This window comes from Chryseobacterium indologenes (assembly GCF_001295265.1).
GTDB classification, from domain to species: Bacteria; Bacteroidota; Bacteroidia; order Flavobacteriales; family Weeksellaceae; genus Chryseobacterium; species Chryseobacterium indologenes_A.
On sequence record NZ_LJOD01000002.1, the window covers coordinates 173015 to 230685 of the forward strand.

At 38.6% G+C, this 57671-nt stretch carries 49 protein-coding genes (2 of these 49 running past the window's edge); 37 read left to right on the plus strand and 12 right to left on the minus strand.

Features of this window, described 5'->3' with window-relative positions; genetic code table 11:
• Positions 1–38 carry the 5' end (the start) of a cytochrome c oxidase accessory protein CcoG gene (gene ccoG, locus AOB46_RS04855; protein ID WP_062696949.1) on the minus strand. 1405 nt of this gene lie to the left of the window's left edge, so the window shows 38 of its 1443 coding nt (coding positions 1–38); its start codon is at positions 36–38; its stop codon lies off the left edge, out of view.
• A gap of 264 nt (positions 39–302) precedes the next feature.
• Between ccoG and AOB46_RS04860 the strand changes: the two genes are divergently transcribed.
• Positions 303–1196 carry an SMP-30/gluconolactonase/LRE family protein gene (locus AOB46_RS04860; RefSeq protein ID WP_062696950.1) on the plus strand — a complete coding sequence of 298 codons (894 nt, stop codon included), beginning with the start codon at positions 303–305 and terminating at the stop codon, positions 1194–1196.
• A 130-nt stretch (positions 1197–1326) separates the two neighbouring features.
• Here the strand turns inward: AOB46_RS04860 and AOB46_RS04865 are convergent, their stop codons facing one another.
• Positions 1327–2634, minus strand: coding sequence for a DEAD/DEAH box helicase (locus AOB46_RS04865; protein ID WP_062696951.1), 1308 nt, complete (start codon positions 2632–2634; stop codon positions 1327–1329).
• A 360-nt stretch (positions 2635–2994) separates the two neighbouring features.
• Here AOB46_RS04865 and rpsA point away from each other — a divergent pair, with 360 nt between their 5' ends.
• From rpsA to AOB46_RS04890, 5 genes are all read left to right on the plus strand, one after another.
• Positions 2995–4785, plus strand: coding sequence for a 30S ribosomal protein S1 (gene rpsA, locus AOB46_RS04870; protein WP_062696952.1), 1791 nt, complete (start codon positions 2995–2997; stop codon positions 4783–4785).
• A gap of 406 nt (positions 4786–5191) precedes the next feature.
• Positions 5192–6616, plus strand: coding sequence for a T9SS type A sorting domain-containing protein (locus AOB46_RS04875; protein ID WP_062696953.1), 1425 nt, complete (start codon positions 5192–5194; stop codon positions 6614–6616).
• A 197-nt stretch (positions 6617–6813) separates the two neighbouring features.
• Complete coding sequence (locus tag AOB46_RS04880) at positions 6814–9411, plus strand: T9SS-dependent M36 family metallopeptidase (RefSeq protein WP_062696954.1); 2598 nt, start codon at positions 6814–6816, stop codon at positions 9409–9411.
• Between the two features lie 127 nt (positions 9412–9538).
• A complete protein-coding gene (locus AOB46_RS04885) occupies positions 9539–10519 on the plus strand; it encodes an EamA family transporter (protein ID WP_062696955.1) in 981 nt (326 codons plus the stop codon).
• An 83-nt stretch (positions 10520–10602) separates the two neighbouring features.
• Positions 10603–11598, plus strand: a complete 996-nt coding sequence (locus tag AOB46_RS04890; protein ID WP_062696956.1) for an alpha/beta fold hydrolase — start codon at positions 10603–10605, stop codon at positions 11596–11598.
• A 169-nt stretch (positions 11599–11767) separates the two neighbouring features.
• Here the strand turns inward: AOB46_RS04890 and AOB46_RS04895 are convergent, their stop codons facing one another.
• The gene (locus AOB46_RS04895) at positions 11768–12925 is read right to left on the minus strand and encodes a multidrug effflux MFS transporter (RefSeq protein ID WP_062696957.1); all 1158 of its coding nucleotides are present in this window, start codon (positions 12923–12925) and stop codon (positions 11768–11770) included.
• Between the two features lie 76 nt (positions 12926–13001).
• Between AOB46_RS04895 and AOB46_RS04900 the strand changes: the two genes are divergently transcribed.
• On the plus strand, positions 13002–13781 hold the full coding sequence (locus AOB46_RS04900; protein WP_062696958.1) for an AraC family transcriptional regulator: 780 nt from the start codon (positions 13002–13004) through the stop codon (positions 13779–13781).
• A gap of 110 nt (positions 13782–13891) precedes the next feature.
• On the plus strand, positions 13892–14335 hold the full coding sequence (locus AOB46_RS04905) for an SRPBCC family protein (protein WP_062696959.1): 444 nt from the start codon (positions 13892–13894) through the stop codon (positions 14333–14335).
• 119 nt (positions 14336–14454) lie between these two features.
• Here AOB46_RS04905 and rplS read toward each other — a convergent pair whose 3' ends face one another.
• Entirely contained in the window at positions 14455–14811 is a 357-nt protein-coding gene (gene rplS / locus AOB46_RS04910) for a 50S ribosomal protein L19 (protein ID WP_062696960.1), read from the minus strand.
• A gap of 296 nt (positions 14812–15107) precedes the next feature.
• On the opposite strand from rplS, the gene AOB46_RS04915 reads away from it, so the two are divergent.
• Positions 15108–17846: a fibronectin type III domain-containing protein gene (locus tag AOB46_RS04915; protein WP_062696961.1), complete on the plus strand. Its 2739-nt coding sequence runs from the start codon at positions 15108–15110 to the stop codon at positions 17844–17846.
• A gap of 100 nt (positions 17847–17946) precedes the next feature.
• On the opposite strand, the gene AOB46_RS04920 is transcribed toward AOB46_RS04915, so the two are convergent.
• A complete protein-coding gene (locus AOB46_RS04920) occupies positions 17947–19470 on the minus strand; it encodes a hypothetical protein (protein ID WP_062696962.1) in 1524 nt (507 codons plus the stop codon).
• A 390-nt stretch (positions 19471–19860) separates the two neighbouring features.
• Here AOB46_RS04920 and AOB46_RS04925 point away from each other — a divergent pair, with 390 nt between their 5' ends.
• A complete protein-coding gene (locus tag AOB46_RS04925; protein WP_062696963.1) occupies positions 19861–20562 on the plus strand; it encodes a CoA transferase subunit A in 702 nt (233 codons plus the stop codon).
• A 57-nt stretch (positions 20563–20619) separates the two neighbouring features.
• Here AOB46_RS04925 and AOB46_RS04930 read toward each other — a convergent pair whose 3' ends face one another.
• Entirely contained in the window at positions 20620–22422 is a 1803-nt protein-coding gene (locus AOB46_RS04930) for an ABC transporter ATP-binding protein (RefSeq protein ID WP_062696964.1), read from the minus strand.
• A 121-nt stretch (positions 22423–22543) separates the two neighbouring features.
• Between AOB46_RS04930 and AOB46_RS04935 the strand changes: the two genes are divergently transcribed.
• Positions 22544–23197, plus strand: a complete 654-nt coding sequence (locus AOB46_RS04935; RefSeq protein WP_062696965.1) for a CoA transferase subunit B — start codon at positions 22544–22546, stop codon at positions 23195–23197.
• Positions 23198–23440: 243 nt separating this feature from the next.
• Here the strand turns inward: AOB46_RS04935 and AOB46_RS04940 are convergent, their stop codons facing one another.
• Positions 23441–24253 carry a DUF4197 domain-containing protein gene (locus AOB46_RS04940; protein WP_062696966.1) on the minus strand — a complete coding sequence of 271 codons (813 nt, stop codon included), beginning with the start codon at positions 24251–24253 and terminating at the stop codon, positions 23441–23443.
• A 102-nt stretch (positions 24254–24355) separates the two neighbouring features.
• Here AOB46_RS04940 and AOB46_RS04945 point away from each other — a divergent pair, with 102 nt between their 5' ends.
• The 18 genes from AOB46_RS04945 (at position 24356) to kbl (ending at position 47370) form a co-directional block, all read left to right on the plus strand.
• Positions 24356–26620 (plus strand): family 20 glycosylhydrolase, encoded by a 2265-nt coding sequence (locus AOB46_RS04945; RefSeq protein ID WP_062696967.1) that lies wholly within the window; start codon positions 24356–24358, stop codon positions 26618–26620.
• An 18-nt stretch (positions 26621–26638) separates the two neighbouring features.
• The gene (locus tag AOB46_RS04950; RefSeq protein ID WP_062696968.1) at positions 26639–27265 is read left to right on the plus strand and encodes a Crp/Fnr family transcriptional regulator; all 627 of its coding nucleotides are present in this window, start codon (positions 26639–26641) and stop codon (positions 27263–27265) included.
• Between the two features lie 302 nt (positions 27266–27567).
• Positions 27568–28353: a sulfite exporter TauE/SafE family protein gene (locus tag AOB46_RS04955; protein WP_062696969.1), complete on the plus strand. Its 786-nt coding sequence runs from the start codon at positions 27568–27570 to the stop codon at positions 28351–28353.
• 75 nt (positions 28354–28428) lie between these two features.
• Positions 28429–29844, plus strand: a complete 1416-nt coding sequence (locus AOB46_RS04960; protein WP_062696970.1) for an MBL fold metallo-hydrolase — start codon at positions 28429–28431, stop codon at positions 29842–29844.
• Positions 29845–29863: 19 nt separating this feature from the next.
• Positions 29864–30427 carry a YeeE/YedE family protein gene (locus tag AOB46_RS04965; RefSeq protein ID WP_062696971.1) on the plus strand — a complete coding sequence of 188 codons (564 nt, stop codon included), beginning with the start codon at positions 29864–29866 and terminating at the stop codon, positions 30425–30427.
• An 18-nt stretch (positions 30428–30445) separates the two neighbouring features.
• Positions 30446–30934: a DUF6691 family protein gene (locus tag AOB46_RS04970; protein WP_062696972.1), complete on the plus strand. Its 489-nt coding sequence runs from the start codon at positions 30446–30448 to the stop codon at positions 30932–30934.
• Positions 30935–31038: 104 nt separating this feature from the next.
• Positions 31039–32031, plus strand: a complete 993-nt coding sequence (locus tag AOB46_RS04975) for an isoaspartyl peptidase/L-asparaginase family protein (protein WP_062696973.1) — start codon at positions 31039–31041, stop codon at positions 32029–32031.
• Positions 32032–32137: 106 nt separating this feature from the next.
• Entirely contained in the window at positions 32138–32698 is a 561-nt protein-coding gene (locus tag AOB46_RS04980; protein ID WP_062696974.1) for a hypothetical protein, read from the plus strand.
• Between the two features lie 14 nt (positions 32699–32712).
• Positions 32713–33375, plus strand: a complete 663-nt coding sequence (locus AOB46_RS04985) for a copper homeostasis protein CutC (protein WP_062696975.1) — start codon at positions 32713–32715, stop codon at positions 33373–33375.
• Between the two features lie 69 nt (positions 33376–33444).
• Positions 33445–33600, plus strand: a complete 156-nt coding sequence (locus tag AOB46_RS22865) for a GxxExxY protein (RefSeq protein ID WP_082377024.1) — start codon at positions 33445–33447, stop codon at positions 33598–33600.
• A complete protein-coding gene (locus AOB46_RS04990) occupies positions 33593–36094 on the plus strand; it encodes a beta-mannosidase (protein WP_062696976.1) in 2502 nt (833 codons plus the stop codon). The genes AOB46_RS22865 and AOB46_RS04990 overlap by 8 nt, the downstream gene beginning before the upstream one ends.
• A 136-nt stretch (positions 36095–36230) precedes the next feature.
• Positions 36231–37139: an AEC family transporter gene (locus tag AOB46_RS04995; RefSeq protein ID WP_062696977.1), complete on the plus strand. Its 909-nt coding sequence runs from the start codon at positions 36231–36233 to the stop codon at positions 37137–37139.
• A gap of 143 nt (positions 37140–37282) precedes the next feature.
• Positions 37283–39730 carry a primosomal protein N' gene (gene priA / locus AOB46_RS05000; protein ID WP_062696978.1) on the plus strand — a complete coding sequence of 816 codons (2448 nt, stop codon included), beginning with the start codon at positions 37283–37285 and terminating at the stop codon, positions 39728–39730.
• Between the two features lie 159 nt (positions 39731–39889).
• Entirely contained in the window at positions 39890–41359 is a 1470-nt protein-coding gene (gene dacB / locus AOB46_RS05005) for a D-alanyl-D-alanine carboxypeptidase/D-alanyl-D-alanine-endopeptidase (protein ID WP_062696979.1), read from the plus strand.
• A gap of 89 nt (positions 41360–41448) precedes the next feature.
• A complete protein-coding gene (locus tag AOB46_RS05010) occupies positions 41449–43377 on the plus strand; it encodes a M1 family metallopeptidase (RefSeq protein WP_062696980.1) in 1929 nt (642 codons plus the stop codon).
• Positions 43378–43494: 117 nt separating this feature from the next.
• The gene (locus AOB46_RS05015; RefSeq protein ID WP_062696981.1) at positions 43495–45420 is read left to right on the plus strand and encodes a M1 family aminopeptidase; all 1926 of its coding nucleotides are present in this window, start codon (positions 43495–43497) and stop codon (positions 45418–45420) included.
• A gap of 88 nt (positions 45421–45508) precedes the next feature.
• Positions 45509–46081, plus strand: coding sequence for a hypothetical protein (locus AOB46_RS05020; RefSeq protein WP_062696982.1), 573 nt, complete (start codon positions 45509–45511; stop codon positions 46079–46081).
• A gap of 92 nt (positions 46082–46173) precedes the next feature.
• On the plus strand, positions 46174–47370 hold the full coding sequence (gene kbl, locus AOB46_RS05025) for a glycine C-acetyltransferase (RefSeq protein WP_062696983.1): 1197 nt from the start codon (positions 46174–46176) through the stop codon (positions 47368–47370).
• Between the two features lie 46 nt (positions 47371–47416).
• Here the strand turns inward: kbl and AOB46_RS05030 are convergent, their stop codons facing one another.
• Positions 47417–47695 carry a hypothetical protein gene (locus AOB46_RS05030; RefSeq protein WP_062696984.1) on the minus strand — a complete coding sequence of 93 codons (279 nt, stop codon included), beginning with the start codon at positions 47693–47695 and terminating at the stop codon, positions 47417–47419.
• Between the two features lie 130 nt (positions 47696–47825).
• On the opposite strand from AOB46_RS05030, the gene AOB46_RS05035 reads away from it, so the two are divergent.
• The 4 genes from AOB46_RS05035 to gldG all read left to right on the plus strand — a co-directional run bounded on the left by AOB46_RS05035 (position 47826) and on the right by gldG (position 51610).
• Complete coding sequence (locus AOB46_RS05035) at positions 47826–48476, plus strand: hypothetical protein (RefSeq protein WP_062696985.1); 651 nt, start codon at positions 47826–47828, stop codon at positions 48474–48476.
• A 93-nt stretch (positions 48477–48569) separates the two neighbouring features.
• Positions 48570–49121 carry a CopD family protein gene (locus AOB46_RS05040; RefSeq protein WP_062696986.1) on the plus strand — a complete coding sequence of 184 codons (552 nt, stop codon included), beginning with the start codon at positions 48570–48572 and terminating at the stop codon, positions 49119–49121.
• Between the two features lie 88 nt (positions 49122–49209).
• Entirely contained in the window at positions 49210–49938 is a 729-nt protein-coding gene (locus AOB46_RS05045; protein ID WP_062696987.1) for an ABC transporter permease subunit, read from the plus strand.
• A 4-nt stretch (positions 49939–49942) separates the two neighbouring features.
• A complete protein-coding gene (gene gldG / locus AOB46_RS05050; protein WP_062696988.1) occupies positions 49943–51610 on the plus strand; it encodes a gliding motility-associated ABC transporter substrate-binding protein GldG in 1668 nt (555 codons plus the stop codon).
• Between the two features lie 184 nt (positions 51611–51794).
• Here gldG and AOB46_RS05055 read toward each other — a convergent pair whose 3' ends face one another.
• From AOB46_RS05055 to AOB46_RS05065, 3 genes are all read right to left on the minus strand, one after another.
• Positions 51795–52631: a DUF2314 domain-containing protein gene (locus tag AOB46_RS05055; protein WP_241489164.1), complete on the minus strand. Its 837-nt coding sequence runs from the start codon at positions 52629–52631 to the stop codon at positions 51795–51797.
• Positions 52632–52725: 94 nt separating this feature from the next.
• Complete coding sequence (locus AOB46_RS05060; RefSeq protein WP_062696989.1) at positions 52726–53385, minus strand: hypothetical protein; 660 nt, start codon at positions 53383–53385, stop codon at positions 52726–52728.
• Between the two features lie 537 nt (positions 53386–53922).
• Entirely contained in the window at positions 53923–54351 is a 429-nt protein-coding gene (locus tag AOB46_RS05065) for a DUF4268 domain-containing protein (RefSeq protein ID WP_062696990.1), read from the minus strand.
• A gap of 200 nt (positions 54352–54551) precedes the next feature.
• Between AOB46_RS05065 and AOB46_RS05070 the strand changes: the two genes are divergently transcribed.
• The 4 genes from AOB46_RS05070 (at position 54552) to AOB46_RS05080 (ending at position 56437) form a co-directional block, all read left to right on the plus strand.
• Complete coding sequence (locus AOB46_RS05070; protein ID WP_062697319.1) at positions 54552–54959, plus strand: RrF2 family transcriptional regulator; 408 nt, start codon at positions 54552–54554, stop codon at positions 54957–54959.
• A gap of 88 nt (positions 54960–55047) precedes the next feature.
• Positions 55048–55173: a hypothetical protein gene (locus AOB46_RS23960; RefSeq protein WP_262486710.1), complete on the plus strand. Its 126-nt coding sequence runs from the start codon at positions 55048–55050 to the stop codon at positions 55171–55173.
• A complete protein-coding gene (locus AOB46_RS05075) occupies positions 55170–56057 on the plus strand; it encodes a sulfite exporter TauE/SafE family protein (protein ID WP_062696991.1) in 888 nt (295 codons plus the stop codon). The genes AOB46_RS23960 and AOB46_RS05075 overlap by 4 nt, the downstream gene beginning before the upstream one ends.
• An 89-nt stretch (positions 56058–56146) precedes the next feature.
• Positions 56147–56437 carry a putative quinol monooxygenase gene (locus tag AOB46_RS05080; RefSeq protein ID WP_062696992.1) on the plus strand — a complete coding sequence of 97 codons (291 nt, stop codon included), beginning with the start codon at positions 56147–56149 and terminating at the stop codon, positions 56435–56437.
• Positions 56438–56527: 90 nt separating this feature from the next.
• Here AOB46_RS05080 and AOB46_RS05085 read toward each other — a convergent pair whose 3' ends face one another.
• Positions 56528–57671 carry the 3' portion of a T9SS type A sorting domain-containing protein gene (locus AOB46_RS05085; protein WP_062696993.1) on the minus strand. 161 nt of this gene lie beyond the right edge of the window, so the window shows 1144 of its 1305 coding nt (coding positions 162–1305); its start codon lies beyond the right edge, outside the window; it ends in the stop codon at positions 56528–56530.

The window sequence follows — 57671 nt, forward strand, 5'->3', positions numbered from 1 at the left end:
GTTTCGGTGAATTTGCTGTTGCCTGATTCTGCACTCATTGCTTTACCTTGTTAAATTAAAAAAGTAGTAAGGGAATATTTAAGGCCGGATCAATTTGTTTTCAGTCCGTTTTTATAAAGGGAAATTTCGTTGAGCTCCTGCCTGTGCAAAGGTCAGAATTAAACCTTTCGAGTACTAATATTATCTACTTCCGGAATAGGACAATTAAGACATTTTTATTTCCGATGCAGAATTAATCAAAATGAGAAAATAGGTTGGGAAACTGTTCCTGATATCGTAAATTGCACCTTTAAAAATGAAGTATGAAAAATATCTGCAGAATAGGCCTGATTGGTTTGGTTTTCGCATTGGTAAACTGTCAATCTGTAAATAATAGAAATATGTTTTATGATGGGGTACAGCCTGAAAAAATTTCAGACCAGTTCAGTTTTACGGAAGGTCCTTCGGCAGATAAAGAAGGAAATATTTACTTCACAGACCAGCCTAATGATAAAATTTATCTGTGGGACTGGAGAACCAATCAGGTGACCTTATTTCTCGATAAAACAGGAAGGGCCAACGGAACCCATTTTGATAAAGATGATTTTCTGATTACCTGTTCCGATGAGAAGGGTGAGATCTGGAAAATTTCAAAAGATAAAAAAGTAGAAATCCTGTTTAAAGGTTTTGAAGGAAAACGCCTGAATGGCCCCAACGACATCTGGAATGATGCTTTTGGAGGAATGTATTTTACAGACCCCCTGTATGAAAGAGATTACTGGACAGATTTCAAACAGGAACTATCACATAAAAGCCTTTATTACAGGAATAAAAATGGGAAAATCAATAAATTGGAAACCTTCACCCAACCCAATGGAATTGTCGGCAGTGAAACCATCAAAAAGCTGTATATTTCAGATATTGATGCGGGGAAAACCTATGAATATGATATCCTTGGTGAAGGTAAATTATCCGAAAGAAAGCTGTTCTGTGAAATGGGTTCCGATGGCATGACCCTGGATAAACACGGAAATCTTTACCTGACAGGTGATGGAGTACATGTCTTTAACCGCAGCGGAAAAAAGATCTATCACATCCCGATTCCTGAAAAATGGACTTCCAATGTAACTTTTGGAGGAGAAAATAATGACGTTTTATTCATCACAGCATCAAAATCGGTGTACATTTTACCCACAAAAGTAAAGGGAATAAAATAACTTTTTAAATCCGTTTAGGATTTCAATCTCAACCCATCCGGTCATTAACAAAATTCGTGTATCCGTTTTAACCCCGAAAGCTTTTTGAACTCTTCGTCAATTTAGCTCTTTATTCTTTTTAGTAAATCACTTAATATGCCACCTCCATTTTTACTTTTTTCCCTTTCAGTTTTTCATTCTGAAGCTTTCTTAAAACAGCATTTACTTTGTTTCTGGAAACCGCAGCATAGGATGTCGTATCTTTTACTTCAATAATGCCAACATCTTCTTTTTGTAACTCTCCCTTTTTAAGCAAATACCCTACAATATCCACCTTATTTACTTTATCCTTTTTTCCTGCGCTGATATAAATTGTCTGGAAAGGAGTCTTCTGGGGAACTTTATCAAATCCGGCAACACTTTCTTCGGGAGTATCGTTTTTAATGAACGGGAAATTTTCCTCTTCCGTCATGATCAGGTAAACAAAGCCTTTGGCGTTCATTCTTGCAGTACGTCCGTTGCGGTGAATAAAAGCGTCTTCCTTCGGAGGCAGCTGATAATGAACGATGGATTCCACTTCCGGAATATCAAGCCCGCGGGCTGCCAGATCGGTTGTAATAAGAATTCTTGCCGAATCATTTCTGAATTTCAGTAAGGCACGCTCTCTTTCATCCTGCTCCATTCCGCCATGGAAGGTTTCCCTGTCGATTCCCATCTGGTGAAGAAGCTCTGAAATACGGTCTACAGCATCGCGGTGATTGCAGAAAATAAGGGTTCTTTTATTTCCTATTTTACAAATCAGATTAAAAAGAGTGTCCAGCTTTTCTTCAGAAATGGTCATTACTTTTCTCAGTTGGATATCCGGTTTTACTTCATTTTCTTTAAGGAAGCTGATTACTTTTTCATTTTTTAAACCTGTGAATGCAGGAATCTGATCCATTACAGTTGCGGAAGTCAGAATTCTTTGAGAAACCCCTTTTAAAGAACTGATAATAAACTCCATATCATCATGGAATCCCAGTTCCAGAGCTTTGTCAAACTCATCAAGAACTAGCGTCTGAATGGTTTTCGGATCAAAATTATTATTTCTTATATGGTAGGCAACTCGTCCCGGAGTTCCGATTAAAACAGCAGGAGCTTCAATTAAATTGTTGACCTCAATTTTTTTATCATGCCCGCCATAGCAGACAGAAACTTTAAAATCTGTTCCCATAGCTTTAAAAACCTGTTCAATCTGAAGGGCCAGTTCTCTGGCAGGAACCAATATTAATGCCTGTACACCCTGAGATTTCTTTTTCAGATTCCGAAGAACCGGAAATAAAAAAGCAAGGGTTTTTCCCGAACCGGTAGGGGAAAGCAGAACAATATCCGTATTGTTTTCAGATGCCTTGTAAGTAGATTTCTGCATCTGATTCATATCCTGAATCTGCAGCTTTTGGTAGATCGATTGTAGTTCCATGGTGCAAAGGTAGTGAATTATGCGAAAGATTGCAGAAGGCATGTTGCAGAGAAACCGTGGATTTTGTGAAAAGCCAGGGCATCTTGCGTGTGGATCTTTTGACTTTTAATAATAAGAATTCACCTGTGCAGCAGAATTCACAATTGATTTTCTTTAATTAAGATTGATAGTCAGTTATTTAGAGGCCGGAAAGGTAAAGATTGAAATATTGTTTATCTCAAATAAATTTCATATCTTTGCACCCACTTTTGTGGCGAAAAGGTTTGAAGAGTAAATTACTTATAATTAATTACTTCCGTATTTTTTAATCCGCATTTATTCAAACCATTAAAAAAGAAGGAATACAAATTTTATTAGAAAATGTCAAAAGAGACAAATTCAGCAGAGGTTTTATTAAACCAAAACGTAGCACCGGAACAATTTGATTGGGATTCTTTCGAATCAGGTCTTGATGCAGATGCGAGAAAAGAAAAAAGCGATTTAGAAGAAATTTACAACGGATCTTTAAACAACCTGGACGATAATGACGTTTTAGTTGGTAAAGTTGTAAGATTAACTGACAAAGAAGCTATCGTAGACATCAACTTCAAATCAGAAGGTGTTATCTCTCTAAACGAATTCCGTTACAACCAAGGCCTTAAAGTAGGTGACGAGGTTGAAGTAATGGTTGACAAGAGAGAAGACAAAACCGGACAATTACAGTTATCTCACAGAAAAGCAAGAACACTTAAAGCTTGGGATAAAGTAAACGAACTTCACGAAACTGGAGAAATCGTTAACGGTTTTGTTAAGTCCAGAACTAAAGGGGGTATGATCGTTGACGTTCACGGAATCGAAGCATTCTTACCTGGTTCTCAAATTGACGTTAAGCCAATTAAAGATTACGATCAGTTCGTAGGAAAAACTATGGAGTTCAAAGTTGTGAAAATCAACCCTGAGTTCAAAAACGTAGTAGTTTCTCACAAAGCATTGATCGAAGCAGATATCGAAGGTCAGAAAAAAGAAATCATCGCTCAGCTTGAAAAAGGTCAGGTTCTTGAAGGTACAGTTAAGAACATCACTTCTTACGGTGTATTCATTGACTTAGGAGGTGTTGATGGATTAATCCACATTACAGACCTTTCTTGGTCTAGAGTGAACCACCCATCTGAAATCCTTGAGGACGGACAGACTGTAAAAGTGGTTATCCTTGATTTCGATGATGAGAAAACAAGAATCCAGTTAGGTATGAAGCAATTAGAAGCTCATCCTTGGGATGCTCTTTCTGCTGACCTTAAAGTAGGTGACAAAGTAAAAGGAAAAGTAGTAGTTCTTGCTGACTATGGTGCATTCGTAGAAATCGCTCCTGGTGTTGAAGGATTAATCCACGTTTCTGAAATGTCTTGGTCTACTCACTTAAGATCTGCCGGAGATTTCGTAAAAGTAGGGGATGAAGTTGAAGCTGAAGTATTAACTTTAGACAGAGAAGAAAGAAAAATTTCTCTTGGTATCAAGCAGTTATCTAAAGATCCATGGGAGAATATCGAAGCTAAGTATCCGGTAGGATCTCAGCATGTAGGAACTGTAAGAAACTTCACTAACTTTGGTGTATTCGTAGAGTTAGAAGAAGGTATCGACGGTCTAATCTACATCTCTGATCTTTCTTGGACTAAGAAAATCAAGCACCCATCTGAGTTCTGTGCAGTAGGTGATAAATTAGATGTTGTAGTTCTTGAATTAGATATTCAGGCTAGAAGATTATCTCTAGGTCACAAGCAATTAACTGAAAACCCATGGGATAAATTCGAAACTAAATATGCTGAAGGAACTATCCACGCTGGTAAAGCGGTAGAAGTTCACGATAAAGGAGCTTCTGTACAATTCGAAGATGCTGAGGTTGAAGCATTCTGCCCTTCAAGATTATTAGAGAAAGAAGATGGATCTAAAATCAAAAAAGGTGAAGAAGCTGATTTCAAAGTAATTGAATTCAACAAAGAATTCAAGAGAGTTGTAGTTTCTCACACAGGAATCTTCAGAGACGAAGAAAAGAAAAACGTTAAAGAAGCTTCTTCCAGAAACGTATCTTCTTCTTCAAACAACGAAGAAAGATCTACTCTTGGAGACATCGATGCATTGGCAGAGTTGAAAAGAAAAATGGAAGAAGGTAAATAATCTTTGAACCATTATAAATAGTAAGCCACTCATTTTGAGTGGCTTTTTTGTTTTATTTTTCTGGAGCTTTTTCCCGCTATCCACTCATACTCCTCACGCCATGGCTCTCCCAAACCGAGGCCCTTTACTATTCCGTTCTGGTTGCGGGGTAACCGTTATTATCGGGGCTATCATAAGTATAATGGTTTGGGGCTTCGTCATTCTAATTTCCAGATTCTTCATTTTTACATAACAGATATTCCTGTTACTTATCATGTGTGATAATGAATGAAGAAGGATTGTTGGCATAAGTTAAACTTTGCGTATTCTGGATATGAATTTTTAAAATTTTTAGCAATTATGTTAAAATATTTCACTAGTTGAGGAAATTATGTTATTTTTATCCCGCTAAAACAAACTTTTAACTATGAAAAAAACATTTTTATTTTTCTTCATGGCATTCATGACGTCATGGAGTGGCTTTAAAGCACAGGGACTTGATTATATTTTCATGCTGGATAACGGAAGTTCCATTACCGCTGCCGAATATGTTAACATGAAGCGGGGCGCCATTAAGCTGATGGAAGAGCTTCTGGCCTGTAACAACAGGAACAGGGTAGCTGTTGTACAGTATGGAACAGGGAAGTATGGTGATACCAGTGGGATCTATAAGCCCATGATTTATATCGAGTCCGACTTTACCAGCAACCAGTTTGTCGCCCAGAACTTTGACAGACGTCTGGATTTTGGAGATCTTTTTAACGAGTCCTTAGGAATGGTTGGTGATGCGCTGGATGGAAATCCAAATGCTGATATTATAAGCCCTCAGACAACCTTAGGCCAGGTACAGGATCTTAGAGTGGTTGTATTCACGGATGCAATGAGAAATCTGGGAAGTGCTCTTACAGGATCTTATCTTGTGAATTCAAGCAGTCCTGCTTATGGAACTACCGCTGCCTTTTTGAATGAGCTGAAGTTCAAATATAACAGAGGAGCCAGATTTACAATGATCCATAGCAATACAATCATGTCAGCAATGAGGTCTGCAGCAGCTATTGCCTCACATGGTGCAGGACCATATTCCGGAGCAGTAGAGCCTGTTCAGGGAGATCCTAATATTAACTCAACTCCAAGATTATATTTTAACAGACCTAATGGGTTTGCAATTTTTTCTGGTGAAATGGAATATTGGAGAGACCTGGCACAGTATATATGTGACACAAATGGTATGGGAACAGTAGATTTCAGATACGAGCCGGGAGAATGTATAGGAAATGCGGCAACTGTTGGTGGATATCATCACCTTCCTGCCGGGTCTACCTTGTTGAGTCTTAAACTGGAATTGATAGGCTTGCAGACGGGAACTGTTTTTCCTGTTTCGTTTAACCCATCCTTTGGGCCTGGTAACTTTTTTGCCTATAATCTGCAAACTTCAGACTTTAATGCTGCTGTAAGTGGTGGGGCAACAGGGCTGCAGAAGCTCAGATTAACAATGGAATATTCTTATAACGGTCAGACTGAATTAGCATATGCCTGGAATAATTATCCGTATTTTGATTATGACATTAACATGGAATGCCCGGTATTAAAATCGGCAAAACTGTTAACAGAGGAAAAAATGTTCAGGCTTACTCCAAATCCTACCACTGGATTGTTTAAAGTGATCCTGAAAGAAGCCGTGTCAGGAAAGCTGGAGATCAGAGATCTGAACGGAAATACAGTTTACAATAAGATATTACGCGATGAAAAGGAAATAAATGTAGATCTGAGTTCACGAAAAGAAGGCGTTTATATTGTGAATATGACGACAGAGAAAAATGAAACCTATTCAGAGAAAATCATAAAGAAGTAATCAGTTAATATGAATAACAGAGCTGCCTGAAAAAGGCAGCTTTTTTTATAAATAGCCTCATAGAAATGAATTAGCATATCAATAAAAATCTAATTGTTGTTTTTATTTTGTTAAATAAGATATATTTTGTTGAAATATTTCATGGAAGCAAATATTGATTGTAGATTATTTGTAAATTTGCCACTTTATTAGTAAAAATGAAAAAAATAACTCTACCAATCTTATTTGCCGTATTCACAGCATTTCCTTTAACTTTATTTTCGCAGGATAATAATAATTTAATTAAAGATTATATTTCTCAAAATACAATCAGGGAATATAAAAAATCAGACCTTACCAATTTTATTATTGATAATATAGACCCTTCAAAGTCAATGAACGGGGATGTTATCAAATTTAAGCAGATCTACAACGGCCTTCCGGTATATGGAACTGCAGGAACAGCATTGGTAAGAGACCAGAAAATTATTTATTATACTGATAACTTTATCAAAGATTATAAAATATCTGCTTCAGTCAATGCAGAGCTTACAAAACAAGAGGCCCTGAAGAAAATTGCAGAAGATCTGGGAAATGAAGAAATTTCCGGTCTTCAGATCATGGCTTTCTTTGAAAAAGGACCAGGGAAAATAACAGCAGCCAAGCAGCGTTTGGTTTACACAGCCAATAATAACCAGGAACTGAAACTGGCTTATGAGTATCTGTTGAATGAGCCGGGTACACCCAATCACTGGAACATTCTGGTAGATGCACATGACGGCAAAATTTTAAATAAAACCAATCTTACGCTCTCATGTAATTTCAATGAAGGGGCTTATGCTCATGATGAACATATTCCTGCGGCAATACCTCAGTATGAAGGAACTTATCATATTGAACGTACTAACTTTGTTACGCTGGCTCCCGATAATGCCACATACAATATCTTCCCTTTACCGGTAGAAGCACCAACCTTTGGTTCAAGAGCATTGGTAAGCAATCCATGGATTCTTGCTTCTTCACCGGAAGGATGGCACTCCAACGGTACTACACATTACACCACTACAAGAGGAAATAACGTGTATGCCTATGATGATAAAGACGGCAGAGAAAGTACATTCGGAGTTTCTCCGGATGGAGGCGCTTCCAGAACTTTTGATTTTCCGTACAATCCTAATGCATTAACATATACCAATTTATCTGCAGCCACAACCAACTTATTCTATATAAGCAATATGGTGCATGATATTTTCTATAAATTCGGATTTACAGAATCTGCAAGAAATTTCCAGAGCAATAACTTTGGAAATGGAGGTCTGGATGATGATGAGGTTTTTGCACAGTCCCAGGATGGAGGCGGTTTCAATAATGCTAATTTTGCCTCATATCCCGACAATTATAATCCTGTTATGCAGATGTACCTGTGGCTGGTATCAAACCGTAAGCTGTTCTACAGCTCTCCTCCTGATGCTGTTTCCCGTAACGTAAATGCAGGAACCGCACAATTTGGCGCCCGTGTAAATGATGTAGGAATAGCCGGAGAAGTTAAACTGGCCAGTGTTATTGATGGCTGTGCTGCTCTGCCAGCCGGTGAAATGACAGGAAAAATTGCCTTAATTGAGAGGGGAGGAACCTGCAGCTTTCCTGCGAAAGCAAAAAATGCCCAGAATGCAGGAGCAATAGGAGCCGTTTTTTATAATAATGCTGCAAATGGTTCTACATTAGGAAATATGGGAGGAACAGATAATACGGTGACTATCCCTTCTATATTGATTACCAATGCCGAAGGAGAATATATTAAAGCAAAATTAGCAGCTAATATCCCTGTAAATATTACCGTAAGAGCCGATACAAAATATGACGGAAGCTTTGATAATGGCATTGTTATTCATGAATATGGTCACGGGATTTCCAACAGACTTACAGGAACCGGGTATAACTGCCTGAATTCAGGAGATGATAAAGAACAGATGGGAGAAGGATGGTCCGATTTCTTTGCATTGATGCTGACTAACAAACCGGGAGATAATGCCTCTGTAGCAAGAGGAATGGGAACTTATCCTATTGGGCAGCCAACTACCGGAGATGGGATCAGGCCTTTAAAATATACACCAAATTTTGCTATAAATAGCGCCACGTATGGAGATACCAACGGACTGGAGTATAATAATGGTTCTGCCATAGTACCTGATGTGCACTCAATTGGTTTTGTGTGGGCAACCATGTTATGGGATCTTCACTGGAAATATGTTGAAAAATACGGATATTCTTCAGATGTAACTTCCAATACACCAAACGGGAGCACCAAAGTATTACAGTTAATAACCGATGCCCTTAAGCTTCAGGGATGTAATCCTACTTTTATTGACGGGAGAAATGCTATTCTGAATGCGGATTTAGCAACAACAGGCGGACTGGATAAATGTATGATCTGGAGAGTTTTTGCTAATAGAGGCCTTGGTTTCAGTGCTTCAGCAGGATCTAAAACGGATATCAACGATCAGGTGGAAAGTTTTGATCTTCCTGCAGGATGCTCCGCCCTTTCTACCGAAGAAGTGAAAGCAGCTAAAAATAAAATTTCTGTCTATCCTAACCCGGCTAAAGATGAATTTTACATCAATTTCCCTGATGATATGCTTGGAAAAGTAAGTATTGAAATTTACGATATGTCTGGAAAATTAATTTCTTCAGAAGATAAAGTTTCTCCGGATGCCAGAAAAGCCGTTTCCACTAATAAAATGATTAACGGAACGTATATGGTAAAAGTAAAAGGCCTTGGTTTTGAATCATCCTCTAAGGTGATCGTAAAGAAATAAGCAAACCTTAACAATATAAAAAATCGCCGCAGAGACTATCTGTGGCGATTTTATTTATCTATCATGATGACATAGCCGGGTATTTTAATTATTATATTGTAAATTTGCAGGCTGTTTTAAAAAAATTATGAAGAAGAAAAATATACTGAAAGGAGTTTTATTTGTAGGGATCGGAGCTAGTATATACGGTATGTTGGCTACATTTGTAAAGATGGCTTATAAGGATGGTTTTACCACTTCCGAAGTTACCACATCCCAATTTTTATTAGGATTAATCGGGCTTTTAGTCCTGAATTTTATCCAGACAATCACATCTAAGCAGAAGCTTTCGTCTCCAAGTGGCAAAGAAGTCAGAATGCTTATGCTGGCAGGAACCTCTTTGGGTTGTACCAGCCTGTTTTATTATATCGCAGTTCAGTACATAGATGTTTCCATTGCTATTGTATTATTAATGCAGTCTGTGTGGTTCAGTGTGGTGGTGGAAAGTTTTATCTCCAAAAAATTGCCGAATGCAAGAAAAGTAGTTTCAGTAATTATTGTACTGGCAGGAACCATTCTGGCAACTAACCTGATGAATATGAATATTGAACTTGACTGGCACGGAATATTCTGGGGGCTGATGGCGGCAGCTTCCTATACGCTGACCATGTTTACCTCCAATACACTGGCAACTCATCTTCCTGTGTTCAGGAAAAGTATCATCATGCTTTGCGGAGGGGCAGTAGTGGTATTTGGCTTTTTGTTTTTTGCACAGATCGGACCGATGTATTCAGACGGTCTGAAGTCATTTTACCTGAACTTTACAGAAAATACAGAGCATATTCACTCTTTCAATTATTCAATATTCTGGACGTATGGCTTTGTGCTGGCACTCTTCGGAACCATTATTCCACCAATCCTGTTCAACGTAGGGTTTCCGAATGCCGGACTTGGATTGGGAAGTATTGTTTCATCCCTGGAACTTCCGGTTTCTGTAACGATGGCCTTCGTATTGCTTGATGAAAAAGTGATATTCGTACAATGGATAGGGATTACATTGATCCTTTTTGCTATTGTGCTGATGAATCTTCCTTCAAAAGAAGAATACAAAGCCGTGGAATTATCTTAAAAAATAATAATTAAATTAAAAATATAAGTATTACACCGTTCCTTTGGAGCGGTTTTTTTAATTTTATCTCTAAAATAAGTTTCATGAAAAATTTTAGGAATGCAGTTACGGTAATAATGCTGTCAGTGGTACCAACGCTTATATTCTCTCAGGTAAAACCATTAGATGCTGTATTGTCTGATTATCAATATCCTTATGAAGTTCATTATCTCGATCTGAAATCCCAGAACAACGACCTGAAAATGGCGTATATGGATGTACAGCCTCAAGATCCGAACGGAAAAACCATAATGCTTCTTCATGGAAAGAATTTTAACGGGGCGTATTGGGAGAGAACAGCTAAAGATCTTTCAGATAAAGGATTCAGAGTGATTATTCCCGATCAGATTGGATTTGGAAAGTCCTCAAAACCTCAGAATTATCAGTTTTCTTTTTCACAGCTTGCAGACAATACAAAAGCAGTTCTGGATCAGCTGAAGATTGAAAAAACAATTGTTTTGGGACATTCTATGGGAGGAATGGTAGCTGCAAGATTTACTTTGCTTTACCCGGAAAGAGTTCAGAAACTCATTCTGGAAAACCCCATCGGGCTTGAAGACTATAAAACATTTGCCTCTTACCAGACCATTGACCAGGCTTTCCGGTCAGAATTAAAGAATACGGCAGAGACCTATAAAGATTACCAGCTGAGATTCTATTACGACAACAAATGGAAAGATGAATACCAGCCATGGCTTGACCTGATTGCCGGATGGACACTGCATAAGGACTATCCGAAAGTTGCCTGGAATGCCGCTATTACTACCGATATGATCTATAACCAGCCTGTTTGTTATGAATTTAAGAACCTTAAAACTCCTACACTTCTCATTATAGGAACAAGAGACAGAACAGCAATAGGTAAAGACAGGGCTCCAAAAGAACTTCAGCCTAAAATGGGACAATATCAGGAACTTGGTAAAAAAACACAACGTGAAATTGCCGGTTCAGAATTAGTAGAACTTGAAAATGTAGGTCATCTTCCTCATATTGAAGTATATCCTAAATTTTTCAATGCATTATATGATTTTATAAAATAATTCTGAATCCCACGAAAATAACGGGCTGAGGAAATGAGGCTGAAAAAAAGAAGTACCACTTTGATAGTTCCAGTATTTTCAGCCCAAATCTTTTTTTAATTCAGAATATCCTTTTGTTGACTCCTGTTTTTATCCAAAGTTATTTTAGGGTGCTATCCTTGTGAAACCTTTATTTTTCTTTAGTCCAGAGCTTATTTTTTCCACGGAATACATAAAGCGATACCAGCCCGATTCCGGAAAAAAGAATACATGAAACCCCCAGATTTTGAATGAAGCCGATCACTATCAGCCCGGATCCGATAAGGATATAATAGATTAGCCCCAGCAATGCTCCTGCACTTCCGGCTTCATCTTTATACCTGATCAGGGCGGTACTCAGAATATTAGGAATGGCTATACTGAACGCCATTACAATAAAGCAGAAAGGAATCAGAAAAAATATTCCCGGGATCAGGATCCAGACAAAAAAAGAAGCGGTAGCTGAGATCCATACCCCTGTTTTTACCATTATTTCAGAAGGTATATTTCTCAATAAGAAATACCTGTTAAGCTGGGCACCGATAAAAGTTCCTATTGCTAAAATAAAACTGCTGTACCCGAAATCATAAGTGCTCAAATTGTTCTCTTTGAAAATAAAAGGAGCCAATGAATAATAGGAAAACAAGAGAACATTAAAGCTCATAATCAGCAGACAGCTTCTCAGTATTTCAGGATCGCCGAGCATACGTTTCAGTAAGTGGATTAATGTTGCTGTATTGATTTGTTTTTTTACCTGAAGGGTTTCTGAGATCCTGTTTTTTGAAAGAAACCAGAAAAGAAAGGCCAGTAAGGTCAATACAATAAATACTCCCTGATGCCCTGAAAATGTAGCAAGAACGGAGCCGGAGATCATTCCGATCACAGGGCTTACCGATAAGCCGATTCCAATCCAGGAAAATACTTTACTGATGTTGTTTTTATCATACAAATCCCTTAAAATAGTCTGGGCAATAATAGAGCCTACAGAAATTCCAAAAGCAGAAACAATTCTGGCAGCAAGCAGAACAGTGAAATCAGATGCCAGCAGAGCAGTCAGTGCTCCGGCACCATAAATGATCAGTCCGTATTCAAGAGCTTTCTTCCGTCCGAGACGGTCACTCTGGATTCCCCAAAAGGCCACTCCTAATGCAAAAGATATAAAGTACAGGCTTATCGTTAACGCAGCAGATTCCTCCCGAATGGAAAAATGTTCCTGTATCATTGGTAGTACAGGACTGTAAATTGTTTCTACAAACTGCGGAAGCATCACCAAAAGGGTAAGCAGCCACAGCGGATTGCACTTTTTCATTTTTTTTCTGCAAAGTTTCTAAAAATTGAATGTATATTTATAATGATATAAATACAAAAAACATCAAAAATAAGACATGGCTGTACTCCGACAGAATGAAGAATTTGATCCCGAAAGTATTGGTGAAAAAGTGATAGGGATAGCATCTGATATGGTGATGCATGACTCCGGCTTCCATTTTCACCGGACCAAAGCCCAGCTCTTATATGCTCCTTCAGGATGTATGACGGTTACAACCTCTGAGAAGCAGCTGGTTCTGCCACCTTTCAGAATGCTCTGGATTCCCTCAAAGGAAGTTCATAGGGTTAATTTCAGGAATGTTGTAGCTTACAGGTCTGTTTATTTTGATGAAGAGTATACCAGAAAATATATGAGATCAGATCTTAAAGTATTGCAGGTAAATCCTCTGCTAAAAGAAATTATTGAAAGGATCTGTTTCTGGAAGTGGTCTGCATTGAACCAGCAGCAGGAAAATATTATGAAAGTATTCTGGAACGAATTAAAAACAGCTCAAGAAGAAAAGCTTGAACTCAGAATGCCAGCTGACAGACGCTTTAAAAAAACAATGGAAGAGTGGACACAAAGAACTTCTGCCCCGCCTATGTTAAAAAAGCTGGCAGAAGAAGTGAGAGCAGTAGAAAAAACAATCAGCAGGATCTTCAAAAAAGAAACAGGATTATCTTATCAGGAATGGAGACAACAATGGCGCTTGCAGAGGTCGATAGAGCTTCTGGTAGAAGATCATTCAATAGGAGAGGTGTCTCATATCCTTGAGTTTTCATCAGACAGTGCATTCATTGAATTCTTCAGGCAGCATACAGGATCTACACCGCTGCAGTACCTGATGAAAAAATGAACCCTATATTGGAGCGTATTTCTTGTCTTATGCAAAGTTGGTTAAGAAGTATTTTACATAAAATTGTATCGGTTAACGAAATAAATTTATGTACCCTAAAAATAGAATGAATGGATAATTATACTCATACATTTGAAGTAAAAGCAACAGCAGATAAAGTATATGATGCTCTTACACGTACAATTCCTCTCTGGTGGACGGAAATGTTTAGTGGCTCGTCCGAACAGGCCGGTGATGTATTCACGATAAGATTCGGGGAGAATATTCACAAAACAATGCGGGTGAAAGAACTGCTTCCCAATTCAAAAGTGATCTGGTATGTTGAAGATTCACGGATTGTCCTTCCTGAGTTAAAGAATCAGACTGAGTGGATAGGAACAACCATCATCTGGGAAACAGAGCAGGATGGAAATAGGGTTTTAGTAACGGTTACCCACGTGGGGCTCCACCCGGCAGTTGAATGTTATGAAATATGTTCCGGTGGCTGGTTGCAGTTCACCAACAGTCTGAAAGTATTCCTGGAAACCGGAAAAGGAAACCCTTATAAAGAATAATTTCTTGCAGTGATCCACAGCATCTCCGTGTAATAAATAGTATTCTTTATCGATTGAAAGACAAAAAAAGAAGCTGTTCACAAAGTAAACAGCTTCTCTTATATGTATTGTTGTCTGAATTATTTCTTCTTGTAAGCAGCGTCTTTGATTCTTGCTTTCTTACCTCTAAGATCTCTGAAGTAGTAAATTCTAGATCTTCTAACTTTACCTCTTCTGTCAACTTCAATTTTTTGAAGCGCAGGCATGTTGATTGGGAATACTCTTTCTACCCCTACATCACCACTCATTTTTCTGATGGTAAATGTTTTTGTAGCACCAGTACCTCTTAATTGGATAACGGTACCTTTGAAGAACTGAGTTCTTGTTTTTTGTCCTTCTTTAATTTCGTAATACACAGTAATTGTGTCTCCTGCTTTGAATTCAGGGAAATCTTTTTTAGTAATGTACTGGTCTTGTACGTACTTTAATAAATCCATTATTAATAAAATAAAATGTTAATGCTAAGCAACTTACACGTTTTTCGTCAGAGGTTAAATAACAGGTTGCAAATGTACAAAATAGTTTTTGAATGTACCAAATAAATTGTATGCTAAAAACTATAATTTTTTTATCCTGATGAAGGCTAAAACTTAACACTTCTTTTAAATTCCCATCAGACTGAGTTTATATACGAATTCTACTTTTGCCCGAAAATAAAAAGGACGCAGGACTTTTTTATAATCTGTTGATTTACAAATTGAAACTTTATACCATTTTTTATAACATACCAACTATGAAACACTATTTCTTCTTTTTTTGTTTCGCCGTCCAGATGGCATTCGGGCAGGCATTATTTCCATACCTCCAGAATCCGACGCCGAATTCAATGATCGTGAACTGGAAAACAGCTTCCAATAACGAAACCACAGTCATTTACGGAACTTCTCCCACCACACTGAATGTTACCGTAACAGGAACAACCAACATTTTTTCAGATACAGGCTATAATAACAACTATTATTATCATACTGCTAAGCTTGCCGGCCTTCAGCCTAATACCAAATATTATTATAAGATAAAGACGGGAACCAGTGAATCGGCGGTGTATAATTTCAGGACACTTCCGCTTCCGGGACAGCCTGTAACAGCTAACGGAAAAATTCGTTTTCTGATTATGGGAGATAACCAGATCAAGGCAGAGCCAAGATATGACAGTCTTACTTTGAATGCATTCAAAAAGCTGAAAGAAAAATTCGGAACCGATGCAGACCCTTCCGATAATATAGCGCTTACGTTCATGGTAGGAGACCAGGTAGATGTGGGAACACTGGATCATTATGAGAATGTACACTTTAAAAAGAATACCCAATTATCACCTTATCTTCCTATTCAGACAACCGTAGGAAACCATGAAACCTACGGAACTCTTGGAATGAATTCTTATTATGCTCATTTTTATATTGATGAAATCAAATACAGGAATATTTCTTCCGGAAACGAAAATTATTATGCTCAGCAGGCCGGAAACGTTCTGTTTGTAAGTTTAAGCTCTGAGCACACCGGAACTGCACAGCAGACCTGGCTTTCACAGATCCTGAATGAAGCTAATAATGATCCTACCGTAGACTGGATTATCTCTTTGAGCCACAGACCTTATCAGGCTGAACAGTATATAGGGGATATTTCAACCTGGGTAAGGAATAACGCCGTTCCCTTACTGGCAACTTCAGGAAAATACCTGATGCATGTGGGAGCGCACCATCATTTATACCACAGAGGACAGCTGAAGAATACCCCGAACTACCAGATTATTTCCGGAGGAACCGCATGGGACCAGTATTGGGGAATGTCCAACGAACAGGACTTCGATGATGTTCAGAAAACGTTAACAGACTGGACATACCAGATCGTAGAGGTAGATATTCCCACCGGAAAAGTAGATGTGGAATGCTACTCAATCGGGGGAGTTTATAACAGAAAATACAATGAGCTGGTTGATACTTTCCACCGGTATAAAAACCAGCCGCAGCCTTCAAAACCGTCAGTAGCCAATATTTTTTCAGGACCTGTCACTTTACCTTTGACTCTGGACGGGAGCCCTTTTTCATCAACCAATGGAGAACAGCTGAACACCACCCAGTTTTTGATCAGTAAAGCACCGGATTTTTCGGTGATTGAAAAAGAAGTCTACCGTGATTATGAAAACTGGTTCGGAAAAGACGGAAACGGAACCCCGGATAAAACAAAAAATTTAAATGCCGGAGTAGATATTACCAAAGTGACTCTTCCTGCCAATTCCATCTCCAACGGAACCTATTATGTAAAGGTACGTTACAGGGACAGAAACCTGGAATGGAGCGACTGGAGCGATGTAAAACAGTTTGAGATCACAGGAAGCGTGGTATCTAACCCCACTTTTACTTTAGACAAAACAGAATATACACCAAATGAACCAATCACAGGAACGTATACCGGAGGACCCGGAAACCAGCAGGATTGGGTGGGGATCTATAAAAAAGGACAAACCCCTTCATCAACTACTTCCCAGGGATATGTGTATACCAATGGTCAGACAGCAGGAACAGCCCTGTTTAGCAGTGGTCTTCCTAATAAAGGACAGTATTTCGCAGGCTTCTTTGCCAATAACGGATACACAGAGATCACACCGAGAAAGAGCTTTTATGTAGGCCCGAAAGTACAGCTTCAGGCAACGGCTGATACTTATCCTGTAGGAGGAACGGTAACCATCAATTTCAGCAACGGCCCGAACCTGGTAAAAGACTGGATCGGAATCTACAAAATGGGACAGACCCCGGGAACCAATACTTCCATCAAATGGAGTTATGTAACGGCACCTTCAGGAACCCTTAATTTTACAGGCCTTCCTAAAGGATATTACTACGCCCAGTATCTGCTTGAAGACGGATATACCGGAATTGGTGATAAAGTGTTCTTTAAAGTAGGGGATATCGTTACAGAATTATGGATTAATAAGCCGGTTTATACATTAGGGGAAAATATTACCGCTTCATGGACGGATTCTCCGGGAATCATCAAAGACTGGCTGGGAATCTATCCGCAGAATATCCAGACCCCGGATGATAATTTTGTTTCCTATACCTATTTTGACGGAATTACCCAGGGAACAAAATCAATCCAGGGAACAGCGGTTCCGGCCACTCCGGGAAATTATTATATGGTAATGTTTACCAATGATTCCTATACTGAAGTTTCCAACAGGGTGCAGTTTCAGGTAACGTCACCAACACTGGGAATAGAAGAAGCCAAAGCCACAGAAAAAAATGTTGTTCTATACCCGAATCCAACCAGACCGGGAGAGCCTACCTTCATCAAAAGTGATTATCCTATTGAGAAAATTGAGCTGGTATCTGCTTCAGGAGAACTGTTGTATGAATCGAAAAATATCAACAATCAGCGTTTCTCTCTGGTGAACGAAAACCTTCCGAAAGGCGTATATTTTGTAAAAGTTCATACCCGGAAATTATTTACTTTAAAGCTTATTGTACAGTAAATTCAGGTACTTTTTCATAAAAGTAAAGCGGCCGTCTCCACAGACGGCCGCTTTTTTCAAAATTTATCTGAATAATTACAAATGTAATTCAAAAATAGGTTCAGAATTCATTCAGAAGATCATCCTCATTGAGATTGGTCTGAGGAGCACCGTATGCCTCCTGATCTTCAGCGCCTGCCAGTACTTTGGTATCCTGGATCAGCTTTCCGTCTGCATTGTAAATTTTCAGTAAAATCCATTTTCCGCTGCGTTCCAGTTCCTTCATGCCCGATTCTGTTCTGTATTTTATCTTTCCGCTTTGCAGAACCCCGTCTTTTACGGTTGCCTTATTGCCTGGCTTGCCTTTTACATACTGTACAATCTGGCCTGTAAAGCCGTCTGTTTCTTCCAAAGGCTGGGTATACATATATATAACAGCTCCTTTTTCATCATATACGGTAGAATCATATCCTGTCTGCCTGGTATTAAGCTTTTTCTCGGATTTTAATCTTTCATCTTCTTTGAATGACCTGGACAATGTAACAACCCCATCTTTATAGTGATGTTCGCTATAATCTTCATATACAGTTCCGTTATAAGGCATTTCATCCTTATAGGTCACACTGCCTTTTAATCTTCCATCCGGATAGTAATATTTAATTTCCTGAACGGAGTCATCAGCAGAAATCTTTTCAGAAGACAGCTTCCCGTTATCATCAAAATTCTTGTTAAGAACTACAGAACCGTTTTTATAAACATCAATCACGGAAATGTGGGAAAGATCATAATTGAACTGGTAATCTTCACCTTCCCAGGCAGTATAGGTATCAGAATCTTTACTGTACTGATACACAAGATTTCCTATTTTCCTGCCGGTTTCATCATACGTTGTCTTATAGCCGTCTTTTTTGTTTTTCTTTTCCTCCTGAAGGATTTTTCCGCTTTTTGAATAAATGACTCCTTCTTTTACCGTACCGTCGCTTTTATATTTTTCAATCTTGGAAACCCTCATCGGATCATAATAGTATTCTACCATGATATTATCTTCAGAGCTTCCTGCATTGCTGGTTCCGATGTGTTTTCCTTTTTCACCGTAATATTTGGTTTCATATTTTCCGCTGCTGTCAGTAGTTACTTCATAACGGATTCCTTTAATATCTTCATCATACACAATCGTTTTAAAGTTCTCTGCACTTTCGTATACCGTAATGCTGTTGTAGTAGGAAAAGTTTTCCGGATCCTTGTAACTGTAAATCTTTCCTTTAAAAGTTCCGTCAGCTTTATAAACAAGGTCTTCAGTAGGCCTTCCTTTTTCATCAAACGTCTGGGCAGGCCCTACCTGTTTTCCGCCGGAGAATGTACCCATACTTGCAATCTTGCCTTCCGGAGTATACCAGGTTACCTTACCTTCAAAAACCTCACTGCCTGGAGTGGTATCCGAAGCCAGACCTTCCATCTGAAGCTTTCCGTCTTTATAAAAATCTTTGATTAAAGTGAATTTGCCTTTGGGCTGGGTTTCACGGTAAAACTCCATATTTTCCTGGGTAGTCTGTTCCCAGTTTTCATCAAAATACGTTTTTTCCTGGGCGTATACATTAAAGCCGAGTACAAATACAAACAGCGCCGAGGTCAATAATTTTTTCATGTTTTTATTAAAATTTAAATGATTTTGAGGGGTGTAAGGCTGAATTCTGAACAGTGCAGAAGCACCGCTGAAAATATAAGATGAAAACAGCTGCTAACTGTTACAGAATACCCTTTTTTACATAGAAGTTGTGTTGAGTTAAATACTACCCGGAATCTGCAATATAAACAGGATTTCAGGATTTGAAGCGTCAAATATAAATCAATTTAATGATAAATAGATATAAAACGTACAGATTTGTTCATTTATGTTACTTAACGTATTGAATATTATTGTTTTAAATATTTAATAAATGGTTCTTGTGAAAAAATGGAAAAAAACCGACAATACCGCTCATCAGATATACGGGAAAATTTTATTAAATTTAGCCAACAGAAAATCTAATATTTCATGATAGATAAAAGAGTACAAAATGCGAAAGAGGCCATCGAAGGAATTAAAGATGGAATGACCCTGATGCTGGGCGGATTTGGCCTTTGCGGTATCCCTGAAAACTCCATTAATGCTTTGGTAGAAAGTGATGTAAAAGATCTTACCTGTATTTCGAATAATGCCGGAGTAGATGATTTCGGATTAGGGCTGCTGCTTCATAAAAGACAGATCAAAAAAATGATCTCTTCTTATGTAGGCGAAAATGCAGAATTTGAAAGACAGATGCTTTCAGGAGAACTGGAAGTAGAACTTACTCCACAGGGAACTTTAGCAGAAAAATGCAGAGCGGCACAGGCAGGAATTCCGGCTTTTTATACCCCAGCAGGCTATGGAACAGAAGTAGCCGCAGGAAAAGAGGTGAAAGAATTCAACGGGAAACCTCATATCCTTGAACATGCCTATAAAGCAGACTTTTCTATCGTAAAAGCATGGAAAGGAGATTATGCCGGAAACCTTATCTTCAAAGGTTCAGCCAGAAACTTCAACCATCCAATGGCCGGAGCAGGGAAAATTACCATTGCCGAAGTAGAGGAGCTGGTAGCACCGGGAGAATTAGATCCGAACGAAGTGCATATTCCGGGAATCATGATCCAGAGAATCTTTCAGGGTGAAAAATTTGAAAAAAGAATTGAACAGAGAACGGTGAGAAGCAAAGAATAGTTTCTGATCATAATTTTTATAAAAAATAAAGCGCTGAACATTAATTCAGCGCTTTATTTATGCCTGTGGGGCAATCATTTTCCGTTCCCCGATCTGCTGTCGCCACATAGCGTAATACAATCCTTTTTCGGCAATTAAATTATCGTGGGATCCTGTTTCCACCACCTGGCCGCGTTCAAGTACATAAATCTTGTCTGCATGCATAATCGTACTTAAGCGATGGGCAATAAGAACCGTAATCTGCTCCCTTTCTTTTGATATGTTTTTGATGGTAGAGGTGATCTCTTCCTCCGTAATACTGTCCAGGGCTGATGTGGCTTCATCAAAAATAAGCAGATGAGGTTTCCTTAAAAGGGCCCTTGCAATGGCAATTCTCTGTTTTTCTCCGCCGCTAAGCTTCAGTCCGCCTTCACCAATAACCGTTTCAATACCTTTTTCTGCTCTTTCCAATAAAGCAGTACAGCTTGATTTCTCCAGAGCAGCGGCCAGCTCCGTTTCTGTAGCTTTTGGATTAACGAAAAGAAGGTTTTCCTTAATGGTTCCCGCAAAAAGCTGGGTATCCTGGGTGACAAACCCAATCTGGTTTCTGAGTTCGTCAAAATCAAATTCCTTTCCGTTAATTGAATTATAAAAGATATTTCCCTCCTGAGGCCTGTAAAGTCCAACCAGTAATTTTACCAAAGTACTTTTTCCTGAACCGCTGGGCCCAACAAAAGCAATGGTCTCCCCATTTTTAACATCAAAAGAGATGTTATTTAAAGCTTTATACTGGGCAGACTGATGCTTAAAGGAAACATGTCTGAATTCAAGTTCCTCAATAGCTCCGATTGATTTTGGCTGAAGCGGCTTTTCTTCTGCCTCTTTTTTCATTAAACGGTCGAAATTCTGAAGAGAGGCTTCCGCTTCACGGTAAGAAATAATAATATTCCCGATTTCCTGCATCGGCCCGAAAATGAAAAAACCATAGAACATCAGTGACAGGTACTGCCCTGGAGTTACAATATTTTTAAAGATTAACAACAGCAAAGTCAGGGTGATCATCTGCTGAAGGAAATTAACCATCGTTCCCTGAATAAAGCTTAAAGAACGGATGCTTTTCACTTTTCTCAGCTCAAGCCCAAGAATCTTATACGTATTATTATTCAAACGGATAACTTCCTGGCTGGTGAGTCCTAAGCTTTTTACAATTTCTATGTTTCTCAGACTTTCTGTAGTACTTCCGGCCAGCGCAGTTGTTTCTGAAACAATATTCTTCTGAATGATCTTGATTCTTTTACTTAATAAATTGGTGATAAAGGCAATCAGGAAAATTCCGCAGATGTATACCGGCATAATAGACCAGTGCAGACGGATTGCATACACCGAAACGAAAATAATACTCACTAAAATTCCGAAAAAAATATTAATAAAATTACTGATGAATTTTACAGAATCCTCCCGTACTTTCGTTAAAATAGACAGCGTTTCCCCACTTCTCTGGTCCTCAAATTCCTGATACGGCAGTGCCATGGAATGTTTTAAACCGTCTGTGAAAATTTTAGCTCCAAACTTCTGGGTAATCACACTTACCACATAATCCTGGAAAGCTTTGGCAATTCTGCTTACCATAGCAGTTCCGATAAGCAATCCTAAAAAATAAAAAGCCCCGTGATAAACGCTTGTTCCGTATAAATATTCGTTCAGGTTTCGCGGTAATAGCCTTTCTTTATCAAAGAAATTGGGATGTGTTACCAGCCTGTCCAGAATATTCCCTGTAATGGCCGGAGCAAATAAAGAAAAAACCTGATTAATGGTTGCCAGCAGCAAAGAAATAATAATCAGCCACCGGTAAGGTTTAAGGTATCTTAAAAGTATTTTCATTCGATTAAATAAAGGTACAAAATTAAAGATATTATTTTTACTAACAGTGTTAATTTTTAAGCGCAAGAAAGCCCTTTTGTATTCAGCCGAAAATAATTAAATTGCAGTCTAAGTTTTTATTATGCTTACAAAAGAACAAATTGCCAAAAGAATTTCAAAAGAACTGAAAGATCGCTATTATGTAAACCTGGGAATCGGAATCCCTACTTTGGTTGCCAACTATGTTCCGGAAGGTATTTCCGTAGAATTCCAGAGTGAAAACGGGGTTCTCGGGATGGGACCTTTCCCTTTTGAAGGTGAAGAGGATGCTGATATCATTAATGCAGGAAAACAAACCATCACCATTCTGCCTGGAGGTTCATTCTTCGATTCTGCATTCAGTTTCGGAATGATCAGAGGCCAGAAGGTGGATCTAACCATTCTTGGGGCGATGGAAGTTTCAGAAAACGGGGATATTGCCAACTGGAAAATCCCTGGAAAAATGGTGAAAGGAATGGGAGGTGCCATGGATCTGGTAGCTTCCGCTGAAAATATCATCGTAGCCATGATGCATGTGAACAAAGCAGGAGAAAGCAAAATCCTTAAAAAATGTACGCTTCCGCTTACCGGGGTGAACTGTGTGAAAAGAGTAGTGACTGAACTGGCGGTTCTGGATGTTACCCCTGCAGGTTTCAAACTGGTAGAAAGAGCACCGGGAGTTTCGGTAGAACATATCATCAATTCCACAGAAGCAGATCTGATTATTGAAGGTGAAATTCCTGAAATGCAGTTTTAAAACTTCTGAGAAACGGTCAATAATTTAATATCAATATAAAGCAGCAAGGTTTTTCCCTGCTGTTTTTTTGTATTTACAAGTAAAAAGCAACAAATCTGGTTCAGCAGTTTTAATGGATAAAGGGATTCGCAAAAAATAACCATAAAGATCTAAATTCCGGGAAATTTAGCCATTAAACTGATCTTAATGAATTGAATAAAAAAACTTGTCCATCGACAAGTTTTTTTGATCTGTATTTATTTTCTATTTCTGATCCTGTGCTCCGAAAACTTTCTGCAAAATACTGGTTGTTCTCATCGCCGGCGTATTTCTGATACCACTTTCTTTATCAGCTACCATTTTGAAAACCCCATTAATAGTTTCTGTAGTCACATACTCATTAAGATCAGTCGTTACCGACTGCCCTGTAAATGTATTATACTTGGAGATCAGGTTTTTCCATACCGTATCAGCGCCTACTTTTCCGAGGGATGCTTTTACTTTAGGCTGAAAAGTTGTGAACAGCTGGCTTTGGGTTTTACTCTGAAGATAATTAGTCGCTGCGTTATCACTGCCTAACAAAATATTTTTTGCGTCAGTAATCGTCATGGAAGTGATTGCTTTGGTGAAAATTGGAGCAGCTTCCGTTACAGCATCTTCAGCGGCTCTGTTTAACAGTTTTACGCCTTCATCAGCCAGACTTCCCATTCCTATAGAACGTAAAGTAGTGTCAATTTTTCTTAATTTCTCAGGCATTAAAATCTTTACTGCTTCATTCTTTAAAAAACCGTCAGTAAGAGCCAGCTTCTTTACTCCGTCAGTAACTCCCATGCTTAAAGCTTCTTTTAATCCTGATGAAATCTGTGCAGAAGTAAGATTTCCCAGATTTACAGATGAACTTTTGGTGGAAGTAGCAGTACCTGCCGGAGTGGTCGTTGTGGAATTTTTTGTTTTCGACGGATTGTCAAGATCCACACCTGTTTTATCTTTTACTGTAGATTTAATAATATCGAAAAGTTGTGCCTGTGCAGAAATAGAGAATAATAAACCGGCTGCCAACAAAATGCTTTTTCTCATTGTATTTTTTTTGCAAATTTAGATGTTTTATTTTTTGATAAGTTAAATGACGCTGAAGATTGGGAAAATAATTATCTTAGCGAAAACCTTATCCACATCCAAATGGTACGAAATCTTTTATTATTTTTTGTAGTACTTTCAAATGTAATTTTAGCTCAAAATAAATTGAACCTGATCCCTTATCCCCAGAAAATTGAAGTTTTAAAAGGAGAATTTGTTATTCCTGAGACTTTATTATTAAGCGGTGACTTGCCCAAAGAAGAAACGGAATATTTCAAAAAACGTTTGGGTTCTCTGGTGAAGTTTCAATACGCTCAAAAGGGTGATGGAACGCATCTGGCGAATTCCATCATTCCTCCGGTTTCTGCAACGGATGCCGAAAAGAAAAAAGAATATTACTCTATAGAAATTTCTCCAAAACAGATTCACGTAAAGTCTTACACCAAACAAGGGTATTTCCTGGCCCTTCAGACTTTGATTCAGCTATTTGAAGATCACCAGACTGACAGGAGAATTCCTGTTTTAAAAATTGAAGATCAGCCAAAGTTCGCCTGGAGAGGAATGCATCTGGATGTCTGCCGTCATTTTTTCACGGTAGATGAGGTAAAACAATACATTGATTATCTGGCGATGTACAAGCTGAATACTTTTCACTGGCATTTAACGGATGATCAGGGCTGGAGAATTGAGATTAAAAAATATCCGAAACTTACCCAATTAGGTTCAAAACGTAAGGAATCCATGATCGGGGCTTATGTAGACAATACATTTGACGGAAAACCATACGGACCGTTTTTTTATACTCAGGAGCAGATTAAAGACATTGTGAAATATGCGCAGCAGAGACATATCACCGTAGTTCCGGAAATTGAAATGCCGGGACACGCTCTTGCCGCACTGACTGCGTATCCTGAATTGGCGTGTACCAAAGGTCCTTTTGAACCCGCTACGAAATGGGGCGTTTTTGATGATGTTTTCTGCCCCAAAGATGAAACATTCACGTTCCTTGAAAATGTTCTGGACGAAGTAATGAAGCTTTTTCCGTCCCAATACATTCATATTGGAGGAGATGAGTGCCCGAAAACAAGATGGAAAGAATGTGCTCACTGCCAGGAACTGATTAAGAAAAATAATTTAAAGGATGAACATGGCCTGCAGAGCTATTTCATTCACCGAATTGAAAAATTTGTAAACAGCAAAGGCCGTAAAATTATCGGCTGGGATGAAATTTTAGAGGGTGGTCTGGCTCCAAATGCTGCCGTAATGAGCTGGACAGGCGTAAACGGAGGAATTGAAGCCGCAAAATCAGGACATTTTGCCGTAATGACTCCGGGAGCTTATTGCTATTTTGATCATTACCAGGGCGATCCACAATCAGAACCCAATGCTTTCGGAGGATTTACCCCGCTGGACAAGATCTATTCCTACAATCCTATTCCTTCTGAGCTGAATGTAGAGCAGGCCAGATACATCATGGGAGTACAGGCCAATCTGTGGACTGAATATATTACCGATTTCAGACAGGTGCAGTATATGATTTTCCCAAGACTGATGGCACTTTCTGAAGTGGGTTGGGGAACATCGGACCCGAAAAACTATAAAGAATTTGAAAACCGAGTGATTGATCAGTTTAAAGTTCTGGATAAAATGAAAGTGAATTATGCCAGAAGCATCTACAACCTTTCAGGAAAAGTAATTCCTTCCAATAATGGTATTACTTATGAACTGTCAACTTCACAAAACTCAGACGGGATCCGTTATACCTTAGACGGAACAGATCCGTCGATAAATTCTAAAAAGTATCAGGGGCCTGTTCCAATTCCAGGCTCTTTAACCATTAAATCTGCCTATTTTGAGGATGGCCAGCTGAAAAGTGCAGTTTCTTCCCAACAGTTTACCATTTCAAAAACAACAGGAAAAAAGATTACCCTTGAACAGCAGCCAAGCGAAAATTATTCTTTTGGAGGCGCCTTTACTTTAGTGGATGGAATTATCGGTAATACCAGACAGCTCGGCAAAACATGGCTTGGGTTTCAGGGAAAAGACGTTACTGCAGTAATCGATTTCGGACAGAAAACCAACTTTTCCGAAGTTTATTTCAACACTCTGGAAAATAAGGGCAGCTGGATTCATCTGGCGAATTCCGCACAGATCTTCGTTTCCGATGATAACCGGAATTTCAAAATGATTAAAGAGATCAGTAAAGAAGAAATTCAGAAAGCCAAAGGAAAAATCAAACTGGGTGTAAGCAGCCAGAATGCAAGATATATCAAAGTTAAAATAGAAAACGCGGGAATTATTCCGGCCGGAAACCCGGGTGCCGATTCAAAAGCCTGGCTGTTTGTTGACGAAATTGGCGTAAATTAGAGCTAAAATTATTATACGATGCAGGATACTATACTTTCTTCCGAATTTTCTTCCTCCCCGGAATTGGTAGAAAAGCTCTACCAGTATGGCATTACTAAAAACTATCATGAAGGAGACATTATTTTGGATGAAAATGCTTCTATCCGTTCCATTCCGATTGTGATGAAAGGGATGATGAAAGTAATCAGAACAGAAGAGGACGGACGGGAGATCCTGCTGTATTATATCAAATCCGGAGAAAGCTGTATCATGTCTTTTCTGGGCGGAATGCATAATGAAAAAAGTGTTGTAAAAGCAGAAGTGGAAGAAGATTCCGAAATTCTTTTCCTGCCGGTAGACAAAGTTTCCTTATTCATCAAAGAACATCCGGAATGGCTGGATTATATTTTCCGGCTTTATCATAAACGTTTTGAAGAACTTCTGGATATTATCAATGCCATCGCATTTAAAAAAGTAGACGAAAGACTGCTCGATCTGCTGAATAAAAAAGCAGAACTTACCCAGTCCCAAACCATTACCACAACCCATGAACAGCTTGCCAATGAACTGGGAACTGCCAGGGTAGTAGTTTCAAGACTCCTTAAACAGCTGGAAGAGGCCGGCCGGGTAAAGCTTGGCAGAAATAAGATTATTCTCCAGCCATAAAATCGATAAGACTTTCTCTGCCAATATCTGTGGCAATCGATGATCTGCGGGAAATCAGACATTTTATTTATGGAAAACTTTTGTTGAGATGAATTTTATTGTCTTGCCGGTTTTACAGTTTGTGCAGGTTTCTTATTCAGTGGCAAATAGAAATAGCCGATCTCTAAAATTCATGTGCGCTTTTATTCATAATTATATTAAATGTTAAAAGTTTTTGTCTTTAATTAAATCATCTTATGTAACAAAAGTAGCTGTATCCCTGCCGGAATAATTCCATTTTTGCTGTGTAATTATTGTATGAAATGGAAATTATAGGCTATACATCGGCAGTTTTAATAGGGATTTCTCTGGGGTTAATAGGTGGAGGAGGGAGTATTCTCACCGTTCCGGTTCTGGTGTATCTTTTTGGACTTGATGCTTTACTGGCAACGGAATATTCACTTTTTATCGTTGGGATCAGCAGTGCGGCAGGATCTTTAAATTACTTTAAAAAAGGATTGGTTGACCTTAAAACGGCCCTGATATTCGGTATTCCTTCTATTATTTCCATTTTTCTCACACGGCATTATATTGTTCCTTTAATTCCTGCGGAGTTATTTAACATAAGAGGACTAACATTAACAAGAGATATTTTCCTGTTGCTCATTTTTGCCATTCTGATGATTGTTGCCTCTTATAAAATGATCAGAAAAAATAAAGATGAAAATAAGACAGTCAGAAAAGAAAGTAGTTTTCTGGCGGCGGGAGAAGGTTCTCTTGTGGGAATTTTGACAGGTCTGGTAGGAGCCGGAGGTGGCTTTATGATTATTCCTGCTTTGGTGGGGCTTTTAAAAATGCCTATGAAAACAGCAGTAGGAACCTCTCTGGTCATCATTTCCCTGAATTCATTAATTGGATTTTCATCATCGGTCAATCATACTGTAATCGACTGGGAATTTTTAATTGCTGTTACGGGGATTGCTGTTATTGGGATCATCATTGGTTCTTATCTGTCTGGGAAAATCGATGGTAAGAAGCTGAAACCTGCATTCGGATGGTTTATTATGGTGATGGGAGTGTACATTATTTTTAAAGAACTATTCTTTTAAATTTCTTATGTAACAAAAGTAGCTGTACAGGAAACCGGAAATCCGGAAATTTGAATGATTAAAAAACAAAGAAATATGAAAATAGAACAGATTTATACAGGATGTCTTGCACAGGGAGCCTATTATATTGTATCAGAAGGAGAAGCGGCTATTATTGATCCGTTACGTGAAACAAAACCCTATCTTGAAAAACTGGAAAAAGATGGAGTAAAACTGAAATATATTTTCGAAACCCATTTCCATGCAGATTTTGTAAGCGGACATATAGATTTGAGCAGAAATACCGGAGCCCCTATCATCTATGGCCCTTCTGCAGAACCTGAATTTGAGGCAGTAATTGCTGAAGACGGTCAGATATTTGAAATCGGTAAAATCAGGATAAAAGTATTACACACTCCGGGACATACTCTGGAAAGTTCTTCCTATCTGCTGATTGATGAAGAAGGAAAGGAAAAAGCATTATTCAGTGGTGATACCTTATTTTTGGGAGATGTAGGGCGTCCGGATCTGGCCCAGAAAGCTGCGGATATGACCCGGGAAGAACTGGCAGGACTGCTGTATGACAGCTTATATCAGAAGATTCTTCCTTTAAACGGAGATATTATGGTATATCCGGCACACGGTGCAGGTTCTGCATGCGGTAAAAATATGCAGAAAGAAACGGCAGATACCCTGGAGAACCAGAAAAAAACCAATTATGCTTTGAATCAGCCTGATAAAGAATCATTCATCAGGGAGGTTCTTGACGGGCTACTGCCACCACCAGCTTATTTCGGGATGAATGTAGCGATGAATAAAAAAGGATACAACAGCTTCGATGAAGTATTGTCAAAAAGCCTGCATGCCCTGTCGCCACAACAGTTTGAAGAAATAGCAGAAGTGTCCGGTGCTTTAATTCTTGATGTAAGAAACAACAGAAAGTTTGCTGAAGGTTTTATCCCGCAATCTGTGAATATAGGCCTTGATGGTGATTTTGCACCCTGGGCAGGAGCTCTTATTGCAGAGGTAAACCAGCCGATTCTGCTGATTGCAGATGAAGGAAGCGAAGAAGAAGCGGTAACCAGGCTCAGCCGTGTAGGTTTTGACAATGTCCTGGGTTTTCTGAAAGGAAGTTTTAACGCCTGGAAAAACAGTGGAAAAGAAACAGATTCTGTAAACCGTATTACAGCAGAACAGTTCGAGAAGGAAATAAAAGGAAAAAACAGTAAAATTATCGACGTAAGAAAAGAAAGCGAATATAATGCAGAACATATTGAAGGAGCATACAGCAGGCCTTTAGCATATATCAATGAATGGATTGGTGAAATAGATCCCGACGAGCATTTCTATCTGCATTGTGCAGGAGGATACAGAAGTATGATCGCAGCCGGAATTCTTCAGGCAAGAGGATACAGGAATTTTACCGATATTGAAGGAGGTTTCAGTGCCATTGCTGAAACCGGTATTCCGAAAAGTAATTTCGTATGCCAGTCTAAAATTTTAAACCAATAAGAGTAAAAATAAAATACCTATGTTAGAAATTATAAAAGAACCTTGGCCCTGGTATATAGCCGGTCCTTTAATTGGGCTTACCGTTCCCGCTCTTCTTATTCTCGGAAATAAATCTTTCGGGATCAGCTCATCACTGAGGCACATCTGTGCCGCCTGCGTTCCTGCCGGAATCAACTTCTTTAAGTACGACTGGAAAAAAGAAGTCTGGAATCTGTTTTTTGTGCTCGGGATTTTCTTCGGAGGGGTTATCGCTTCTCAATTTTTGCTCAATCCCGGAGAAATTATCGTAAATCCGGAACTGAAAGCAGAGCTGGCAGGCTATGGAATTACAGATTACACCAATCTCGTTCCCGTTCAGCTGATGAATTTTGAAAGCCTTTTTACCTTTAGAGGATTCATCATGATGGTTATTGGCGGATTTCTGGTGGGTTTCGGAACAAGATATGCAGGAGGATGCACCAGTGGTCATGCGATTATGGGGCTTTCAAACCTGCAGTGGCCGTCATTGGTGGCTACAATATGCTTTATGATAGGTGGTTTTATCATGGCCAATCTGATTTTACCGGTTATTCTTTCATTATAATTTAAAAAGATAGTACTCATGATAAAAGAAAAAGAACAGGATATTCGTCATCAGGATGCCATTTGCACCAATGAGACCAACCTTGAACACCAATGGTATCATAACCTTAAATACCTTGCTGCCGGAATTATATTCGGGATCATCTTCGTAAAAGCAGAAGTGGTCAGCTGGTTCAGGATACAGGAAATGTTCCGTCTGCAGTCATTTCATATGTATGGAATTATCGGCAGTGCTGTTTTAGTGGGAATGATTTCCGTGTGGCTGATCAAAAAGTTTAAAATTAAAACTATCTATGGTGAACCCATTACAATAGCATCCAAAAAGTTCAGTAAAGGGCAGATCTACGGCGGACTTATTTTCGGCTTTGGATGGGCTGTTACAGGCGCTTGCCCCGGACCTCTTTTTGCCCAGATCGGAACAGGAGCACTGGCTGTAAGCATTACATTATTGAGTGCGATTGCAGGAACATGGGTTTATGGATATTTCAGAGATAAACTGCCTCATTAATAATCTGATTTTTAATAAAGAAGGACTGTGGAAAAAATCCGCAGTCTTTTTTTCTTTTCCCACCGCCGGAAAATCATTAATTTGTAGTCCAAATAATCTAAACTATGCATACCAGACGAAACTTCATTAAAAAAGCCGCCGCTGCTTCTTTAGCACTAACGATAAACCCTCTTGATCTGATGGCTAAAGAAACACATAATACCTCTAATGTGACCGGGAAACCTATCGTTCTGTCTACCTGGAATTTCGGATTGAAGGCTAATGAAGAAGCCTGGACCATACTCGGAAAAGGAGGAAAAGCCCTGGATGCGGTTGAAAAAGGAGTTCGCCTTGTAGAGTTAGACCCCAAAGAAAGGAGTGTCGGTTATGGAGGGCGCCCGGACAGGGATGGAAGAGTAACGCTGGATGCCTGTATTATGGATGAAAACTATAATATAGGTTCAGTGGCTGCGCTAGAGCACATCAAAAATCCGATCTCTGTTGCCAGGGCTGTAATGGAAAAAACTCCACACGTTATGCTGGTAGGAGACGGAGCTCTGCAGTTTGCTCTTTCACAAGGTTTTAAAAAAGAGAATCTCCTCACTCCGGATTCAGAAAAAGAATGGAAGGAATGGCTGAAAACAAGCCAGTATAAGCCCGTGGCCAATATTGAAAATCACGATACCATAGGGATGATCGCCCTGGATGCACAGGGAAACCTTTCCGGAGCATGCACCACCAGCGGAATGGCCTTCAAAATGCACGGAAGAGTAGGAGATTCACCAATTATAGGTGCAGGACTGTTTGTAGATAATGAAGTAGGAGCAGCTACAGCTACAGGTCACGGAGAAGAAGTCATCAGAACGGTGGGAACCCATCTGGTGGTAGAACTGATGAGACAGGGCAGAAGTCCTCAGCAGGCCTGTAAAGAAGCAGTGGAAAGAATTGTAAAGATCAATCAGAGAAGAAATAAGAACCTGAAAGATATTCAGGTAGGCTTTATCGCGTTAAATAAAAAAGGAGAATATGGTTCTTACTGCATTCAGGACGGATTTAACTTTGCCGTTTATGATCAGAAAGGAAACCGCCTTGAAAAACCGGAATTTGCCTTGAAATAATCTAATAATTAAATTAATCTTTTTAAAATCAACGAAACCAGTATCTGTAATAGTATATTCAATTACAAACGGGCTTTAGTCCGCTAAAAAATAATGATCAAGAACAATGAAAAGAACAATTATCGCCTCTTTATTTTTAATAATAGCCTGTAAAAAAGAGAAGAAAGAACCTGTTACGAAGGCTGAACCACAAAAAGTTGAGATAAAAGAAAATACAGCATCAGAAAATGGCAAAGATGAATCTCAGGCAGCACAAAAGTGGCTGAAAGAAAATATTGAAGCCTATTTTAAAACCGATCTGGGCAGTATGGATAAGGCGATGCAGAAAATAACAACTCAGGAGTATTATGACTATAAAACCGATGCTATGAATGTAGATATGGATGTTGATGGAAGCCTTACAGAAAAGGAATTTCAGGATAAATGGAAAAGTAAGTTTAATACAGAAAAGGCAGGAGTTGGCTCAGGATTTCTTATTTCTGCACAGGACTGGATCCATGTTGAGGTTTCAGACTGTGAATTAGAATCCTCTTCAAAAAATTCATATCTGTTCAGGGTTACTTTATCCGACGATGGTTTTAAAGCGAAATATCCCAGCCAGATCAAGGTTGTAAAAGAAGAGGGTAAATTCCTGATTGCAGACGTTCTTGAAGACCACTCAAATTAAATCAAAAAATAGAAATGTCAAAAATAGAAATAGCATGTTTTAATCCCGAATCCGCAATCATTGCTTTTGAAAACGGAGCAGACAGGATAGAATTGTGTGATGGATTAAGTGAAGGCGGAACCACTCCGGATTTTGAAATAACAAAAGAGCTCAGAACAAAGATTGATATTCCGGTTTTTGTGATGATCCGCCCGAGAGGAGGTGATTTTACCTACTCCGAAGCAGAATTCAATCAGATGAAAAAAGATCTGTTACAGCTGAAATCTTTAAATGTAGACGGCTTTGTATTCGGAATTCTGGATGAACATGAAGAAGTGAATGTAGAGCAGAATACAGCATTGGTTGAACTGGCACAACCCCTTCCCTGTACTTTTCACCGTGCCTTTGACAGAGCAAAAGATCTGGAGGAGTCCCTGGAAAAAGTGATAAGTTGCGGTTTTAAAACTATTCTGACTTCAGGACAGAAACCTAATGTTTCAGAAGGAATGAATAACCTGAAAAAGCTGGTTGAACTTTCCGCTGGAAGAATAGAAATTCTTGTTGGTGGAGGTTTGCGTTCCACTAATATTGAAGAAATCAGAGCTTTTACAAAAGCCGGTTATTTCCATTCCTCAGCTATTACAGATGGAGGTTCTATTGCCAATCCTGATGAAGTTATTGCATTGAAAAATAAATAGCTATAAACCAGAATAGAGTAAAAAGATGGAAATTTTGCGTTTCAGAAAAACAAAAAATTAAAATACTTTTTGAAATCTGTACAGGAACTGAATTCAATTTCTCATGCACAGATACTGACCTATCTGAAGCTATCCAGTATAAAGCTTGGACTTCTTATTAATTTTAACACTGAACTGATCAAATACGGAATCCACAGAATCGTAAACAAACTTACCGATGAATAAAACTACTTTTTTTCTTTTTATTTTTCTCTTCATTCAGAACATTGTTTCGGCGCAGTTTTCAGAACGTAACCTGTCTCCTGAAAAATGGCAGTTTAAAAATATAAAAGAAAAGGAATGGCTGACAGCAAAAGTTCCGGGAACTGTTCATCTGGATTTGATGGATCATAACATCATTCCCGATCCCTTCAAAGATGAAAATGAAAAAAAAGTACAGTGGATAGAAAATGAAGACTGGGAATACCAGACCCGATTTACTATTTCCCCGAAAGAATTAGGAAATCAGCATATAGATCTTGTATTCAGCGGGCTTGATACGTTTTCAGAAATTTTTCTGAACGGAAAGCTGCTGGCCAAAACAGATAATATGTTCAGAAAGTGGGAAATCCCGGTGAAAGAGTTTTTAAAAGAAGGTGAAAATGAGCTGAAAGTTAAATTTAAATCAGCCGTTAAGGAAGGGAAAAAGCTGGCTGAAAAAGTTCCGTTCACCATGCCTGAATCTCCAAGAAGTTTTGTGAGGAAAGCGCAATATCAATTTGGCTGGGACTGGGGGCCGAGACTGGTAACCGCAGGAATCTGGAAAGATGTGAAACTGGAATTCTGGAACCGTGCCAAAGTAAATAATATTCAGGTTCAGCAGCATACCGTAACCAATTCACTGGCTAAAATTTCTTTTAATATGGAAATTTTTGCCGAAGAAGAAGGAGAGTATTATGTCGGGTTTAATATTAATAGAGGAACATACCGTTTTATCCTTAAAAAAGGGCTGAATACCATTGCCGTTCCTTATACTATTAAAAATCCAAAATTATGGCAGCCAAACGGATGGGGAAATCCCAATTTAATAACAACAAAAATTACCCTGTATAAATATAAAGGAGGATGGGTAATAAAAGACAGTGAGGTAAGATATGGTCTCAGGACAGTAGAATTGGTTCAGGAAAAAGATGAAAAAGGAAAATCATTCTATTTTAAAGTGAATGGAAAACCTTTATATGCAAAAGGAACCAACTGGATTCCGGGGGACAGCTTCTCACCCAGAATGACCAGAGAAAAATACCGGCAACTCATTAAAGATACCAGGGAAGCTAATATGAATATGATCCGCATCTGGGGCGGCGGAGTGTATGAAGATGATGAATTTTATAAAGCCTGCGACGAAAACGGGATTCTGATCTGGCAGGACTTTATGTTTGCAGGGAGTTTTTATCCTGCTGATGATCATTTCCTGAACAATGTAAAAGAAGAAGTAAAAGATCAGGTCCTCAGACTGCAGAACTATCCGTCAATAGCTTTATGGTGTGGTAATAATGAAATTGATGAAGCTATTGTCAACTGGGGGTATCAGAAGCAGTTTAAATATTCAAAGAATGACTCACTGCAGGTATGGAAAGACTACAGAAAGCTTTTCCATGAAACAATTCCCAATACCCTGAAAGAAAGCCTAACCCCCGATAAAAATATTTACTGGCCGAGCTCCCCGTCTATAGGTTGGGGACACAAAGAAAGCCTTACCGAAGGAGACTCCCATTATTGGGGCGTATGGTGGGGTGAGCAGCCTTTTGAAATTTATAATGATAAAGTGGGGCGTTTCATGTCCGAATATGGGTTTCAGGGTATGCCGTCTTTAGAAGCAGTAAAGTTTATGTTCTCCGGAACCCCTGAGCTGAAGCTGCAGAATCCTGTCGTTAAAGCTCATGAAAAACATTCCAGAGGATGGGAAATCATCAACGGGTATATGAATCGGGATTACAAAATTTCGGAAGACTTTATAAAATACAATTATATTTCCCAGCTGTTACAGGCCAGGGGAATGAAGATTGCCGTTGAAGCCTACCGCAGGGCAAAACCTTATAATATGGGAACTTTATACTGGCAGCTGAATGATTGCTGGCCCGTAGTTTCATGGTCTTCCATAGATTATCTCGGAAACTGGAAAGCCCTTCATTACCAGATGAAACGAAGCTTTGAGCAGCAGGCAATTTTAACAGAAGAAAAAAACGGGATTTTAAATTTTTACGCAGTTAATGATGGATTAGATAAATTTGATGATGTTAGTATTGAAATTAGGGCTCTAAATTTTGAAGGAAAAATTCTATCGGATATCAGCTCTGTTCCGGACGGGAAAGTATTGGAAAGCGTCCTTAAATTAGATCCGGTTGAAATTGAGACTCTGATTCCTGTGGCTGATAAAAACAAAACCTTTTTACAATTGATATTAAAAGACGGGAATGGAAAAATAATTGCGCAGAATATTCATTTCTTTTCCAAACCCAACGAAATGAAACTTACAAAACCTAATCTTCAGGTTAAACAGATTTCTCCAACGGAAATTGAACTGTCTACAAATGTCCTTGCCAAAGATATTTACCTGATGGGAGATACACATTTCAGTGATAATTTCTTCGATCTGCTGCCCAATACCTCAAAAAAGATATTACTTTCAAAGCCATTGGATAAAGTTGAAGTAATGAGTCTTTGGGATGCATTGAGATAATAAAATTTAAGGGGTAAATCATTTAACCCAAACAACAGTTTCCTTATCTGAATCGTAACCATACCCGAAAAAATATAAATATTACTCCTCCAACTGAAAAATCAGCCGTAACTTTGCAGAATATTTCTTTAACGTTATGGTAAATTTTGTTCTGATTGCAGTGTGCATTATAGCAGGAATGATATTCAAAGCAACAAAATCTATCCACCCGGATGCCCATAAAGGCATTAATACCTGGATTCTTTATCTTGCCCTGCCGGCAGTTTCTTTCAAATATCTTCCGAAAGTAAAATGGACTACAGAAATGCTGTTTCCTATTGCAGCCACTTTTCTGATCTCTGTGTTCTGTTTCTTTTTTATGATGTTTTACAGCAAAAGCAGAGGTTATTCAAGGCGATCCAGAAGTACCCTTGAACTGGCAAGCGGTTACAGCAATACCTCTTTCATCGGATTTCCGTTAATCAGTGCTTTTTATGGAGAAAGTCTTCTGAGTATTGCCATTATCTGTGATCAGACGATGTTTTTTGCCCTTTCAACACTAGGAATTATTGCGGCAGTAAAAGGCGGAAGCAGATCCGGGAAAGTAAGCGCCATATTTATCCTGAAAAGGCTGATTACATTCCCACCGCTCATAGGCTGTATCTCTGCTTTGGTGCTTTCACAGTTCATTGATTTTACTTTTGCAGAGCCTTTCTTTGATAAACTGGCGGCCACAGTAAGCCCTTTGGCTTTATTCTCAGTAGGATTACAGCTGAAATTCAACGGCTGGAAAAAGCTAATTCCGCAAATGTCCGCATCCATGCTTTATAAATTGATTCTGGCCCCGGCTCTTGTTTTGGGAATGGCTTTACTTTTAGGAATAAAAGGAGATGTTGCCAAAATTACCATATTTGAAGCTGCCATGCCAACTCTGGTTACCTCCAGTATCATTGCAGAACAGTTCAGGCTCAATACAAAACTCACCAATCTTATTATTGGAGTCAGCATTATTGTAGGCTTTATCACTTCTGCTTTCTGGTACCAGATTACAGAACTGCTTTTCTGAAAAGCAAAGGGTTTTTTATAATTACAAAAGGATTTTTATTTGAATTTTGCGTTGGAATTCTTTTTCTAAACATAAAGATTCAATTCCAATAAAAATTGCAGTTCTCTGAAGAAAAATCTAATTTTACACTTTAAAATTTTCCCTTGCAGTACGCCCAGATTGTTTTACCGCTTAATTTGAAAGGATCTTTTACCTATAAAGTTCCTGAAGAACTGATGTTGAATATTCAGGCCGGAATGCGTGTTCTCGTCCCATTCGGAGGAAAAAAAATCTATACGGGAATTGTTTTTGAACTTCATAACAACGCACCGGAAAGCTTTGTCGCTAAAGAAGTCATCAGCATCCTTGACGAAAACCCTATTTTACCTGAAGAACAAATCCGTTTCTGGGATTGGCTCTCCGAATATTATCTGTGCGGATTAGGAGAAATCTACAGGTTTGCATTCCCTTCCTCCCTTAAGCTGGAAAGTGAGACATACTTAAAATTAAAGCCCAATGTAACAGTTGATTTTGAAAATCTGGACGTTAATGAAATGTATCTTATCCAGGCTCTGGAAGTTCGCCAGCTGATCAATCTTACCGATATTGAAGCTTTTATTCCTAAAAAAGAGATCATTAAAACAATCAATTCCCTGATTGATCTTCAGTATATTGAGATTGATGAAAAGGTCGCGGAAAAATATAAAGCCAGGGAGGTCGCTTATGTTAAAATAAATGATGAGGTTTTAAAGAACCAGAACCTGACGGATATTCTGATAAAGCTTAACAGAGCTTCCAGACAGAAAGAGCTTTTCCTTGCCATTCTTGAAAAACAGACAGAGCATCCTGAAAATCCCATTAAAAAAGCAGAACTTTTTGAGGATGGCTATTTCGGAAGCTCCCATTTTAAACCCCTTGCAGATAAAGGTCTTGTTGAAGAATATTATATGCAGAAAGACAGGATTGAAAGTTATGAAGGAGAAATAGAAGAGATTGAAGAACTTTCCGAACAGCAGAAAATCGCTAAATCCGAAATTGATGAAGCGTTTGAGGAAGGCCGCAATGTCTTGCTTCACGGCGTAACATCTTCCGGAAAAACCCATATTTATCTTGAGAAAATTGAAGAATGCATCAGCGAAGGTAAAAATGTACTTTTTCTGCTTCCTGAAATTTCTCTCACCAAGCAAATTACTCAAAGGCTTGAAAAAAAGTATGGAAGACTGCTCGGATTCTACCACCAGAAACTGACGGATTTTGAACGGGTGGAAGTATGGCGCAGAGTAAGGCAGAATGATATAAAAATTCTTATTGCAACAAGGAATGCCCTGTTTCTGCCTTTTCAGAACCTGGGATTGATTATCGTAGATGAAGAGCATGATTCTGCTTACCGGCCTAGGGAAGTATCCCCGTATTTCAATGCAAAAGATGCTGCCCTTGTTTTAGGGAATTTCTATGGAGCCGGAGTTATTCTGGGATCTGCAACACCATCTGTAGAAAGTTATTATGCCGCCAGAAAAGAGAAAATGAAATATATTTTTCTGAATGAAAGATTCGGAAATGTAAACCTGCCGGAATATGAACTGATCAATTTTAAAGAAGCCCAGGAATCCAAAAAGGTCTCCGGAAACTTCTCTTTACATCTCATTGATGAGATAAAAAAAACACTGGCTGAAAAAAATCAGATCATTATACTCCATAACCGCCGCGGCTATGCTAATGTAGTGGAATGCGAGACCTGCGGCTATGTGAATTACTGCTCAAACTGTGATGTGGTAATGACGTATCATAAGGCTGCTAACGAAATGAAATGCCATTATTGCGGTCAGAAAGCCTCAAAGCCCAGAACCTGCCCGAAATGCTATTCCGAAAACCTTAACGAAAGAGGAGTAGGAGTGGAGCAGATTCATGAAGAAGTCTCCAGGCTGTTCCCTGACAATGAAGTGGATCGAATGGATGTGGATTCTATGCGTAAGAAATTCGCCTACGAAAAGCTTTATGAGAAAATAGAAGAAAGAGAAACGGATATCGTGGTTGGAACCCAGATGATTTCCAAAGGACTTGATTTCGATCATATTGAGCTGGTAGCCATTCCAAAGGCCGATTCATTATTGTATGTTCAGGATTTCAGAGCAGAAGAAAGAGCCTATCAGCTCATTACACAGGTTTCCGGAAGAGCCGGAAGGGTTTCCGGAAAAGGGAAAATCTTAATTCAGACCTATAATCCGGAGCATTCGGTCTTCCAGCTTATTAAAATGAACAATCCTGCGAAGATCTACAAATACATCCTTACCGAGCGTCAGAAGTTTCACTATCCTCCGTTCACAAAACTGATTATGATTGAGCTGAAGCACAGAAGAGAAGATAAAGCCAACCGTGCTTCATTATTTCTGGGTTCAGTTCTGAGAAAATATCTTCCCGGAGACTGTGTGCTGGGACCCGAAAAAGCCCAGATCGGTAAGCTGAATAATCTATACCAGTTCCAGATTATGCTTAAACTTCCACGCGGAAAGAACTATGAGAAGTTTAAAGCTTTGGTTTTATTAAGTTTGAAAGAATTTGATGAAATCACTGCTTATCAAAGCATTAAAAAAGGCGTTTTTGTTGATTTTTAACAATTTTTAACAAAATTTACACTCTTTTATAACGGGTAAGTGGTCTGTTATCTGACAATAATTTCTACTTTTGATCGTTGATTAAATGTTTGGCTCCCCTATTAAATGATTTAACCTTTCATTTTTTATGGTGTCAAACCATAGAACAAAAAAAGATAGATGGTAAATTTCAGAAAATATATTTCAGGTGCAGCGGTATTGGCTTCTGGGTTTTTCCTTGCTCAATCTACCGTTTCTACTGTTCTTTACTCACAGGCTTACGATAATCAGAAAAATAGTTTGAATCTGCCTTCTCCCATCACATCGGTGGCTGAGAAAGCGGTTTTGTCGGCCAAAGAACTCGTAGATATTAATGTAAACACAATGATGGCGGATCCTGTGCTTAAAAATGCAAACTGGGGATTCGTAGTGTATGATCCTAAAACGAAGAAAGTAATCTCTTCGTACAATGAAAACTCTCCTTTAGTTCCGGCCTCTACAACTAAACTTCTGACTACAGAAACAGCCATGAGTCTACTGGGTGAAAATTACCGGTGGATGACCCAGCTGGAATATTCAGGAACGATTGATGAAAACGGAACACTAAACGGAAACCTGTATGTTGTAGGCAGCGGCGATCCTTCTCTGGGAACCAATAAAGCAGGAGCCTGGTCGTACAGAGACATTGTTTCAGACTTCATGGGCGGACTTTCACGCGAAGGAATCAGAAAGGTAAATGGTGATATTATCATTCAGACAGCGCTTTTCAAAGGCAATATTACAAAGCTTCCGGAAAATGTTGTATGGCTTGAAAACAATAATTACTATCTGCCTGTAGGAACTACGCGGGAAATTAATCCAGCCAACGAAAAGCTGATCGTGAAAAAAGCAGGTTTCTCCTCAGAGAAAAAGTTTTTCTATGTTTCTCCATATGCCCATCAGATGGTATATGCCGAAAAATACGACGGAGACGGAACTTTAACCACCAAATTGCCTGATGCCCCGGCTTATCTGGCCAATACCTTCAGAACAACCATGATCAAAGGTGGAATTCCGGTTACAGGAAAGGTAACTCCTAAAATGACAGATGCAGCTCCTGAAAGCAGAAAACTGGTAGCAGCTTATAAATCCCCGACACTGGCCGATATTATTTATTACACCAACCAGCACAGTGACAATTCCCTTGCAGAAGCCTTATTGAAAACTGTAGGCTTCCAGAAAATGGGTGACCAGACCTCCGAATCAGGAAGAATGGTAGTGACCAACCATCTGAAAGAATCAGATTTTGATATGCTTGGCCTGACTTATATGGACGGAAGCGGACTTTCAAGAAGCAATAATGTAACTCCTATCTCTCAGGTGAAGTTTCTGTCTTCTTTAATGGATGAAAAATACTATAAAACATATCTGAGCTCACTGCCGGTAGGCGGACAGTCCGGAACTCTGAAAAGAATGTTTCTGGGAACAGGAAACGGACAGGTTTTTGCCAAGACAGGTACTTTGAATAAAGTGAAAACCTTAGCAGGGTATCTGAAAACCAATTCAGGAAAAACGCTGGTTTTCTCTTTAATGGTGAACAACTATTCAGGATCGGTAGATATGGTAAAGAAGAGAATGGAAAAAATTCTTGAGCCTGCTCTGGATCTTTAGAAAAAAATATTTATTCAATAATATAAAAGCCTTTTAATCAATGATTAGAAGGTTTTTTTTTATCTTTGATTAAATCTAATGATCTGAGTATGAGAAAATTTTATCTTTTAATCATAGGCATACTGGTTTCTTCTCTGTTTTATAGCCAGCAGCAGGACGCTAACATTGAAATGAAAGGACTGATTACAAAGGAAATGAATGCTTTTGCTAAGAAAATGACCTCATTCAACGTCAATCCCAATACCCTGAATTATGATCTCCAGTACCAGAGGCTGGATGTATCTTTAAATCCTGAGGAACACATGATTACAGGATCCGTTACCTCACATTTTAAGCCTAATCAGCCCATCAGCAGTATTTATTTTGATCTGACGAATGTTCTGACGGTTTCCCAGGTACAGTATCACGGTGTCAGTATTCCTTTTCAGCAGCTTCCTACCAAAGAAATAAAAATAGATCTTCCGGCTTCCGTGCCTGCCAGTACACTGGATTCACTTACGATTCATTATTCGGGACCGCCATCTACAGAATATAATGCTTTTTCAGTTGGCCTGCAAAGCAATATACCGGTTCTTTCAACATTGAATGAACCTTATGGTGCTCAGGATTGGTTTCCGACAAAACAAAGCCTTAACGATAAAATTGACCGGTTTGATTTTAAAATTACAACACCTGCACAATACAGTGTCGCCGCCAATGGAAAACTCATGTCTGAAACCTCCCTTCCCGGAGGACAGAAGCTGACTTTCTGGAGAACCATATATCCAACGGTAGCTTACCTGATCGCATTATCCATTACCAACTTTGTCAAGCTGAATGATACCATAGGAAATCCGCCTTTTCCGTTTGTGAATTATGTATATCCGTCTACCAGCGCCAATACCACAAGCATGGAAAATATAGAGTGGACGAAACAGATCATGAATACCTTTGAAACTTATTTCGGACCTTATCCTTTCCGGGAAGAGAAATACGGACACATGGAATTTAAGTACGGTGGCGGAATGGAGCATCAGACCATGACCTCCATGGGAGGCTGGACCAAACATCTTATTGCTCATGAGCTCGCTCACCAATGGTTTGGTGACAAAGTTACCTGTGGAGCCTGGAATGACATCTGGCTGAATGAAGGATTTGCCACATTCGGAACACACGTATCCAATGAAAAACTCATCATGACCCAAGCTGAATTTATGAATTATCTGATAAGCCAGATCAATATCATCACTGCTTCTCCTGATGGAAGCGTATATGTGCCGGATGCCGGCCTGCCGAGTGTAGGAAGGGTTTTCGATAGCAGATTATCCTATATCAAAGGTGCTTATATTTTAAGAATGATCAAATGGATATTAGGAGATACAGCTTTTTACCAGGCCATCAGAGAATATCATGCAAGACCGGCTCTTGCTTATAATTATGTGAGAACTTCAGACTTTAAAGCTTCACTGCTTCAGTCCACCGGAAAAGATTTTACAGAGTTTTTTAACGACTGGCTTTATGGAGAAGGCTATCCTTCCTATACAACAAAATGGAGGCAGACCGGGAATCAGCTCCTGTTTAAAGTTTCCCAGACCCAAAGTTCTCCAACAGTAAGCTTTTTTGAAATGCCTTTACCTGTAAAAGTTACAGGAACAGGCGGTGAAATTGCTTATTTTACCTTAAACAATACCTTTAATAATCAGGGGTTTGTAGAAACGGTATCTTTTCCTGTAGCGAATATTCAGTTCAATTATGAATACCAGATTCTGGAAAAAAACTCCACAGTGGTCCTGGATAATACACTGAGCATATCTTCTGTGGAAAAGGAAAATTTTGCCCTCTATCCGAATCCCTCCAAAAATGAGTTTTATATTAAAGGAATAGACAGAACTACAGAGTTTTCTATTCATTCTGCGGGCGGAAGGCTTGTAAAAAAAGGAACTTACCAGCCGGAAAAAGCGGTATCCATTTCAGATCTGGTGCCTGGAACCTATATTTTCACAATACAGGAAAAAAATATAAAATTTCTAAAACATTAAACATCTCAAAGGATATTTATTTTAACGATTTTTCAAGAAAAAAATCATCTTATTAGAAATATCTTTTATTTTTAGGCTAAAAAGTGTTTATTTTGTGTTCAGAATTAATTTCTGAATATGAAAACATTTTATTTTTTTGTTGCATGTGCATTGCTGTCACAACCGTTTTACAGTCAGGATCGTAAGGAAAATATAGAAAGGAAGGGGCTGACGGCAAAGGAAATGCAGTCTTATGCCAACAAAATGGCTGCCGGTAACATCAACCCGAATACTTTAAATTATGATCTGCAATACCAGAGAATGGATCTTACCCTCACTCCGGGATCGTCTGCTATTTCAGGTTCGGTGACCTCACATTTTAAGCCCAATCAGAATATGAGCAGCATTTATTTCGATTTTACGAATGTGCTGCCGGTTTCCCAGGTGAAATATCACGGAGTCAATATTCCTTTTCAGCAGCTGGTTACCAAAGAAATAAAGATAGACTTTCCGGCTTCTGTTCCGGCCAATACACTGGATTCACTTACGATTCACTATTCCGGATCTCCTACGGCAACGGATATTTTCTTTAATAATACGCAGGGCGGAACTCCTGTTCTTTCCACATTAAGCCAGCCTTACGGGGCACAAGACTGGTTTCCAACAAAACAAAGTCTTAACGATAAGATCGACCGGTTTGATTTTAAAATTACAACCCCATCACAATATAATGTAGCTGCCAACGGAAAGTTAATGTCTGAAACCTCAGTTGCAGGCGGACAGAAGCTGACATTCTGGAGAACCATGTATCCCACAGCTGCTTATCTGATTGCGCTTTCAGTTACCAATTTTGTTAAAATAAACAGTACGATTGGCAATCCGCCGTTTCCGTTCGTTAATTATGTGTATCCTTCTACCAATGGAAATACAACAAGCATGGCCAATATAGAATGGACCAAGCAGATGATGGATACTTTTGAAACTTATTTCGGACCTTATCCTTTCCGTAACGAAAAATACGGTCATATGCAGTTTACCTGGGGCGGAGGAATGGAACATCAGACGATGTCGTCTATGGGAGCCTGGAGCAAAGATCTTATTGCCCACGAACTTGCCCACCAGTGGTTCGGTGACAAAATTACCTGCGGGACCTGGAATGACATTTGGCTGAATGAAGGTTTTGCTACTTTTGGCGAACATCTGGCGTATGAAAAGCTCCTGATGACTAATAGCGAATTTTTGAATTACCTGCAGGGACAGAAAACTTATATTACCGGGGGTACCGGCGGAAGTACCTATGTTCCTGATACGGGATTATCAAACGTAAACAGAATTTTTGACAGCAGGTTGTCTTATTCCAAAGGAGGATATATTGTAAGAATGATCAAGTGGATTCTGGGAGATGCCGCTTTCTATCAGGCCATGAAAGATTACCTTTCAAGACCGAATTTAGCGTATGGCTATGCAACAACCTCAGATTTTAAAGCTTCATTATTGCAGTCCACCGGAAAAGATTTTACAGAATTTTTCAATGACTGGCTGTATGGTGAAGGATATCCTATTTATACTACCCGATGGAAACAGACCGGAAACCAGATCAGGTTTAAAGTTTCCCAGACACAAAGTTCACCAACGGTTAGCTTTTTTGAAATGCCTTTGCCTGTAAAAGTAACTGGAACAGCCGGACAGACTGCCTATTTTACCTTGAATAATACGGCAAATAACCAGTATTTTGTAGAAACGGTTGCTTTCCCTGTGGCGAGTGTTCAGTTTAATTATGAATACCAGATTCTTGAAAGAAACTCAACGGTGATCCAGGATAATACGCTGAGTGTGTCTTCTGTGGAAAAAGAAAGTTTTGCCCTGTACCCAAATCCGGCTAAAAACGAAATGTATTTAAAAGGAGTTGACAGAGCAACGGAATATTCTGTCCATACAGCAGACGGAAGACTGGTAAGAAAAAGTATCTATCAGCCGGGACAGGCGATCGGTATATCAGATCTGGTTCCGGGATCTTATATTTTTACGGTGAAAGAACAGCATATTAAATTCATAAAACGTTAAAAATATTTTAAAACAGGTATTTAAAATACAACGATATTGCGATTTCATTATTTTTGTTAATTAAAACTTTTAACTAAAACTTGAAATTATGAGGACTTTATTACTGTTTTGTTTATTCGGAAGTGCGCTTCTGTTTGCCCAGCAGGAGAACTGCAGCCTGAAAAAGTCTGAATTCATAGAAGCGACCGCCGTTGATAAAAATGATATTCTGTGTATCGCTAAAAATTCAGAAAAACCCAATACTGTGTTTTATACGCTGGCCAGTTGGTGCGCGCCTTGTATAGAGCACCTTCCGGATGCTCTTCAGCTTGAAAAAGATTATAATACCAATGTGTATGTTGTTCTGGTAGAAGGGGAAGATGATAAAAGAATAAGCAGAGCCGTAAATATTGTGAAGAACATGTCCGCAGACGCCAAAATACTGGTGCTGAAAAATAAAGTATTTCCTGGAGGGGTTAAAAAACGCAACAGGACTTTTGCAGAACAGATGACACCACCACAGTTTGAAATGATTCCTGATTTCTCCAAATTTATTGTAGTGAATAACCAGGGAGAAGTAAAAATCGTAACCAACTGGAAAGATTATAAAAAGTTAGATAAGAAAACCACGGAAAATGTACAGCAGATGCTGGCACATACTGTAATTCCGGTTATTAAATAATCTGATTTTAAGGATCGTAAATAACACAGCCGTTTCGTAAGATTGAAACGGCTTTTTTTATTAAATTAGCACATCTAAAAAATATACTAAAAATGATCTCTGAAAAATATCTTCAACATTTACAGAACGAACTTCAAAACATTGAAAATGACGGCCTTTATAAAAGAGAAAGAATCATTACGTCTCAACAAAGCGCTGAAATTGAAGCCAACGGGAAAAAGCTTTTGAACTTCTGTGCTAATAATTATCTGGGATTATCCAACAATCCGGAGGTAATGAAAGCTTCGCAGGATATGATAGAATCTCATGGATACGGAATGTCATCCGTACGTTTTATCTGCGGAACACAGGATATTCACAAGCAATTGGAGAAAAAAATTGCAGATTTCTTAGGTCTTGAAGATACCATCCTTTATGCAGCGGCTTTTGATGCTAATGGCGGAGTCTTTGAACCTTTATTTACTGAAGAAGATGCAATTATTTCAGATGAGCTTAACCATGCGTCTATTATTGATGGGGTACGTCTTTGTAAAGCAGCAAGATACCGTTACAAAAACAACAATATGGAAGATCTGGAAGCACAGTTAATCGCTGCTTCTGAAAAAAATCACCGTTTCAAAATTATTGTTACCGACGGGGTTTTCTCTATGGACGGAATTGTTGCAGATCTAAAAGGAGTTTGTGATTTAGCAGATAAATATGATGCTTTGGTGATGGTGGATGATTCCCACGCAACCGGTTTTATCGGAAAAACAGGCCGTGGAACCCACGAAGCCAATGAAGTAATGGGAAGAGTAGACATTATCACTTCTACCCTGGGAAAAGCCCTTGGCGGCGCTTTGGGCGGATTTACTTCCGGTAAAAAAGAAATTATTGATATGCTGAGACAGCGTTCAAGACCCTATTTATTCTCCAATTCACTGGCGCCTGGTATCGTAGGAGCAGCTTTGAAAGTTCTGGATATGATCTCTGATGATACGTCACTTCGTGATAAGGTAATGGAAAATGCAGAATATTTCAGAACCCAGATGAAAGCGAAAGGATTTGATATTCCTGATGGTGATGCAGCTATTGTTCCTGTCATGCTTTATGACGCTCCGCTTTCCCAGAAAATGGCTGAGAAATTGATGGATGAAGGAATTTACGTGATTGGATTCTTCTACCCTGTAGTACCGAAAGGAAAAGCAAGAATCAGAGTACAGCTTTCTGCTGCGCACACCAAAGAACATCTTGACAAAGCCATTGCTGCTTTTGAAAAAGTTGGAAAAGAATTAGGGGTGATTTCTTAAGATAAAAAAATCTACATTTGTAGAATAAAAACAGGATTTCTTATATTTAGAGAAATCCTGTTTTTTTATCCAGGGGATTGGACATATTAACAATAAAGAAAAATTGAAATATATCACTTTTACAATAATTGATGCTATTTCTTTTAGTAATTAACCTCAGTTCTGGATAAGAATATCTGATATATGCCGGTTTGAAGCTGGATGATGGAAGAGGGAAGTTATGAAAGTCATTAACAACAAATATTGATCTATTTTTATTGTATTTAATTTTCCGGAGGCTTTCAATACCTATAACTAAAATTAACTTCCAGCCTCCTTCTTCCATTTTCCTGCCTTTTAGATTTAAACTCCTTAACCCGAACTCACGTTAATTAAATAATTGTAGTTAAAAAAATGTTATTGCTGAATAGATGATAATGTAATATATTTGGAACACTAACTATAATAACCATTTTGTGAAAAAATATTTACTTCTTTTTGTTTTTTTTGGCTTTTTCAAAACAATTTATGCTCAATCTGATGATTACAAATCAATACTTACTGTAAGTGCTTTTGCTCCTTTTCGTGACCAACGCTATAATATAGGTTATATGCGGAAAATAAATGAAAGATGGTGGGTTGGAAGCGAAGTGGCATATGGAACCGATAAAATAACTCCTGTAAATATTGGCAATTTTGAAGGGAAAAACAAGGTTTTTGAGATAAAACCGGAAGTTTTTTACAGTTTGGCGCCCCAATCAAGATTAAAACATTTTGTATCAGCAGAAGCTTTCTATTTAAATCAAACAGGAAAAAATATTTCAGGAAAATATTACGACGAAAATGATGTTTATTATTCTTTTAGTTCAGCAGATTATAAAAGAACCAAATATGGATTAAATATTAACTATAGCATTTTGCTTCATAAAAAGTCTTCATGGTTTGGTTTTATGCCTAAAATTGGCTTTGGTATCAGACAAAAAAATATTTCTTATACTAATATGACAGGAAAGGAAGAAGAAGATGCTCCTATAGATGGCCTTCCTTTTGATTATCATTCAAATCGGCAAGGTTCCAATTTGGGTTTCAATTTTAATGTTGATATGAAATTCATTTTCAAATTCTAAAAAATATTTAATCTTTATTATTTTAAGCTAAAGATTTTAGATTAAATTCTCTTTTTTTCCGAAATAAACTATCTTTGCAAACAAATTTTTAGGATGCTGTATACTGTCATCAAAGCTTTACATATTATCTTCATGGTAAGCTACTTTGCGGGAATTTTTTATCTCGTGAGGATTTTCGTTTACTATAAAGATACCGATGAATTTCCGGAAGAAAAAAAGAAAATTCTGAGAGAGCAGTACACTTTTATGGCCAGAAGGCTGTGGAATATTATCACAGTTCCTGCCGGGGTAATCATGGCGGTATGCGGATTGGTCATGATCTTTTTAAATACCGGGTTGATGAAAATGCCGTGGTTTCATTTAAAGCTTACCTTCCTTATCGGGCTTGCCATTTATCATTACTGGTGCTGGAAAAAAGTGCTGAAACTTAAAGAACTGAACGGAAATACCATGGAAACAGCCAATATCAAACTGAGACAGGCCAATGAGATTGCAACCTTCATTCTCTTTCTTGTGGTGTTTACCGTGATCCTGAAATCTTCAGTAATTGAATACTGGTGGCAATTAATCGCAGGATTTTTCGTTCTTGTATTTCTGATCATGATGACCGTTAAACTCGTTAATAAAAATAAAAGAAAACCTTAAAGATGTATTAGGGTAAGAAGCAGGTTAAACCGGTTCAGTCCGCGGCAACCAGTCTTAACTGATATTTCATAACTCTTAACTATAAAACATGTTTGCAATTTTAAAGAAAGAACTTTGGAGTTATTTCGGAAACTGGAGCGCGTGGGTAATCATTGCAGCCTTCAGTCTGATAACAACTCTTTTTCTGTTTTTTTTCGAGAATGATTCTAATATTTTTGAAATTGGAATGGCCTCCCTTCAAAGCTATTTTGTACTCGTTCCGTGGCTGTTGATGTTTATTATTCCAGCCCTTTCCATGAAAACCTTTGCCGAAGAGCAGCAGACGGGAACCCTGAACTGGCTTTTTTCCCAGCCGCTGAAAGTTTCGGAACTGGTAACAGGAAAGTTTCTTTCCGTATGGATTGTAGGTATCTTATGCCTTATTCCATCATTAATCTATCTTTATACGGTTTACGTTTTGGGTGTTCCTGCCGGAAATATTGATCTGGGAATGACCTTCGGGAGCTATATCGGACTGATTATTTTAATAGCAGCTTTCTCAGGAGTGGGAATTTTAGCCTCTTCATTATCACAGAACCAGATCATGGCCTATCTGCTGGGTGTTTTCATGTGCTTCATCATGTATTTCGGAATAGAGCAGCTGGCGAGTTATAAGCTTTTGGGAGGAGCGGATTTTATTCTTCAGAACCTGGGCTTCTATCAGCATTTCTTAGGATTTACCAGAGGACTTATCGATCTTAAAGATGTGGCTTATTTCATTCTGATAATCGGCGCAGCTTTAGTATTGTCTAATCATTTTATCAATAAAAAGAAGTAGAATTATGAAGAAGATACACGCTAAATCTCCACTGGGAATTTTCCTGTTTGCTATTGTACCTTTGGTTATTCTGCTGGCTTATTCAGGCATCAGGCTGGATCTTACCAAAGAAAAAAGATATACGCTTTCAGATAACACTATAAAAGTGCTGGAGTCGGTTAAAAAGCCTATAACGGTTGATGTTTATCTTGAAGGAGACTTTCCGGCAAGCTTCAAGCAGCTCCAAAGTGAAACCCGTTTCATGCTGGAAGAGTTCAGAAAGATCAATCCGAAGATCGATTTTAAATTTATTGATCCTATTAAAACCAAAATGTCACAGGATACCCTGATGGCAATGGGAATGCAGCCTTCTGTACTTCCTGATGTGAAAGACGGGAAAATCTCACAGATTACCCTTTTTCCATATGCGGTAATCAAATATGACAAGAGAGGAGTTTCTATCCCTTTGGTCGTACAGCAGGCCGGAATAGATGCTAATGAGCAGCTTACAAGGTCTATTGAAGGACTGGAATACAGCTTGATTTCTAACATCAAAAACATTGCAGCCGATAAAAGAAAAAAAGTTGGAGTTTTGGTTAATCATGATGAGCTAAGTCCTGAAGAATTTCACGGCTTTATGCAGCTGGCACTGGAAAATTACGATGCAGGTCCTGTTATCCCAAAAAACCAGACTGAACTTACGCAGGCTGATGTTCCATTGCTGAAACAGATGAGTGCACTGGTCATTGCAAAGCCAAGAAAAGCATTTACGGATAATGAAAAAGTAATTCTTGACCAGTATATCATGAATGGCGGAAAGACTTTGTGGATGATTGATGCTGTGAATGCAGAGATGGATACCCTTACAAGATCTAAAAAAGTAATGCCTTTCCCGGTTGACATCAATATGACAGATTTTTTCTTCAACTATGGACTGAGAATCAATCCGGCACTGGTAAAAGATGTGAAAAAATTTGCCCTGTTGAGGTTAGTGACCGGCGAAGTAGGAGGGAACCCGCAGTATACAAGCCTTCCATGGCCGTATTTCCCTCTGGGAATTGCTGAGAACGATAATCCGGTGACTAAAAATATCAATCCGGTGAAATTTGAATTCCCGACTTCTATTGATACATTGGGAAGAAAAAATATCAAAACAAAAGTTCTTTTTGAATCCAGCGAAAGAACCCTTCTGAAGCAGGTTCCGAATTATGTAGATCTTAAAGAGATTGCCAGCGTAGACAGTCTTGGGCAGATGGAAAAGCCAAGCACACCAAAGATCTTCGCCGTGGCACTGGAAGGAAAGTTTGAATCTGCTTATGCTTCAAGAATTGAAAGAAAATCTTACCCGGGCTTTAAAAACCAGAGCCCTGAAAATAAAATGATCGTGATTGCTGATGGTGATGTGGGAAGAAATAAAGTCCTTAAAGGAGAACCGCTTCCTCTGGGCGTTGATCTTCTGACCAACCAGGAGTTCGGAAACGAGCAGTTTCTGAGAAATGCGCTGGATTACCTTCTGGATGACAGTAACCTGATGGAGCTGAGAAACAGAAATATTGAAGAAAGATTGCTGGACAGAAACAGGATCACCGAAGAAAAAACAAACTGGCAGTGGCTGAATTTACTGCTTCCGCTGGCGGTGATAGGCCTTCTGGGAGGATTATTCTTCTGGATGAGGAAGAGAAAATTCGGATAGAAAATATAAAAAGGAGAAACTGAGATTGAGTTTCTCCTTTTTTGTTTCGAATTATTTTTTCTGTTATCTCATCGCATCGCAAGCCAGATAAAAAACAGCTTTATTCAGGGCATCACTTTCTTTATCTTTCCAAAGAACTGACCATTTATGTCAATGAAAAAAGAGAAGCATGTGCTTCTCTCATTTAATCTTCCAAAACCTGAATTATATGTTCCCATTGAAGCTGCCGGGCATAATCAAGTGCCGTTTTTCCGTTTTTTGATTTTATATTTTTATCAGCTCCCGCTTCAAGGGCACCTTGCACGGAAACAAGGTTTCCTGCGATAGTTTCCCGGTGGAGAAGGTTCAGTCCGTTATCATCCATTTGGGTCAGTTCATCAGGATATTCCTGAATAAACTGCATGAATTTCTCTTTCATATTTTTACTCATCGGATGTTCAATCAGGTTTTCCGGTTTTTCTTTTTCATTATGCACTACCTCAATATCATTGAAATCCCCGAAATCCAACTGCCAGGCATCATCATGTTCTTTTCTTTCCGCTTCAGACATGTCAGAACGCATTTTGTGAATGGTAAACCCTCCGTAAGTTTTAGGAAGTAAAGGAGAAGAAGATGAAAACAGCTTTGACAGCCCTTTCGGTTTTTTTTCAGCTGGGGTAATTGCAAACAGCCAGTCACTGATTTCATTCAGAGGAATTGAAAAGTGGTCTCCTGCCTGGATATTGGCGAGATTATTGGGATTATTGATCAGATATCCACTCACCGTATCCCCGTCAAAGTCAATATCATTGATCCACATATGCTCTACAACCGTTTCTCCGGTTTCAGGATTTTTTTCACTGAAAGGAGCTTTTACGCAGGAAAGATTCAGACCGGGGATAATTCTCCGGTATTCCCAGGACTGCTCACGCCAGAAATATTTAAAGGTTTGCCGGGCTTTTTGATAGGCTTCAATCATTTTTGGATCGCTGCTATCGGTAAAGATAAATGAGTTTTCTTCCATAGTGATTATTGGATTCATGATAGTAGTCCGTTCATAGATCTCCATTTTCAGGAAATAAAAAAACGGTTTTATAATTCCTTAAAAATACAAAACGATATTTAAAGATGGCTCTTTAATAAGACGTTATTTTCAGTTGCTCCTGATCTGCGTTTTTAGGAAGAAGCACAGCTGTTTTATAATAACTTATATCTGTTGAAAACCGGCTTTGAAGTTCTTTGAAGGTATTGTAATCATAATGTCCCCAATTCAGTTCATTTTCAGGATCGGGGGTCTTATCTATGGCAAGCTCCAGCTTTCCGTCCTCCTGATAGCTGAATTCTATGGCTGCATATTTCTCTCCGCTTTTGTCGGTTGTATACCAGCATTTCGTTGTTTTTTCCATGATAGGCTTCAGAGTATTGTTATCAATAATCTGAGAACAGATGAAATTTTCAGGATCGTCATGGTAAAAGATTGTTTTAGAGATTAAGGGGTTTTCATCTGAGGATAATGAATATACTTTATTGGTTGCAATAACAAAATCCCCTGCAGATTCTCTTTTTTCAATATCAAAAAGTTCAGACTTCTCTTTCAGATATTTGAATACCAGTTCCTCATCTTCCGTATCGTTCATGAAGTAGCTGATGTTGTATATCTCGTCTTCGGTAAGAAATTCAATTTCTTTTACCCTTTCGGAACCTTTCTCATAATAATACAGATGGTAGTCGTCCAGTTTTTCGGCTTCAGCCTTTGAAATGATCTCACCAAAAATATTTTTGTATACTTTTTTCATGGATTAATTGTGTAAGTTATATTATCAATAGTGTGTTTATTCTGGAAACAGAGGCAAATCAGATCTCTGCTTGTCTTTCCGGTTTTATTATTTTTCCGCCTTCTTTCTTTAGATAGAATTTTCTTTCATAAGTTAAACAGTCACAGCTTATAAAGATAAGGAGGTGTTGACTAATTAAATATTGAACTACATCAATAATTGTATCTTTCAGCACAAAGTTTGCAGGTTATATAAAAGATATCAGATATATTCCTTTTACAGAAGGGTAGTGTTTTACAATATAAATTTTAAGAAGAATTATTGCCCGGCGGTATTTGCTTTTTTCATGATATGGGCAGGATTCCGGGGTGAAAAAGAGTTTTGCATTTAGTTATCATAGTTAGTTTTTTGAAGACTCAAATATATTTAAAATCAGAGAATTAAAGGGCTAAATTTGTGATTTTTTTATAATGGAATAATAGATTTTGTGATACAGATAGGTGCGGCTATTCGTATATGTTTGTAAAAATGGTGTTGGGTGGTGGCTGTGAAGTTCTGTTATACGTCTTTGATAAAGTCCTCGTATTCATAATAAAACCTTTCAAATCCATCCATTTTTTCAACAAAAAATTCAAATATTTCCTGCCATGAATTTTTATTAAAAATAGAAACACCGTGTTTTTCAGTCCAGATTTTACTGATAGTTTTTCCGTTGTCGAGCATAAAATGTTCTTCTTTCTGAAAATCTCCTATGAAATCTTTCAGAATATCTTCCAGGGACCAGATCTTTTCATAATAGGCATTCTGGTAGATTTCATCCCTCATCTCTATGTCCAGAGAAACCTCTGCTTTTTTGTTATCTGCATAAAATTTGAATGACATATCCTTGATCTTTGTATCATATAAGATCCACTTTCTCGGAAAAGATTTTCCAAAAGCCGTCCAAAACTCCTTTTTTAACTGCTGTGCTTCCTGCTTACTGAACATAAGGACAAACTTAAGAATTTAATAGGGAAAAGGCAAACAGGAAAGAAGAAGTGAATAAATTTGCCTACTGCCTACTGCCTACTGCCTACGATGTCATGGAGCATTTTTTCTTTCAGTTCTACCATCTTCAAAAACCTTCTTCATTTTCACTTTTTCGTATCTTTTTACAGATTTCAAACAATTTTCTTATTTTTGCTGTAATGCTTTCAAAAAAATCTCAATATGCCTTTAAAGCGCTGTCGTACCTGGTAGAAAAAAGGAATGACGGCCCGGTTCTTATTTCCGAAATTGCCGAACATAAAAAAATCCCGTTAAAGTTCTTAGAAAACATTTTGCTGGAATTAAAAAAAGCAGACATCCTTGACAGTAAAAAAGGAAAAGGAGGCGGTTACTTTTTAAAAGAAAATCCTGAAAATGTTAAACTTGCCAGGATTATTCGCCTGGTAAACGGACCTATTGCCATGCTGCCCTGTGTAAGTCTGAATTTCTATGAAAAATGTGAAGACTGCAACGAAGATCACTGCGGACTGCATGATGTGCTGATAGAAGTCCGCGACGCATCGCTGAATATCCTTGAAAGAAAAACTTTAATGGATCTGGTCGACTGACCCGGTCCTTTTTTTTGAATAATTAGTCTACTTTTTTTGTAGAGTAATATTTTTATCTGATATTTGCATCACTTCAAATAATCGGATTATGATTTCAAAAGTAGGTAAAGATATCCTGAAAAGCACCTTATTGCTTGCCTTTTATGGTTTGGATGATCATAAGAATATAGAAAATGATGCAGACACCCATGAAACAGAAACCCCATTATTATGATTATTACCAATAAAATCCGGATAAGGCTGAATGTTTTTTTTATTGCAGCAGTAATAATAGGTAGTATAGTTTCATCGCTGTATGGGATGGGGTACCTGGATGAACTTCAGGCTGTTTTGGCGAAAGATAACTATATTTTTTACTGGATGCTTCTGGTTGGGGTTCTGGCTGAAATAGTAGCCGGATCTATGGGGATGGGCTATGGAGTAATCTGCACCACAACACTTTTATTCCTGAATATTCCGCCGCATATTGTAAGTGCAAGTATCCATTCTGCGGAAAGTTTTACAACAGCTGCGGGAAGTTTGAGCCATATCAAACTGAAAAATGTAAGCAAAAGTCTGGTGAAAAAGCTGGCGGTTCCTGCTGTGATCGGAGCTGTGATCGGAGCAGTTTGTCTTACTTATCTCGGAGAGTATTATGCCAGGATCACCAAAACGATTATTGCTTTTTACACCCTATATCTGGGAATTCGGATTCTTTTGAACGCTTTTAAGAAAAAGCAGGATAAAGCGATGAAGAAAAAGACTAACCTTACCCGGCTGGGTGTGATCGGAGGCTTTATAGATTCCTTTGCAGGCGGAGGCTGGGGACCTCTGGTGACCGGAACACTGATCAAAAATGCATTTACCCCCAGATTTGCAGTCGGTAGCTCCACAGTAGCCAAATTTATTCTTACCATCACGGCAGCCGTTACCTTTTTCTTTACCCTGGGAATCCAGCACTGGAACATTATTTTAGGGCTTCTGATTGGAGGAATTCTTACTGCTCCCTTTTCAGCAATGCTTACCGCAAAGCTTCCTGTGAAGAAAATGTTTCTTGTTATCGGGATGCTGGTCATCGTAATGAGCTGTATAACGATTTATAAATCAGTATTCAGTTGAAATAAATATTCTTTTGAGAAAAATAAAAGCCCTTAAAATAGTTTTCGGTTTTGAAAATATTTTACTTTTACACCACAAAACAATAGAATATGAATTTACATATCGTAGCGCTTTTTAAGTTCAACGAAAATTATCTGATGGAGGCTGTAGAGCTGTTTCAGAATCTGGTGAAGGAAACAAGAAAAGAAGAAGGCTGTCTTCAGTATGACCTTGTTGAAGACAAAGACAACAAAGGAACTTTTTTTCTGATTGAACTTTGGGAAAGTGTTGACCACCATAACAGGCACAACGGGCAGGATCATCTTCTGGACTTCCGTAAAGAGGCTTCAAAGATTATGGAAAGTTCGGTGGAAGTGTATAAAGGTTTTAAGATTTATTAATTTTCATCTTTTAATTCAAAAAAATAAAAGGCGGTTTTCAGAGTTTGAAGCCGCCTTTTGATTAGAAAAAATAGAAAGTATTAATTGAGTTTATTTCACAATAAGCTTTTGGGTTTCCGTTTTGCCTCCATATGTAATCTTTACTATATAATTTCCGGAACTAAGATGGGATAAATTCAGATCCTGTTTGTAAAAGCCTGTTTGGTTAGTAAGCTCTGCAGAGTAAACCTTTTTACCGGTAAGATCATAAACCTCCACATTGCCCTTGTTATCTGCTCTTTCCTTTACATCAAAAAGAACGGTTACTTTTTTATCAGCAACTGTAGGATTGGGGTAAATCCCGAAAGAAGCTTTTTTACTTACCTCAGTAATTCCTAAGCTGGCTGTTATTTTTTTGTACTTGAAATACATATTTCCGGTCTGGGTACCTCCATTGGATGTAAAGTACATTCTGTAATAATCAGAACCTTTTTTCACATAATACACCACATTGGAGAATGGAGCCCCCATTGTAGGTTTCCATGAATATCCGATGGTACTGATGTTTTTTGAAAATGCAGTAGATGCCGGAATGGTTGTTGCAGTTGTTTCCTGGGTTTCCGGCTGCACTTTTGCCACACTGATTGCCGGATTTTGAAGAACTCCTGACATTCTGTATTTCATGGTAAGCTGCTGGCCTGTATCAGGATCTGTATAAGGATAATCCGTATAAAATCTTGTGAACATCATATCCCAGTTAGCTTTTGGCGGTTCAAGACCGGTTACTTTTTCACCGGTATCGAAGGAGAAATAATTGAAATAGGCATCATCCGAACCATTGGCTATTGTTTTGGTCTGCGTAGCATCCCATGAAGATGTTGCTGTATTCCATTTTGCATATTTAAAGGTGTAGCCGCCGTAATAATCTTCAATCATAAACTTTATAGTAGCTCCTGAGGGATATTTAAGGATGAAGATCACTTTACCCTCAATATGATGGTTACCGGGATTGTATTCTCCCCAGCCGTAAGCAGCTGAGCCCTGTTCAAAAGCACCTGCCTGTATGGAAGTGGTATTGTCAAGATTAAAAAGAGGAGCGCCATAAGAAGTTATACTGTTGCTTGTGATACTGTTCCATGCTGCAGGATCATCAGAAGCCTGATACACTTTGATATCATGAGTATCATTAATCCTGGTTCCGAAATTGGTATTGGAAGCTCTGTAAAAAGCAATGTCCCAGGTATTGGCAGTCTGT

Coding starts and splice junctions, on each gene's coding strand:
- AOB46_RS05075 (WP_062696991.1), top strand. CDS start 55,170: ATGATTATTACCAATAAAATCCGGATAAGGCTGAATGTTTTTTTTATT.
- AOB46_RS04955 (WP_062696969.1), top strand. CDS start 27,568: ATGGAAATTATAGGCTATACATCGGCAGTTTTAATAGGGATTTCTCTG.
- AOB46_RS05045 (WP_062696987.1), top strand. CDS start 49,210: ATGTTTGCAATTTTAAAGAAAGAACTTTGGAGTTATTTCGGAAACTGG.
- AOB46_RS04905 (WP_062696959.1), top strand. CDS start 13,892: ATGGATAATTATACTCATACATTTGAAGTAAAAGCAACAGCAGATAAA.
- AOB46_RS04945 (WP_062696967.1), top strand. CDS start 24,356: ATGGTACGAAATCTTTTATTATTTTTTGTAGTACTTTCAAATGTAATT.
- AOB46_RS04915 (WP_062696961.1), top strand. CDS start 15,108: ATGAAACACTATTTCTTCTTTTTTTGTTTCGCCGTCCAGATGGCATTC.
- AOB46_RS04990 (WP_062696976.1), top strand. CDS start 33,593: ATGAATAAAACTACTTTTTTTCTTTTTATTTTTCTCTTCATTCAGAAC.
- AOB46_RS04865 (WP_062696951.1), bottom strand. CDS start 2,634: ATGGAACTACAATCGATCTACCAAAAGCTGCAGATTCAGGATATGAAT.
- AOB46_RS05020 (WP_062696982.1), top strand. CDS start 45,509: ATGAGGACTTTATTACTGTTTTGTTTATTCGGAAGTGCGCTTCTGTTT.
- AOB46_RS05040 (WP_062696986.1), top strand. CDS start 48,570: ATGCTGTATACTGTCATCAAAGCTTTACATATTATCTTCATGGTAAGC.
- AOB46_RS05065 (WP_062696990.1), bottom strand. CDS start 54,351: ATGTTCAGTAAGCAGGAAGCACAGCAGTTAAAAAAGGAGTTTTGGACG.
- AOB46_RS04880 (WP_062696954.1), top strand. CDS start 6,814: ATGAAAAAAATAACTCTACCAATCTTATTTGCCGTATTCACAGCATTT.
- AOB46_RS04975 (WP_062696973.1), top strand. CDS start 31,039: ATGCATACCAGACGAAACTTCATTAAAAAAGCCGCCGCTGCTTCTTTA.
- AOB46_RS04925 (WP_062696963.1), top strand. CDS start 19,861: ATGATAGATAAAAGAGTACAAAATGCGAAAGAGGCCATCGAAGGAATT.
- AOB46_RS04875 (WP_062696953.1), top strand. CDS start 5,192: ATGAAAAAAACATTTTTATTTTTCTTCATGGCATTCATGACGTCATGG.
- AOB46_RS04985 (WP_062696975.1), top strand. CDS start 32,713: ATGTCAAAAATAGAAATAGCATGTTTTAATCCCGAATCCGCAATCATT.
- AOB46_RS04965 (WP_062696971.1), top strand. CDS start 29,864: ATGTTAGAAATTATAAAAGAACCTTGGCCCTGGTATATAGCCGGTCCT.
- AOB46_RS23960 (WP_262486710.1), top strand. CDS start 55,048: ATGATTTCAAAAGTAGGTAAAGATATCCTGAAAAGCACCTTATTGCTT.
- gldG (WP_062696988.1), top strand. CDS start 49,943: ATGAAGAAGATACACGCTAAATCTCCACTGGGAATTTTCCTGTTTGCT.
- AOB46_RS04995 (WP_062696977.1), top strand. CDS start 36,231: ATGGTAAATTTTGTTCTGATTGCAGTGTGCATTATAGCAGGAATGATA.
- AOB46_RS05055 (WP_241489164.1), bottom strand. CDS start 52,631: ATGAATCCAATAATCACTATGGAAGAAAACTCATTTATCTTTACCGAT.
- AOB46_RS04900 (WP_062696958.1), top strand. CDS start 13,002: ATGGCTGTACTCCGACAGAATGAAGAATTTGATCCCGAAAGTATTGGT.
- kbl (WP_062696983.1), top strand. CDS start 46,174: ATGATCTCTGAAAAATATCTTCAACATTTACAGAACGAACTTCAAAAC.
- AOB46_RS05080 (WP_062696992.1), top strand. CDS start 56,147: ATGAATTTACATATCGTAGCGCTTTTTAAGTTCAACGAAAATTATCTG.
- dacB (WP_062696979.1), top strand. CDS start 39,890: ATGGTAAATTTCAGAAAATATATTTCAGGTGCAGCGGTATTGGCTTCT.
- AOB46_RS04895 (WP_062696957.1), bottom strand. CDS start 12,925: ATGAAAAAGTGCAATCCGCTGTGGCTGCTTACCCTTTTGGTGATGCTT.
- AOB46_RS04940 (WP_062696966.1), bottom strand. CDS start 24,253: ATGAGAAAAAGCATTTTGTTGGCAGCCGGTTTATTATTCTCTATTTCT.
- AOB46_RS04930 (WP_062696964.1), bottom strand. CDS start 22,422: ATGAAAATACTTTTAAGATACCTTAAACCTTACCGGTGGCTGATTATT.
- AOB46_RS04935 (WP_062696965.1), top strand. CDS start 22,544: ATGCTTACAAAAGAACAAATTGCCAAAAGAATTTCAAAAGAACTGAAA.
- AOB46_RS05060 (WP_062696989.1), bottom strand. CDS start 53,385: ATGAAAAAAGTATACAAAAATATTTTTGGTGAGATCATTTCAAAGGCT.
- AOB46_RS04950 (WP_062696968.1), top strand. CDS start 26,639: ATGCAGGATACTATACTTTCTTCCGAATTTTCTTCCTCCCCGGAATTG.
- AOB46_RS04960 (WP_062696970.1), top strand. CDS start 28,429: ATGAAAATAGAACAGATTTATACAGGATGTCTTGCACAGGGAGCCTAT.
- AOB46_RS04970 (WP_062696972.1), top strand. CDS start 30,446: ATGATAAAAGAAAAAGAACAGGATATTCGTCATCAGGATGCCATTTGC.
- AOB46_RS04980 (WP_062696974.1), top strand. CDS start 32,138: ATGAAAAGAACAATTATCGCCTCTTTATTTTTAATAATAGCCTGTAAA.
- AOB46_RS04885 (WP_062696955.1), top strand. CDS start 9,539: ATGAAGAAGAAAAATATACTGAAAGGAGTTTTATTTGTAGGGATCGGA.
- AOB46_RS04890 (WP_062696956.1), top strand. CDS start 10,603: ATGAAAAATTTTAGGAATGCAGTTACGGTAATAATGCTGTCAGTGGTA.
- AOB46_RS05010 (WP_062696980.1), top strand. CDS start 41,449: ATGAGAAAATTTTATCTTTTAATCATAGGCATACTGGTTTCTTCTCTG.
- rpsA (WP_062696952.1), top strand. CDS start 2,995: ATGTCAAAAGAGACAAATTCAGCAGAGGTTTTATTAAACCAAAACGTA.
- AOB46_RS04860 (WP_062696950.1), top strand. CDS start 303: ATGAAAAATATCTGCAGAATAGGCCTGATTGGTTTGGTTTTCGCATTG.
- AOB46_RS05070 (WP_062697319.1), top strand. CDS start 54,552: ATGCTTTCAAAAAAATCTCAATATGCCTTTAAAGCGCTGTCGTACCTG.
- rplS (WP_062696960.1), bottom strand. CDS start 14,811: ATGGATTTATTAAAGTACGTACAAGACCAGTACATTACTAAAAAAGAT.
- AOB46_RS04920 (WP_062696962.1), bottom strand. CDS start 19,470: ATGAAAAAATTATTGACCTCGGCGCTGTTTGTATTTGTACTCGGCTTT.
- AOB46_RS05030 (WP_062696984.1), bottom strand. CDS start 47,695: ATGGAAGAAGGAGGCTGGAAGTTAATTTTAGTTATAGGTATTGAAAGC.
- AOB46_RS05015 (WP_062696981.1), top strand. CDS start 43,495: ATGAAAACATTTTATTTTTTTGTTGCATGTGCATTGCTGTCACAACCG.